The sequence below is a fragment of the Hespellia stercorisuis DSM 15480 genome, from assembly GCF_900142165.1.
In the GTDB taxonomy this organism is placed as follows: domain Bacteria; phylum Bacillota; class Clostridia; order Lachnospirales; family Lachnospiraceae; genus Hespellia; species Hespellia stercorisuis.
In genome coordinates, this window is sequence record NZ_FQZY01000034.1 from 1 (window position 1) to 44,005 (window position 44,005).

Here is a 44,005-nt window from a genome sequence, read left to right on the forward strand (position 1 = left end):
CATGGAATAAATGCTTTTACAGCAATCAGAGAAGCCCTTTTAGGGAATTCCGATATCATCTTTAACTAATGGAGTTCTGAACAGTTACAAAAAAAATAAAATAATCGCTTATGATCTTGGAACCGGCGGAATCAAAGCCTCTCTATTCGACGAGGGGGGTGTTTCTCTTGCGGAGATTTTCTGCCAGTACGACACCTTCTTTCCGGCTGACGGCTATGTCGAGCAGCGCCCTATGGACTGGTGGAACCATGTCTGCGAAGCCACCCGCACCCTGCTTGCAAAAAGCGGAGTATCCGCGGATGAAATCGCCTGCGCGGCACTCTCCGGACACAGTCTGGTCGCCGTGCCGATCGACCGCGATGGGAAACTCCTGCAGGAGCAGGTTCCCATCTGGTGCGACATGCGCGCATCCGACCAGGTCGACAGGTTCTTTGACACGCTCTCCTACGAGGAGTGGTATCCTGTCACCGGCAACGGTGATCCGGCCGAATGCTACACCGCGCTGAAACTGATGTGGATGAAGGAACACGAACCGGAGGTATTCTCAAGGGTTGACAAGATTATGGGCTCTAAAGATTTCGTAAACTATAAGTTCACGGGACGGGTCTGCACAGATCCATCCTACGCTTCTGGTTTCGGGGTCTTCAATCTGAAAGCCTGGGATTATGAGCCGGCTTTCATCGAAGCGTCCGGGCTTCCCCCATCTATCTTTCCGGAAATCATCCCTTCTGATGCAATTATTGGATTTGTAACTGAACAGGCTTCCGCCGAATCCGGCCTTTCCGCCGGAACCCCCATCGCCTGCGGTGCGGTGGACAACACCTGTATGGCGTTGGGCGCACGCGGCCTTGACGAGGGCGTCGTCTACACTTCTCTCGGCTCTTCCAGCTGGATCGCTGTGACTTCACAGACGCCGATTGTGGACTTGAAAACCCGCCCCTTCGTCTTCGCCCACGCGAAAAAAGGCTATTATACTTCTGCCGTATCCATTTTCTCCGCAGGCAACTCTTTCCGCTGGATCCGCGATAATCTGTGCCACGATCTGACCGGGGAGGATGCAGCGTCCAGAGGAATCGATGCCTATGACCGCATGAACCGGATGGCCGAGTCCGTACCAGCTGGCAGCCACGGTGTGCTGTTTAATCCGACGCTTGCGGGCGGCAGTGCGCAGGAACCCACCCCGAACCTGACCGGAGGATTCCTGGGTCTGACACTCGGCAATACCCGCGAAGATCTGGTGCGCGCCTCCATGGAGGGCGTTGCCATGGCACTGCGCAAGACGCTTGATATCCTGCTCAGTCAGGTCACCGTCTCCGGTGAGATGCTGATCTGCGGCGGCGGCAGCAAAAGCCCCATATGGCGGCAGATTTTCGCAGATATCTACAACATGCCGGTCCTAAAGACCAACGTGGACCAGGATGCCGCGTCTCTGGGGGCCGCCGCACTCGCAGCCAACGCCTGCGGACTGTGGCTTGGATATGATCAGATCCGGGAGGTTCACCAGCAGGAGGACATAAAACTCCCCATCCAGGAAAACAATGCAGTCTATGAGGAGCTCCTGGAAATCTACAGCGACTGGACGGACAGCCTGGCCGGACTGAGTGACCGGCTGACTGCGGTAAAGCGGCGGAAATGATCCTTTTCGGGTACCAGCCGTGCCACAGGTGCAAGGTAAATTCAAGGAAATAAAAAGAAACGCAAAAAAACAAAAAATATTTTATTAAAAAGATACAAATGACCAGGTTGGATTCGAAAAAAGTCTACCTGAATTATACCAAACAGAACAAAATCGTATAAAAACAGAGTTTTGTGGCCCGCACACAGCGGGTCAATGACAGGCCGATACATGTGCAGTCTATTACAATTTTCTTTTTTTGCTTCATCCGTTTTTATGCAACATTACCAGATCAAATCTGGTCTATTTGTAATGTTTAATTTCAATTTATGTATATTGAACAATTTTGATCTGTCCTTTTTATTCTATTTCAACAACATTTTTGTTTTTGTATTTTTTTCTGTTGACTTTTTGCATAAAAAGAATATCATTATCAGCAGTTGTTGGAGAAATTACATCAACCGGTGCTATTGACAGATATTTTTTATACTTGTCAGTAAATTCATAAAACAGGAGGTTATTTTCTAATGAGTGGAAAACAATTTGTACATCCTTACATTCCCAATTCAGAGCCAGCCGTCAAACAGCAGATGCTGGATGCCATCGGCATGACGAGTGTGGAGGACATTTACCAGGGTATCCCAGAGCACCTGCGTTTCAAAGGTGAGATGCAGCTCCCGGATCCAATTATTTCCGAGTACAGCTGTCAGAGACATGTGGAGGGACTGCTGAACCAGAACCGAAACGCGAAAAACAACATCTGTTTCCTCGGCGGGGGAACATGGAACCATTATGTGCCGTCCGTTGTCGAGACAATCATGGAACGGGACGAATTTCTGACCTGCTACGTGGGCGACGCCTACACCGATCACGGAAAGTTCCAGGCACTCTTTGAGAGCAGCTCCATGCTGGGCGACCTGACCGGCTTTGAGGCCTGCAACACCCCGACCTACGACTGGGCCAACGCCATCGCCATCGCATGCCGCATGACCGCACGTGCGAACCAAAGAACCGAGATTCTGGTAGCCGGCAACATGTCTCCGGATCGTCTGATGGTCGTCAGAAATTACTGCAAACCGGAAATCACCGTCACAAAGATCGGCTACGATAAGAACACCGGACTCATGGATCTGGATGACCTGAAGGCGAAGCTGTCCGACAAGACCTCCGCTGTCTACTTCGAAAATCCAGTCTACACCGGTTCCCTCGAATCCCAGGCTGCCGCGATCTGTGCTGCTGCAAAGAGTGCCGGGGCCTACAGCATTGTCGGCGTAGATCCCACCTCTCTTGGCATCCTGGAAGCTCCTGCTGCCTACGGTGCTGACTATGCGGTCGGCGAAATTCAGCCTCTCGGTCTCCACATGAGCTACGGCGGCGGTATCGGTGGATTCATCTGTACCAAAGACGACAAAGAATTTGTCGGAGAGTTCCCATCTCTTCTGTTCGGACTCTGCGAGACGCAGCAGGAAGGCGAGTACGGCTTCGGCGAGGTATTCTATGAGAGAACCTCCTACGCATCCCGCGAAAAAGGAAAGGATTTCATCGGAACCACCACTGCCCTTCACGGTATCGCGGCGGCAGTGTACATGGCTCTCATGGGACCGCAGGGCTTCAAGGAACTGGGCGAGGGTATCCTGAAGCGTGTTGCCTACACCAAGAAAAAATTATCCGAGATTCCGGGCATCAAAATACCGGTCAGCGGCTGCAGCTACTGCGATTTTCTTGTGGACTTCACGGAGACGGGCAAGACGGTTGCCGAGATCAACAAGGCACTTCTCGACTACAATGTGCTCGGCGGCAAATACATGGGCGGCGAGTTCCCGGAATACGGGCAGAGCGCGCTGTACAGCGTGACCGAGGTGCATACTGTGGAGGATCTGGATACACTGATCGGGGCATTGAAAAAAATCTGTGCATAAGTGTGTGATTTTAAATCGTTATGATTAATATAAAACGGAGGTTGAATAAAAATGGCAAAAGTAAAAGTCAGAAATAATTTTCAACAGGCTCGCTGGAATGAGCCTGTCATATATGAATTATCGACTCCCGGGCTGCGCGGAATCATTCCGCCGCTCGTAGAGGATGCGATTGAGGCCGGCATCTCAGAGGACGCCTGTGCACTTCCTGACGGATTAAAGCGCAAGAGCTCTCTGGATCTTCCGGAAGTCGCACAGAAACAGGTTCTGGAACATTTTCTTCATCTGTCTCAGGAGACCATGGGCGCCAATCTGGCCAACGACATGTCCGAGGGTACCTGTACCATGAAATACAATCCGCGTCTCTGTGAGACTCTGGTTGCCAATCCTGGATTTGCGGACATACATCCCGATCAGGATGTGGACACCGTACAGGGCATACTCAAGGTCTACTACGATTTCGAGCATGTCGTAAAAGAAGTTTCCGGACTGGATAAATTCAGTCTGCAGCCCGGCGGCGGAAATCACGCGGTATACACGGCTGCATCTGTCATCCGCGCCTACCACGAATCCCGCGGCGAGGCCGAACAGAGAGATGAGATCATCACCACGATTTTCTCCCATCCCTGTGATTCTGCGTGCCCGGCTACTGCCGGATACAAGGTCATCACCATCTGGCCGGACGAACACGGTATGCCGGATTATGAGGCCATCAAGGCTGCCGCAAATGAGCACACTGCCGCAATCTTTATGACCAACCCGGAGGATATCGGCATTTACAATATACACGCGGACAAGATCGTGGAGACCATTCACGCTGTCGGCGGCCTGTGCTTCTATGATCAGGCAAATGCCAATGCATTTCTCGGGATCGCGCGTGCAAAGGAGGCCGGTTTTGACATGTGCCACTTCAATGTGCACAAGACCTTCGGCACTCCTCACGGCGGGGAAGGTCCTGCATGCGGAGCATTCGGTGTCCGTGAATCTCTTGCAAAATTCCTGCCGGTTCCGACCGTGGAATTTGACGGAAACCACTACTATCTGGATTACGATAAACCGGAGAGCATCGGCCGTGTCCGCGAGTACATCGGTCAGTCCGCTGTCGTCCTGAAAGCGTACGCATGGAGTATGATGATGGGCGCTGAGGGTCTGAAAGAATGCGCTGAGATTTCTGTTTTAAACAACAACTACATGCTGAATCTGATGGAGAAAATTCCGGGCGTGGCTCATGCATTCCAGGGCAACGGGATCATTCGCCAGGAACAGATCCGCTACAGTTTCCAGCCACTCAGAGAGAAATACGATATTGGTTCCGATGACATGAACTGCCGTATGGGCGATTATGGAATCCCGTGGTTCTGGTCTTCACATCACCCATGGGTAATTCCAGAGCCAATGACCATCGAGCCATGTGAGTCCTATACCAAGGAGAACATCGAGGAGTACTGCAAAGTGGTCGAGACCGTGGCAAAAGAGGCCGCCGAGACTCCTGAGCTTCTGAAAAACGCACCGTACAACACGGCTATGCACAGAAGAATCAAGGAAGAAGAACTGGATGATCCTGAGAAATGGGCTCTGACCTGGAGAGCTTATAAACGAAAACATTCTTTGTAAATAAAATTGTTTCCATTCCGGTGAATCTGCCGGATGACCATTGTGAGCACTGCGCAGCATTCCGGCAGTGCTCACGTTCTCATACAGCGAAAAATAAAAGACTGATATTCAAAGCAGGAGGAATTTTTTATGAAAAAATTAGGATTTATTGTCAACCCGGTGGCCGGAATCGGCGGGAAAGTCGGGCTGAAGGGTTCGGACGGCGAGGCGGTACTGAAAAAAGCTCTCGATCTGGGCGCCACCTTTGAGAGTGGACAGAAGGCGCTTATCACCATGAAGGCTCTCCGGAACGTGGCTGACCAGCTCGATATTTACACCTGGCCCGGGGAAATGGGCGAGAATATCTGCACCGCTGCCGGACTTTCCGCCACCGTCATCGGAAACATTGATTCCGGCCACACCACGCCGGAAGACACCATCCGCGCTGCCCGCTCACTTCGGGACCTGAATCTGGACATCATTCTATTCGCCGGTGGCGATGGCACCGCGCGCAACATCATGGATGCAGTGGGCACCGCTGTCACCGTGCTCGGCATTCCCACCGGGTGCAAGATCCATTCCGGCGTCTACGCACTTAACCCGCGCAATGCCGGTATGCTGATTGCCCAGTATGTGCGGGGAAAGGTACGGGAGACCAGAGAGGCCGAGGTGATGGATATCGATGAGGAGCTGTTTCGGCAGGATATCGTGCAGGCGCGGCTCTACGGATATCTGCGGATTCCGAACGAGACGAAGATGGTACAGAATTTAAAGAGCGGCCGCGGCTACTCCGAGAGTACCTCCGTCGAGCTGCTGTCCAACTACATCGCCGACACCATGGAGAAGGACGTGCTCTACATTGTCGGGACCGGCTCCACCACCGCTGCCGTCATGAAGAAACTGGAGCTCCCCTACACACTGCTCGGCGTGGATCTGGTCTGCAACCGAAAGGTCATCGCCTCCGACTGTACCGAGCATGAGATTTTGGAATATCTGGACCAGTATGACCGGGCGAAGATCATCGTCACCGTCATCGGCGGCCAGGGCTATATCTTCGGGCGCGGAAACCAGCAGCTCAGCGCGGAGGTCATCCGCCGGACCGGGCGGGAAAACATCATGGTCGCCGCCTCTAAGAACAAGATGCTCTCCCTCTTTGGCCAGAAGCTCTACGTCGACACCGGCTGCGAGGATGTGAACCGGCTGTTATGCGGCTATATGCGGGTGCTGGTCGGGTACGGCGAAAGCATGGTGGTTCCGGTCACCGATTAGCGTGCTGTCCGGCTGGCCTTGAATTTTTTCTAATTCCTAATTCCCGATTCCATGGTGCACCACATAACTCGTGGTGTCGATTGCCTTAAACACATACCCCTGTGACTGATAGTGTGCGATGATCCGCGGCAGAGCCTCCACTGTGGTCGCTTTCGCCGCCGAATCATGGGAGAGCAGGATAATATTATTCTCCGCACAGCTCGTCGCCTGTGCCGTCAGCTCATCTGCGTTGCGAACACTTCCGTCACCGGAGCTGCAGTTCCAGTCGTAATACTGGTACCCCTGCGCCAGCACCTGTCCGGACACGGCCGACATAATCCCCGTACAGTAATTTGCCGAGATCGTGTTGGACGCGCCACCCGGAAAGCGAATAAAGCTCGGCACATACCCGATCTGCTCCTTCACCACCTGGCCGATTTTCTCCAGATCCTGCATATAAGCCTGCGTGGAACTGTAAATCGACGCGTAGTCATGAGAATATGTATGAAGCCCGATGGTATGTCCGCGGTCATAGGCCTCTTTGATCATATGACGATACTCCGGCATGGCATTGGTCACAAAAAATGTCGCCTTCACATTATACTGATCCAGAATCTCCAGCACCTGTGCCGTCAGATTGGAGGGGCCGTCATCCAGCGTCAGATACACCGTCTTCTCCGCCGACTGCTCTGTGGTTCCCACCGTTCTTCCCGGTTTCACCGCAAAATCCGATCGGTCCGGCACCACAGGTGCCTTGATGTCCTCCGCTGTCACCACGAGCCGCTCCGCTTTCTTCGCCTGCTTTGTCCTTGCCTCAATGCGCTTTTCCGTCTCAATTGCCAGAAATACGCTGCCGCCAATCAGGAGCACCGCACCGGCCACCGCCATTCCCAACAGGCCGCCGCGCCATTTGCCATGATTCCTCCTGCCAGAATATCTCTTTCCATGTGTCTTGTTTCTTCCATTCCTTCTCTTCTGTTCCATCATCTCACAATTCCTTTTCCTCAAATAATCACTCCGGACCGCCCCACCGGGGACTCCCTTCCCGCCACAAACATTCATAAGCTTAATTATAATCTACTTTCACAGTGAAGTAAAGGCAGGAAAACGATTAGGGACAGGTCAAAACAGCAATTGGGGACGTAGTAAAGTTACAACTTTACTACGTCCCCAATTGCTGTTTAACCTGTCCCTTTTGAACATGTTTCTTCTGAATTAGCAGAATGCTTTCACTTTCGCATAAATGCTGTCCGCATCCAGACCATATTTTTTAACCAGCTCTACCGCCGGACCTGACTCGCCGTAAGTATCGTTGATACCGATCTTCATAACCTTTGTCGGTGCTTTCTCCGCCAGCGCATCGCAGACTGCACTTCCAAGGCCGCCGATCACAGAGTGTTCCTCTACCGTTACAACTTTGCCTGTCTCCTGGGCCGCTGCTACGATCAGATCTTCGTCCAGTGGCTTGATGGTGTGAATGTTGATCACCTTTGCATCGATTCCGTCTGCCGCAAGCTTCTCAGCTGCCTCTAAGCAGTTGGATACCGGAAGTCCTGTCGCAACGATTGTCACGTCTTTTCCCTCACGGAGAACCACACCTTTTCCTAACTCAAATTTGTAGTCTGCATTGTCGTTGATTACCGGCACTGCAAGTCTTCCAAATCTCAGGTAAACCGGACCCTCGTGGTCGTAAGCTGCCTGTACTGCTGCTCTTGCTTCTACATCATCTGCCGGGTTGATGACCACCATGCCCGGAATAGTTCTCATCAGTGCGATGTCTTCGTTACACTGATGTGTCGCTCCGTCCTCACCTACGGAAATTCCGGCATGTGTCGCTCCGATCTTCACATTCAGCTTCGGATATCCCACAGAGTTGCGAATCTGCTCGAATGCACGTCCCGCCGCAAACATTGCGAAAGAGCTTGCAAATGGAACCATGCCTGTCGTTGCAAGTCCCGCTGCTACGCCCATCATGTTGCACTCTGCGATACCACAGTCAATGTGACGCTCTGGAAATGCTTTCTTGAACACACCAGTCTTGGTTGCTGCTGCCAGATCGGCATCCAGAACTACAAGGTTTTCGTACTTTGCTCCCATTTCAGCCAAAGCATTACCGTAGCTTTCTCTTGTTGCGATTTTCTTTACTTCTGACATAATGCTTCACCTGCTTTCTCCAAATCTGCCATTGCAACTGCGTACTGCTCGTCGTTCGGTGCAGCACCGTGCCATGACGCCTGATTTTCCATGAAAGAAACGCCTTTTCCTTTGATGGTCTTTGCAACGATCGCTGTAGGCTGTCCCTTTACGTTCTTCGCCTCTGCAAAAGCTGCTGCGATCTGATCAAAGTCATTTCCGTCGATGTTGATCACATGGAAATTGAATGCTTCAAACTTCTTATCGATCGGGTATGGAGAGTTTACTTCTGTGATTGCTCCATCGATCTGTAAATTGTTGTTGTCAACGATCACTACAAGGTTGTCCAGATTTCTGTGTGCCGCAAGCATAGAAGCTTCCCAGACCTGCCCCTCCTGGATCTCGCCGTCTCCAAGCAGAGTATAGACTCTGTAGTCCTCACCTCTGAGCTTTGCGGAAATGGCCATACCAACTGCCGCTGAGATTCCCTGTCCGAGAGAACCGGATGACATATCCACACCCGGAATGTGCTTCATGTCCGGATGTCCCTGCAGGTAAGAACCTACGTGGCGAAGTGTCGTCAGATCTTCCACCGGGAAGAATCCTCTGTTCGCCAGTGCGGAATAGTATCCCGGAGCTGTATGTCCTTTTGATAATACGAAACGGTCACGGTCTGCCTTCTTCGGATTCTTCGGATCGATATTCATCTCCTCAAAGAATAAATACGTGAAAATATCTGTGGCTGATAAGGATCCGCCCGGATGACCGGATTTTGCACTGTGAACTGCGGTCACGATGCCCTTGCGGACTTCATTTGCAGTTTGCTGTAACTCTAATGTAGTCATAGTTGATCTCCTTTGATTTTTATGATATGGGGACAAATGGTAATTTCTTATTTCTTACTCACCGAATACTGCGATGTAGTCCTTCTGGAATTTCTCGATACCCTGGTCTGTCAGTGGGTGATGTGTCATCTGCTCAATTACGCTGTATGGAACAGTTGCGATGTGTGCTCCTGCCAGTGCGCAGTCTGTAACATGGATTGGGTTACGCACGCTTGCCGCGATAATCTCTGTGTCGATGTCACCTGCGACTGCGAAAATCTCTGCGATCTCTGCGATCAGGTCTGTTCCGCGAACGGAAATATCATCGAGACGTCCAAGGAAAGGAGATACATATGTAGCGCCTGCTCTTGCAGCAAGAAGTGCCTGGTTTGCCGAGAAGATCAACGTAACGTTTGTCTTGATTCCCTCTGCGGTCAATGCCTTGCATGCCTTCAGTCCTTCTACTGTCATTGGGATTTTAACAACCATGTTCGGGTGGATTGCTGCGATTGCTTTTCCTTCTGCGATCATGCCCTCTGCGTCTGTTGTTGTCGCCTTTACCTCTCCGCTGATTGCTCCGTCAACGATCGATGCGATCTCTGCGATAACTTCCTCGAATACACGTCCTTCTTTTGCGATCAGGGATGGGTTTGTTGTAACACCACAGATCACTCCCATGTCATTTGCTTTTTTGATATCCTCTACTTTTGCTGTGTCGATGAAAAATTTCATTTTTTATTCCTCCTTGGACTTGAAACGATTGATATTAGTTGATTTTTTAATATGCCTTGATTATAGCCTATGGAATGTCATAAGGTCAATAGAGCATATATTTATTAGTAATTTTTTCAATTAATAATATTGTGTTTTATTAATTCTTCTTGTGAATCATTCATTAATTATCTGTGCAAAACCATCCATTGCATGGTTTTTCTTGCAGAAGATATCCATTTTTCGCTCTTTATGTATATCCAGCGTTCATAATTATTATTAATATTTTCGTCAAATTGATTAATTTTTATTTCTTTCGATTCGCCCACCCGCTCTTTTCGGGTAAGACGTGCTCCCGCGCACGATCAGCTGCGGCTCATACTCCACGTGGTAAATGCTGATCGGCTCTATCCCGCCATACTTTGTGTGGGACGGCTTGATCTTTTTCATGATAATGTCACAGGCATCCCGCCCTTTGAACACCACAAAATGCTCGATCGTAGTCAGAGAAACCTCGCGCATCTGGGCGAACAGAGTGTTGTCGCACCCCATCACCGACATATCCCCGGGCACCTTGTACTTCTCATCGTGAAGCGCATCCATGATCCCGAATGCAATCATGTCGTTCAGGCCTACGATTGCCGTCAGATCCCGGTGCTCCGCCAGCAGTTCTTTCGTCAGATCGTAGCCGATCTTGTACTCCGAGTCAATGTCCGGCATGTTCTGGTCCAGTTCCTCCCCAGCCGCCTTGATTACCACCTCATCCTTCAGGCCGGCCTTGTCGAACTCCTTGAGAAATCCCTCCACCCGCTTCGAGCGCTGCTTCTGGCGCACCGTCAGCGGCGGTGCAATGTAGCCCACGCGCTTGTGCCCCAGCTCCAGCAGATGCCTGGCCATGATCCGGCCCAGCTTGGAATTATCCAGCTCCACCGCATCAACATTCAGCTTCTCATTCTGGTTGTTGATCACTGTGATCGGGATGCGCTCTGCCAGGTTCTCCACCTCTTCCATGAAGCAGTGGCTGGGATTGCATGTATAAATGATTCCGTGAGGACGCAGCGTGTGCATCATTTTCAGATACCGCTCCTCCAGGGCAAGATTGCGCTGAGTGTTGCACACAAACAGGGCGTACCCCTGCTCCATCGACCGGGACTCGATCCCCTGCAGCAGCATGACATAGTATGGGTTTGTCAGGTTCGGACAGAATACAACGATTAGTTTTTCCCGGTTTCCGTCCTTACGCACCTTCCGTTTCGGAATCACATACCCCAGTTCCTCCGCAGTACGCTCCACCTTCTCGATCACTTCCTTCGAGAAAGAGACATTATACTTTTTGTTCAGCACCATCGATACTGTTGATTGGGATACTCCTGCGGCTCTCGCCACATCGGAGGACGTTACCTTCTTCCTGCTCATAGAATACCTCCCGCTTATGCTTGTTTCATTTTCCTTTGTGTGATCCGCGGCTTTCACTCTGCATTTTCATGCCATGTCTAAAGCTGCGTCCTGCCGTCCAGGGCACGCAGAAGCGTCACTTCATCGATATACTCCAGATCGCCGCCCACCGGAACGCCGCTGGCAATCCGGCTCACCTTGATTCCCGTCGGTTTGATCAGCTTGCTGATGTACATCGCCGTCGTCTCTCCCTCCAGGCTGGAGTTTGTGGCAATGATCACCTCGTCCACGTCTCCCTCCAGACGGGTGATCAGTTCCTTAAGTTTGATATCTCCCGGTCCAATCCCGAGCATCGGCGAGATTGCACCGTGAAGGACGTGATACACGCCCTCATATTTCCCGGTCTTCTCGTAAGCCGCCAGATCTCTCGTATTCTCCACGACCATGATGGTCTTTTGATCCCGCTTGCTGTTGCTGCAGATCGGGCACAGCTCCTTGTCTGTCAAAGTATAACACTGCTTGCAGTACCTGACGTTCTCCCGGGCATCCACCATGGTTTTCGCCAGCTGGTCCACCTGCTCCTTCGGCATATTGATAATATGAAACGCCAGTCTCTGTGCCGACTTCGTTCCGATTCCCGGCAGCCTTGACAGTTCATCCATCAGCTTGCTGATTTGACTGCTGTAATAGTCCATTCTCAATACCTCTCTCTCAATGGGGACAGGTTGATTGTCAATTGGGGACGTAGCAAAGTTGCAACTTTGCTACGTCCCCAATTGCACGACACCCTGTCCCTTTTAGAACTTTTTCGTTCTTTGGCGCAGTTCTCCTAGAACATTCCCGGCAGACCACCACCGCCGCCGGTGAGCTGGGACATGGCTGATGAGGATGCCTCATCTACCTTGCGGAGTGCCTCGTTGGTTGCTGCGACGATCAGATCCTCCAACATCTCGATATCATCCGGATCCACTACTTCTTCCTGCAGCTTCACAGCCTTCACTTCTCTGTTTCCTGAGACTGTCACCTCAACCGCATTTCCGCCTGCAGTTGCACTAAATTCCTTCGTCTCCATCTCTTTTGCCTGTTCTTCCATCTGGCGCTGCATCTTCTGCGCCTGTTTCATCAGATTTGCCATATTTCCCGGCATGCCACCGCCGCCCGGAAAGCCTCCACGTTTTGCCATGGTATGTCCTCCTTATTCTACCGTGATCTCCATATTGATCACTTTTTCCAAATCCACAAAGCTGTCCTCAAAATGTCGTCCTTCATCCACATGACGGACATCCACACTGACAGACTTGCCGATTCGATTTTCAATGAGTGTCTCCAGTTCCTGTTTATGTTCATCTGTGCCGACCATCTGTGCCTCCAGTTCCTCCGGCATGACGATCAGCAGTCTGTCGTCCCCGCCCAGACTCAGCTTGGCGTGCTTTAAGTACACGCGCAGCATTCCCGACGTCTCGTCGGCAATGGATCGGAAGTTCTTCACAACCTCCTGCACGTCCTCCGGTACCGCCTTCGGCAGCTCCGGCTTCGGCGCTTTCTTTTTCGGCGCCCCCTCGTTTACATAGACAATCCGCTCCGCGGCTTCCGCTGCCGGAAGTCCCTGTTCCATCTTCTCCTCCAGCACACGAATCCGGTCAAGCACCGCATCCTGACTGGTCTCCATGGCAGGCGTGCACAACTTGATCAGCGCCACTTCAAGCAGCACCCGCTTCTGGGTTGCGTACTTGAGCTGCCCGGACAGTTCCGAGAAGACCCGGATGTAGCGCAGCAGTGTATCGCTGTCGATCATCTGCGCCTCCTCCTGGAGCTGTCTCATATTCTCTGTCGAGACATCCAGTACATCCTCTATATTATCAGAAGTTTTCGCCAGCAGCAAGTTTCTTAAGTACCAGGTGAAGTCCGCAGCCAGCTGCGTCAATTCGCGGCCCTGCATGATCAGATCCTCCACCGTGTCCAGCACCTTCGGAATATCCCGTCCCAGCACGTCACGAAGCAGCCTGCTGAACACATCCGTGTCCACCGCCCCGAGCACTTCCAGTACATTATCGTAAGTCAGGGTCTGCCCCAGATAAAATGCGATGCACTGATCCAACAGACTCAGCGCATCACGCATAGAGCCGTCCGCCACCTTCGCGATATAACGGATCGCGCGGTCCTCCACGTCAACCTGTTCCTTCACCATCAGCTCCTTCAGACGGTTCGAGATCGTCTCGATCGTAATCCGCTTAAAATCATAGTGCTGACAGCGCGACAGAATCGTAATCGGGATCTTGTGCACCTCCGTGGTCGCAAGGATAAAAATCACGTATTCCGGTGGTTCCTCCAGCGTCTTCAGCAATGCGTTGAACGCCCCGATAGAAAGCATATGAACCTCATCGATGATATAGACCTTATACTTTCCTTCCGTTGGCCGGTAAGCGACCTCCTCACGGATCTCACGGATGTTGTCGACACCGTTGTTGGATGCCGCATCGATCTCAATGACATTCATGGACGTGTTCGCTGCAATGGATCTGCACATGGCACACTCCCCGCAGGGACTTCCATCCACCGGGTGCTCGCAGTTTACCGCCTTGGCAAATATCTTCGCCACCGTGGTCTTACCGGTTCCTCTTGTTCCACAGAATAAATATGCATGTCCGATACGCTCCGCTTTTATCTGATTTTTTAATGTTGTAATAATGTGATCCTGTCCCTTTACATCCTCAAAGGAATCCGGGCGGAACTTTCTATAAAGCGCCATATATGACATGACTTACACCTCAACTTTTTGTTCTCTCTGTTATTCTGTCCCAACCGCAGTAAACGGCAGTTCTTTTGGCCGCGATTACTCGTCGCCGAAACTGATCCCCGTGATCTTCGCCTCTTTGATGATGCTCGCATCCGGATCCACGTATTTTAATTTTCCTGCCACATCGCCCAGCGGTACCTGTGTGAACTCCCCGTTTTTCATGGCTACCATATAGCCAAACTGCCCGTTCAGGATGAGTTCCGCAGCCTTCGCTCCGGCGCGGGTCGCAAACACTCTGTCGTATGCACAAGGTGAGCCTCCGCGCTGGGTATGTCCCGGCACCGTAATCCTCACTTCTTTATCCATCTTTTCCTGAATCTGCTGTTCCAGTTCATAGGCAATGGACGGATATTTTCTCTCGGCAATCTTTTTCTTGTACTCTTTCCTCGTGAGCAGCGCATCCTCCTTGGAGATTGCCCCCTCCGCAACCGCAAGAATGGTAAATGGTTTTCCTGCCTGCGCTCTCCTCTCGATCACATCCGCAATGACATCGATGTCGTAAGGAATCTCCGGAAGCAGAATAATATCCGCGCCGCCTGCGATTCCCGCATGCAGTGTCACATATCCAACCTTGTGTCCCATAACCTCGATGATAAACACACGGCTGTGCGAAGTTGCCGTCGTGTGGATACGGTCGATGGTGTCCGTCGCGATGTCCACCGCGCTCTGAAAACCGAAAGTCATATCCGTTCCCCACAGATCATTGTCGATGGTCTTCGGCAGCGTGATAATATCAAGTCCCTCCTCACGCAGCAGGTTCGCTGTCTTGTGCGTTCCATTTCCTCCCAAGATCACCAGACAGTTCAGATTCAGCTTGTGGTACGTATGCTTCATAGCCTCCACCTTGTCCAATCCATTCGCATCCGGCTCTCTCATCAGCTTGAATGGCTGTCTTGAAGTACCGAGAATCGTGCCGCCTCTGGTCAGAATACCAGAAAAATCCTTAGATGTCAGCATCTCAAAGTTGCTGTACATCAGACCTTTATACCCATCCTGAAATCCATATATTTCCACATCATCCGTCTTCGAATATATTCCTTTTACAACGCCGCGCATGGCTGCATTCAATGCCTGGCAGTCTCCGCCGCTGGTTAACATTCCAATTCTTAACACAACAAATTCCTCCTTATTTCACTGAGATATAAACTACCAATTTAGTATACCCCATTTTTTATTCCCAAACAACTAAAAATCTCACTTAACAAAAGACTTAACAAAAGCCTGGTCAATTGTGCTATACTTAGGGCGTTGTTAAAAACAAAAGGAGATCAATTATGACAACTATAAAACCATTCGCAGCCATCCGGCCGCGTGCTGATGCTGCCGCCCGGATTGCGGCCCTGCCCTACGATGTTTACAATCGCCGGGAGGCAAAGGAGATCGTTGCCGGCAACCCGCTGTCGTTTCTGAAGATCGACCGAGCAGAGACACAGTTTCCGGATGACACCGACATGTACAGTCAGCAGATCTACGATAAAGCTCGCGACACGCTTCACGAGATGATGAATGATGGTTATTTTGTCCGGGATAAAGAGGACTGCTTCTATATTTATGAACTCACCATGCCGCTCACGGATACTGCTGCTATTACGACGGCTGCTTCAGTCTCCACTGCGGCGATCACCACCGGAACAGCCTCGGCTGCTGCCGCGGCTGTTTCCGGCGCAGTTCCGCGTCCGGACCGTTTCCCACCGTCTGTGATTACCCAGACAGGTCTCGTCGCCACCGCTTCTATCGACGACTACCTGAACGGCACGATTAAAAAGCATGAAAATACGAGGGCCGAAAAAGAGCTGGACCGTATCCGCCACGTGGACACCTGCAGCGCGCAGACCGGCCCCATTTTCCTTGCATACCGGGAGAACCGGCAAATAAATGAAATTGTTTCCTGTATAAAGTCGCAGACTCCGGTCCACGATTTCATATCGGAGGATCAGATCCACCACCGTGTGTGGCTGGTTTCCAGCCCGGACAGCATCCACGATATCATTGATATCTTTGCCGGTATTCCAAATGTCTACATCGCCGATGGGCACCACCGTGCCGCGTCCGCCGTCAAAGTCGGGCAAATGCGCAGGCAGATGCATCCGGATTTTAACGGCAGTGAAGATTTCAACTATTTCCTGTCTGTTTTATTTCCGGCCCCGCAGCTTCACATCTTCGATTATAACCGGATCGTCAAGGATCTGAACGGCCACAGCGTCTCTGATTTCATGGCGCTTCTGGCTCGTGACTTCGAGGTGGCCTCCATGGGATCAAGCCCGTTTGCTCCGTCTGAGAAAGGACAATTCGGAATGTATGTGCAGGGAACCTGGTACCGGCTCACCGCCGGAGCGCACATCCTGTCCGACGATCCGGTCGACGGTCTGGATGTCTCCATTCTGCAGAATGCACTTTTGGAACCGCTACTCGGCATCCATGATCCCAAGACCGATGACCGCATCGCCTTCGTAGGAGGAATCCGCGGGCTGACAGAGCTGAGCAGCACCGTGGACGCCGCAGATACCGGTGTTGCATTCTCCATGTACCCGACCTCAATGGACGAACTGCTGGCCGTCGCGGATGCCGGCCGGCTGATGCCGCCGAAATCAACCTGGTTCGAGCCCAAGCTGCGAAGCGGGTTGTTTATTCACGAATTTGATCGTCCGTAATCCCCGTAAATCGGACACCCACAATCCGCTTCGCTGCTTGTACTTGAACATCCAGCTGCTTTAAGACGTTCAAGTGCGCGGCAGTAAGTGGCGGATTAGGAAAATTTACAATGTCCGCTTTACTTTGTCACCGGATAATGATTAAGGACCATTGCACTAATTTGCGTCCTGTGGTAAAATATATCGGGTTAGTTTTATTTAACCCCCTATAGATATCCGCGGTAGAAACTGTAATCTCCTGCTGAGACGACAGCAAAACTGCATAAGACTACAAAAAGCAGCAAAGCGGATCCCGAGTATCCGCTTGACAAGGCCGCGCTGATAACGTGCGCCGGTCGTCGCCTTCCGGTCGACGGCAGCTTTAGAATATTTAAACAAATAAAGGAGAGAAAGAAATGGAACGAAACGATATCTGCTGGTGTGGCAGCGGAAAGAAGTATAAAAAATGCCACCTGCCAATCGAGGAAAAGATTCAGGAGCATGCACTGAAAGGCGAGATTGTACCTTCTCGTAAGATTTTAAAGACACAGGAGCAGATTGCACTGATTAAAAAGAGTGCCAAAATCAACACCGGTGTTCTCGACTATGTGGCAGAACGCATTCAGGCAGGCGTCAGCACCGAGCAGATCAACACCTGGGTCAATGAATACACTTACGGACATGGCGCCATCCCGGCAGACCTGCACTACGAAGGATACCCGAAGAGTGTCTGCACCTCCATCAACAACGAGATCTGCCACGGCATTCCGAGTGAAGACATCATTTTGCAGGAGGGCGACATTGTCAACGTTGATGTTTCTACTATATTAGATGGCTACTTTTCCGACGCATCCCGCATGTTCAAGATTGGAAGGATTTCTGAACGTGCCGAGCGCATCGTCCGCGTCACCGAAGAATGTGTGGAGTTGGGTCTTGCACAGGCGAAACCGTGGAACCATCTGGGAGATATCGCAGACGCAATCAACACCCACGCTCAGGAAAATGGTTACTCTGTCGTGGAGGATATCGGTGGTCACGGAATCGGTCTCGCGTTCCATGAAGATCCTTTTGTCAGCTATGTCACACCAAAGGGCAGCGAGATGCTTCTTGTTCCCGGCATGACGTTCACCATCGAGCCGATGATCAACGAGGGCAGTCCGGATTTCTTTGTCGACGAGGACAATGACTGGACAGTCTACACCATCGATGACGGGCTGTCTGCACAGATTGAGTATATGGTTCTGATTACAGAAGACGGTCATGAAGTTTTAACGAAATAAATGTACAATATCAAAGAGAAGAGTTTCTGGACAAACAGCGTCCGGGAACTCTTCTCTTTATTGATGACAGGTTAAGCTTATTTCCGCTTTCCGTATGCAAACCACAGCACGATCCCGAGAAATGCACACGCAACTCCCATCCACGGCACCAACACACCGATTCCCTGCGGTGCAAACAGGTCCCAGTATCCCTTCACATAGATCAGGATCACCAGTAACGGCAGCACATACATCATGTATCCGCGAAGGCTCTTGGGGAGTTGGATTCCACTGCCCGAGTCCGCCTCCTGGATGAAGTTGTCCCATCCCCATCCATTTTTGTGCGTGCAGAACATCAGATATACCAATGACCCGAGCGGAAGAAGATTGCTGGAAACAATGAAGTCTTCCAGATCCATGATTCCCGTCCCGGCTCCGAGCGGCTGAAATCCGGAGAAGACATTGAAGCCTAGAATACACGGCATTGACAGCACAATGATCAGCACCATATTCACTAAAACAGCCTTTTTCCGCGTCCATCCCCAGAGGTCAATCGCAAAGGAAATAATGTTCTCAAACACGGCAATAATCGTCGAGTGTGCCGCAAATGACAGGAATAAGAAGAATAGACTTCCCCAGATTCTGCCACCGGGCATCTCATGAAACACATTGGGCAGTGTGATAAAAATCAGCGACGGCCCCGCCCCCGGCTCCACGCCAAATGCGAAGCAGGCCGGTATCACGATCAGACCTGCCATCAGCGCCACAAAGGTATCCAGCAGCGTGATGCTCAGTGCCTCCCCGGTGAGAGACCTGTCTTTATCCAGGTAGCTGCCGAAAATCGCCATGGAACCGATGCCGATGCTCAGCGTGAAAAATGCCTGAGACATGGCACCGAAGACAACATTTCCGATTCCGATTTCTTTCATGGCAGCAAAATCAGGAACCAGATAGAACCGAATCCCCTCTTTTGCCCCCTGCAGGGTAACGGAATTGACTGCAAGCACCACGATCAATGCGAGCAGGCAGATCATCATGATCTTCGTGATTTTTTCCACACCCTTCTGCACGCCCAGCGAGCAGATCCCAAAGGACAGGACAACCGCAATCATCATCCACACGGTAAGGGTTCCGGGCGATGCCAGCATCTGGCTGAACTTGTCCGCCACCATGTCGGCCGTCAGACCGTTGGCACTAAATTCCCCCCGGACAGTGCGGAAACAATAATAGAGCATCCAGCCTCCGACCATCGTATAAAACATCATCAGTGCATAATTTCCAATCATTCCGAAATATCCGAAATCATGCCATCTTCTCCCCTTCGGCTCCAGCTCCTTAAAGGATGTCGCAACGCTCTTCTGGCTTCCGCGGCCCACACTAAATTCACACACCATGATCGGCAGCCCCATAATCACCAGGAACAGCAGGTAGATCAGGATAAATGCCGCTCCGCCGTACTTTCCTGCCATGTATGGGAACTTCCACACATTTCCCAGCCCCACCGCGCATCCTGCGGATACCAGGATGAATCCAAGTCTGGATCCAAATTTTTCTCTGTTCTGCATCTTGTTAATTCCTTCCTCATTGTTTTATATCAATCTTACTTCTCGATCATATTTCACAGTCTCACTCCACAATCTTACTTCATGATCTTGCTCCACGTTCTTACTTCTCGATCATACTTCACGTTTTTTCTTCACCGTTTTACTGCCCGTAATAAGCATTGATTCCGTCCACAATTCCCTGCACCATGGCATTCTGAAACGCGTCATCCGCCATCTGCATGTCATCGGATTCGTTGGTCATAAATCCCATCTCCAGGATCATAACCGGAATGCTGCTCCAGTTGTTTCCCGTCATCGTATCATTGCACTGCACACCCAGATTCCCGAAGCCGGTTGCACCACAGTATGCGTCCAGCACACACTGAGCAAGCCGGTTGCTGGGCTCGTATAAATTGCCATTGTAGGCATTTTCTGCAGACGGGATCAGTGCCAGTGCCCCGGATGCATCTCCGTTCTCACTCCCGTTTGCATGAATCCGAATATAGATATCCGCGCCGGAATCATTGGCGATGGCCGCCCGTTCAATACAGCTCAGCTTCAGATCGTTCGTATCCCTCGTCAGCACCACCTGATATCCAAGCGCCTCCAGTGCGGTCCGCAGCTTTAATGACACATCCAGATTCAGCTGATACTCCGGCAGTCCTGTATAGCTCCCGCTCGTTCCAGACGTGTCCTTCGCTTTCATCTCATCCGATCCCGGGCCATTCGGCTCGGTATCATAAGGATCCACGCTCTGGGACATATGCCCCGGATCGATAGCAACGATTTTTCCGGTTCCCGGTTTCGCTGCCGCCTGCGCCGCGGCTTCCTCCTCGGCTTTCTTCCGGGCGGCCTCTTCCTCGGCTTTCTTCTGCGCCTCTTCCTCCGCCTTTTTCTGCGCCTCAGCTTCTTTCTCAGCTTTTTCTTCTTTTTCCGCCTTCACCTTTGCTGCCGCCTCTTTTTTTACAGCGGCCTGCTCTTCACTCTTTTTTTCTGCCTCCGCTCTGACCTGTTGGTTCTGATAAACCAGATACCCGCCGCCCAGTGCCAGGGCTGCAATCACACAGCATCCTGCAAGAATCATTTTTTTCTTCTTATTCAATGTCTCCCTCTGTCCTTCTCATTTTCTATTTGATTTCCGGTTTCTTTATCTTTTGTACCTCCCGGTCATAAGTGAAGATTCCGTTAACTTCCTCCTCCACATCCGACACCTGCGTGTACACCGTGGCACACAATCCCCCCGGAATCTCGCTCTCTGCCTCCTGCTGCCGTTTCCGGTACTCCGCATTCAGAGAATCCATATCTTTAAATGTACCATAACCATACAGCTTTTCACAAGCACTATGTCCCTTCACACGCAAAGAATATCCGCCAAATTCCGACAGCACGGTCGCTCGCTCCTTTTCCGGGAGCAGATTCAGTTCAAAAAAGTAGTTGTGAATGCTCTGCATATCACCGCCGCCCTGGTCGAACCATCCGCTCGCCTGATCGATCAGCCGGGTCTGGTCAAGTTCCCGCACGATATCCGTCATGTCTGCAGTCTGAAACTGTCCCCATCCTTCGTTGAAAATCACCCATGTACATATACTTGGATGTGAATATAGCAACTCAATCGTTTCTTTCATTTCTTTCACAAATTCCAGACGCCCCTCTTTGTCCCGTCGGGAGAGCAGTCGTGTATAGCCGTCCTTCCGGCTCTTTCCCATTCTGGTCAAAAATGTTGCCAGATAAGTGACGTACCAGAATTTGTAGGCAGTTCCTCCATTTACCATATCCTGCCACACGATCATCCCCAGCCGGTCACAGTGATAGTACCACCGCTCCGACTCGATCTTGAGATGTTTTCGCATCATATTAAACCCCATCTTCTTCATTTCCATGATATCGAAGATCAGAGCCTCATCGCTTGGCGCGGTATAAAGTCCGTCCGGCCAGTAGCCCTGATCCAGCACTCCCCGCTGAAAACAGGGCTGATGGTTCAGACAGAGCCGCGGAGTATCCTGCTCGTCCTTCTCCAGCGTGAAGCAGCGCATGGCAAAGTAGCTCTCCACATGATCCCCGCCCATCTCCACGGAGAACGAATACAGATAAGGGGTCTCCGGCGTCCACGATTTCATCTGCGGAATCGAGATCTCGATCGCCGTGTTCGCCAGACCGTCCGCACATGCGATACATTGGCGTTTGTCTGCGTCAGCCTCTCCCGCCGCTTCTGACCGCACAGCATCCTCCGCCACTTCTGACAGCTCGGCATCATCTGCCGCATCTGACAGCACTGTATCACCCATCGCTTCTGACCGCACAGCATCCTCCGCCACTTCCGCCTCGGATACCTCGATCCGCACCGGACATTCAATCTCTGCGCGCACTTCAATCCGAATCTTCTCTTCATCATACAGCGGCGTGCAGACCAGCTTCTCCACGTAATTATCCGGCACATATTCCATCCAGACCGTCTGCCAGATCCCGCTCTGGGCCATGTAGAACATACCGCCCCGCTTCAGGCTCTGCTTGCCCCGCGCATGCCAGGAGGTGTCACTCACGTCCTTGACCTGAAGCATGAGCACATTATCTCCCGCCATCAGATAATCCGTGATATCAACAGTAAAAGGCAGATATCCCCCTGTATGCCGTCCTGCTTTCTTACGGTTCACATAGACCTGACATGCCTGATCCACCGCGCCGAAATGCAAAAGCGCCCTCCGCCCTACCAGTTCCTTCTTCACCGGAAATGTGCGGAAGTACCAGAGATATTCATCCGGCTGCAGCTGTCTTTTCACGCCGGACAACGCCGTTTCCGGAGAAAATGGCACCAGAATCTCACCATCATATTTGAGGGGAATCCCGGAATCTTTTTGAAATGCGTATTTCCAATATCCGTTCAGATTCACAAAACTGTCCCGGACCAGCATCGGTCTCGGATATTCCTCCAACACGTGATCCCCATCCAATTCTCTTCCCCATTTTGTATATAGCTGCTGCATAATCTGCCTCCCTTTGTAAGCATAACGGGAGACACTCCCACCGACCGGCAGAATTGTCTCCCTCTTTTCTGTTCTTTTTTATCTGTAATGTCTTCATTCGCTGCTATGCATACTCTATTTGCTGTGCATCTGCATTCACTAAGTGTACCCTATTCTCCGGCTACTTCCTGCTCTTCAGGATCACCGCAGAATGCCGCCCCAGATTGAGCACAACCTCACCATTCTCGACGATATACTCATCCGGTTCCACCGAATACCCTTGCTCATACGTCAACAGCAGCCGGCGCATACGACCGGTCATCGGTACCTCGGCAAGCCATACCGGCACCGTGATCTCCCGCACTTCCTTGCTGTTGTTCAGAATGACAACAATCTGCTCATCCCCCTGAAATCTTCCGTAAGCCAGCACGTTATCACTCCATGTAAGCATGCGCAGAGAGCCGTTACGGAACACCTTATGTTCTTTATGGATCGCAATGATATCCTTGTGGAAATCAAGAAGTTCCCTGTCTTCATTCCCCCATGGGTAGGTTCTCCGGTTGTCCGGATCCGTGAATCCGCACAGCCCGACCTCATCGCCATAGTAGATGGTCGGCGCACCGACCCAGGTCATCTGCATCGTCACCGCCACACGCATGACCGCTTTGTTCACGCCCTCCTCGGCAGCCTTCGTCCCCAGATTTTCCACACGCCCTGCAATATGGTTTGTTCTTGTCAGGAACCGGGAATGATCATGGTTGGACAGCTCGTTCATCGCCACCTGAAGAGACGGTGTCAGCATACTCGCCATAAAATGGTTCATGCTGTTCACAAAGTTGTTTGCATTGCCCCAAAGATCAACACGGCGCTCGTCGCTGTGCTTCTCCATTCCGGTCAGGAACCAGGTGAGCGGCTCCATGAACGCGTCATAGTTCATGACACTGTCCCACTCATCTCCGCGCAGCCAGTCCTTCGGATCACCGTAATGCTCCGCGAGAATCAGCGCATTGGGGTTCGCCTCCTTTACCGCCTGACGGAAATTCTGCCAGAACATGTGATTGTATTCATTACTGTAACCGAGATCCGCGGCCACATCCAGTCTCCATCCGTCCACATTGTACGGCGGTGAGACCCATTTTCTGCCGATGTCCAGAATGTACTGCTCCAGCTTCGTTGAATCCTCATAATTCAGCTTCGGAAGTGTATCGTGTCCCCACCATCCGTCATAGCGATAATTGTACGGCCAGTTCTCCGCCTTCTCATCCGAGAAATGAAAGAACGTGTGATACGGGCTGTCCTGTGAGACATAAGCCCCCTTTTCATAAGCCTCCTGCTGGTCGTAAATACGCTCTCTGTCCATCCATTTGTTAAAGGATCCGCAGTGGTTGAACACGCCGTCCAGTATCACCTTCATCCCACGCTTGTGCAGCTCCTCAACCAGCTCCGCAAACAGCGCGTTGCTCGCCTCAAGATTTGCAATGTCACCGGTACGGCTCTGGTACTTCGTGGCGCGGGTGTTGTCCGTCACGCCCTCGGGCAGAACCTCCCCGCCATCATGAACAATCTTCCCGTAATGCGGGTCGATGTAATCATAGTCCTGAATATCGTATTTGTGGTTGGACGGTGAGACAAAGAGGGGATTAAAGTAGATGACCTCCACCCCAAGCTCCTGCAGATAGTCCAGTTTCTCAAATACTCCCGCCAGATCCCCGCCATAGAAATTCCGGATATCCGGATTGGACGGCGGACGGTCCCAGTCACGAATCTTTCTGCTCGGTTCCCCAATATAAATGTACTCCCGATCCTCCACGTCATTGGTCTTGTCCCCGTTGCGAAACCGATCCACAAAAATCTGGTACATCACCGCACCCTTGGCCCAGTCCGGCGTGGAAAATCCCGGCATGATCTCAAAATTATAACACTCCACCGGCGCATCGGCTGCACCGCACTTATGGTAATAACAGACCTCGTCGCCTGCCTTAATCTCAAAACAGTACGAAAATACCTGTGTGTCGAGCATTACCAGATAAGCGTAATAGTCAAAATTCTCTCTGGTCTCCGCTTTTTTCATCAGATATCGTTCCCGCCCTGCCACGAGATACACTTCTTCTACGTCATTTTTTTCCGTTCGGAAATATATCGTCACCGATGCATTCGGATACGGATCCGGCGGAACAACATAATTCACTGTCCCGTCGGAAAATAAAGCCTCTCTATTCATCAAACAGCCCCTCAAACTCATTTCTTGTGATTTTTTCTTTTTCTAAAAGCAGTGCAGCGCAGGCCTGAAGAACTGAATCATATTCCTGAAGAATGGCTCTCGCCTTGGAGTAGCACTCATCGATGATCCGTTTTACTTCCTGATCGATCGTACTCGCCACCTGCTCACCATACCCCCGTCCGGAATGTCCAATATCCCGTCCGATAAACACCTCATCGCTGTCGTTATCATAGTTGATCAGTCCCAGTGCCTCGGACATACCAAACTTCGTTACCATTGATTTTGCAAGGGCAGTCGCCTGCTTAATGTCCTGAGAAGCTCCCGTTGTGATATCGTCAAAGATTTCTTCCTCCGCAACACGTCCCCCGAGAGATACCGTGATCTCCTGGAGCATCTGTCCCTTTGTGTTAAACATATCGTCATTCATCGGAAGGGGCATCGTGTATCCGCCCGCTCCGCCAGTCGGAACGATGGAAACCGAGTAGACCGGTCCCACATCCGGCAGCACATGGAACAGGATTGCATGACCCGCCTCATGATATGCTGTGATTTTTCTTTCTTTGTCGGAAACCACACGGCTCTTCTTCTCCGGTCCGATTCCCACCTTGATAAATGCGTGGCGGATATCCGACTGCAGCAGATACATGCGATTTTCCTTGGCCGCCAGAATCGCCGCCTCGTTGAGCAGGTTCTCAAGATCCGCTCCGGTAAAGCCTGCGGTTGTCTGCGCAATCTGTTTCAGATCCACATCGTCCCCCAGCGGTTTGTTCCTCGCATGGATCTTCAAAATGTCTTCTCTTCCCTGCACATCCGGGCGTCCCACGATGACATCCCGGTCAAAACGTCCCGGTCGCAGGATTGCCGGATCCAAAATATCCTTCCGGTTCGTCGCCGCCATCACGATGATTCCCTCGTTGACACCAAATCCGTCCATCTCCACCAGCAGCTGGTTCAATGTCTGCTCGCGCTCATCATGACCGCCGCCCATTCCGGTTCCACGTCGTCTTGCAACCGCATCGATCTCATCGATGAAAATGATACACGGCGCATTCTTCTTCGCGTCTGCAAACAAATCTCTCACCCGGGATGCGCCGACTCCGACAAACATCTCCACAAAATCTGATCCGGAGATAGTAAAGAACGGAACGCCAGCCTCCCCGGCTACCGCCTTGGCAAGCAGGGTCTTACCGGTTCCCGGAGGGCCCTCCAGCAGAACTCCCTTGGGAATCCGGGCTCCCACCTGAATATATTTCTTCGGCGCCTTTAGGAAATCCACAATCTCCTCCAGCTCTTCTTTTTCCTCTTTTAATCCGGCCACTTCTTCAAATGTAACCTTCTTTTCGTCCTCCGTGCTGAGCTTTGCACGGCTCTTTCCAAAATTCATGGCCTTGGCGTTGGTTCCGCCTCCGCCCTGACGGTTCATCAGCACAAACAAAAGCATGACTCCCCCGAACATGATGATCATAGGGAGCAGCATTGTCGACAGCCAGGAATCCTCCGGGATATTTGGCATCTCATAATCGATTTCCCTCTTCTCCAGAAGCGCCTGCACGTCGTTGACATCTGACACATACACTGTCTTGGCGTCCTTCTCACTCTCGCCGTCCTTGAGCGTCACTGTCACTACTCCTGTAGGAACTGTTTTGTTCTGATTGATTATAACTTTACTGATATTATTTCCTTCCACTTCCTTCACAAACTGTGTGTAGGTCATCTCATTGTTCTGTACCTGCATCCGGTTTGCGAACCAAAGCACAAGAAGGACCAGAATAATCACGGAAAAAACAGTCGCTCCGCTGATTCCTCTATACTTTTTATTATCCAACTTCTCGGTTCTCCTTCCAAACTTCTCTTTTACTCTATCCCCTCTACCACACCGATAAAAGGTAAATTTCTATACTTCTGTGCGTAGTCGAGTCCATATCCCACAACAAATTCGTCCGGAATACTGAATCCGACGTAGTCTACCTTCACATCTCTCACTCTGCGGTCCGGTTTATCGAGCAGAGTACAGAGCTTCATGCTGTTCGGATTTCTCTTCTCAAGAATCTCCAACAGGTAGGACAATGTCCTCCCTGAATCGATGATATCCTCCACAACGAGCACATCCTTGCCCTCCAGCGTCTGATCCAGATCTTTCGCGATGCGGATGACTCCGCTGGATGCGGTTGCGTCCCCATAGCTGCTGACGCTCATGAAGTCCATCGTGACCGGAACCTCAATCCGCTTGGCCAGTTCGCACATAAAAAAAACGCCGCCCTTGAGCACGCAGATCAGATGCACCTGCTTTCCTGCATACGCCTCGCTGATCTGTTTTCCCAACTCCCTGACTCTCTTGTCTACCTCATCTTCCGGTACCAATACCCTAATTGTCTCTGCCATACCAATTTCCTCCGTCTTGTTCAACTTTTATTTGCAGTACTTTTTTTGTGTATTCATTTATCTGACAATCAATTCCCATCCGATACCCGGGTATCCAGTGAATCTGATTGTTCTGTGCGATCAGCAGAAGTGTATCGCGCACTTCGCCCGGTATCTTATTATTGATAAAATAAGACTTCAGCTTCTGTGTCCCACCGTTTTTGTCAATGGAAATGTAATCTCCGGTCTGTCTCGTCCGCACAGTCAGTTTATCTTTTATTATATCATGATCGCCTTTCGCCTTTCGCCACTCGTGCAAGCACGGTGCCTCACTAGTGCTCATTATATCATGATTCGCACTTTCAGTGCTTGACGCTGCTTTGCAGCTATCATGATCGCCTTTCGCCTTTCGCCACTCGTGCGAGCACGGTGCCTCACTAGTGCTCATTATATCATAATCAAACCATTTCGTGTAGGTCTTTTGCGGGATCTGATTCACAGAAAAATCTTCTCGATTTTCCAGAATCGTGCAATTTATTGTCACTCCCAGATCCGGAATCGTCGTCACTCCTGGAATCTGCAGCTCCACCGGCTCTATCCCCGGCTCACTGCGCGCACTTCTCCTGCGGATGACCACCCCCTCATAGTCCCGCACCGCAAGCAGTCCGTAGGGCAGATCCAGACTCCGGCCGACCTGTCTGTCAAACAGCTCCCGCACCGCGCGGATGTGGATCCGGGTGATATCCCGTTCCTTCTGCGCCACCTGGGAAATACACCGGATCAGGATCATCCTGCCGATCACCTCCGCCTGCTTCTCATACTCCGATTTCCGGATAAGCAGCTCCATGCCGCCTTTCCCGGGATTTTCCGCACCGCGGTCCGCCACGCACTGTGCAAAGGCCAGGTTCACCTGATCCTCCATATAACGCTGAATCTCCCGCATCTGGCTCATGGCCGCGTTGATATGCTCTACACTCTGGCGGTTCACATGCTCCTCAAAAAAGGGGAGCACATGATTGCGCACCCGGTTTCTTGTATAGTCGTCACTGATATTGCTCTCATCCGTCCGATACGCGATCAGGCGGCTCCTGGCATACTCCATGATCTCCCTGCGCTCCACGCACAGCAGCGGCCGGATCACACTGCCTCTGACCGGGCTCATGCCGCCCATTCCGCGAAGACCGGTTCCCCGCGCCAGATTCATCAGCAGCGTCTCTGCATTGTCATTCTTGTGGTGCGCCATCACGACCTTCGTTCCACCGTATTCCTGCCGCACCTGCGCAAATGCGCTCCGCCGGACGTTTCTCCCGGCCTCCTCCAGCGAGCAGCCGGATTTTTCAGCCACCTTCCGCACATCGATCTGCCTGCTCACGCAGAGAACCCTGTGCTCCTTACACAGCATCTCCACGAACTGTTCATCCTCATCGGCCGCCTGTGCCCGAAGCTGGTGGTTCACGTGCACGACGATCATCTCAAAACTGTATTCCTTCTGCAGTTCCAACAGCACGAAAAACAGGCATACCGAGTCCACACCCCCGGATACGCCAACAATCAATCGATCTCCATCCTCTATCATATGAAATTGTCTTATATATTTTTTTACTTTTTCTATCATAGTATCACTATAACATATCCGGCAAATCGTATCAATGCCAACTCGATCGTCATTTTCCTCAGCATTTCCACAATCCTACCACAAGCACGGTCATATCGTCCAGCGGCGCCTCCCCATTCCAGCCCAGCACCTGCTCCAGAATGTGGTGTGCCATCTCTCTGGCATTGCTCTTGCTGGTTCCGGAGATGATGGTCTCCAGAATCAGATCCTGCTCCCCCACTGGAAGTGCATCCAGCACACCGTCCGTTACCATAATCAGAAAATCCCCGCTCTCCATCTGCCGTTCCAGCATATCCACCTCCAGCTTTTGCAGCACCCCCACCGGGAGGCTGGTCGAGCTCAGATGCTCCACGCTGTTTCCCCGCTTGATAAATGTGGAGGACGCCCCTGCCTTGATGAGCCTGCAAACCCCGGTATACAGGTCGAATACGGTCATGTCGATGGTTGCAAAATGTATCTCCTCCCGCCCCATGACGAGCGCGGTGTTGATCATCTGTATGGCGCTCTTCACCGGAAACCCGGCCTCTAAAAACTCCTCCAGCAAATCCATCACCACGGTGCTCTCCCGGCGCGCACTCTCTCCAGCTCCCATGCCGTCAGAGATTGCGACCGCCTGTTTTCCGCCGGGGAGGTGCGTCATCATGAAGCTGTCCCCGGAAATCTCGCTGCAGCCTTTTCCGATCTTGGCGATTCCCGGAAGAATGTAGTACTCTGGTCCGTCGATGGCGACCAGTGTGACATACTCTCTGCCGAGCACCTGTCCCACTTCATTCTGCCAGACCAGATCCCGGTCCGTGACCTCAGAGACCACGCGCAGGATCTCCCTGCATGACACGCAGGAATCCCGCATCGCCCGGGCGGTGAGATACACCATATATTTCCCCTCCTCCGTGATGAGAAATGTTGTGTAGAGCACTCTCGCCCCCAGCTTCTTGAGGCTTGTCTCGATCCGCTTCGCGCTGCGCTCATCCGAGATGATGCTGTCCTCCAGCTCCCTCGACTCTGCCTGGATCATATCAGCAAATGTATCCAGCTGCAACGCACAGCCTTCCCTGCTCCATGCCATCTTATTCAGCCACAGCATATTTTTCTTCGCATCGTGAAACACATCCAGTGTCTCCTTCAGAAACTGCGTAGCTCTGACACAGCGATTCTGGAGCTTTCGTTTCATCTCCACATTCAGTTCATTTCCGTAGGTGTCGATAGCCGCCAGCACTTCATATCCCATCTGCCAGGTGCCCACCTGCTGTTCCCCCCAGCACCAGGCGCATTTCTCACAGTGGGTGCAGACCCGCTCCTTTACCTCCAGGAACATATCCTCCACCTCTTCCCCGGAGAAAGAGCGCTTCGGTTCCTCCAGACGCAGAAACATGCGCGACAGCTGGCGCAGTGAATTTGCAAATTTTTCTATTTGAATCGCATACGGACTCGTGTGCAGCACTTGTCCCGTTTCCATTTCTTCCATATCGGCTCCCCCATATCCAAAAGAAAAAGCTTTAGGATCATCTCCTAAAGCTTTCTTTTGTACGATTATTCTTCTTACTTCATTACTGTGCCTTGAATATGACCTCATTCGGGTCAACCAGTCCAAGACGCTCCTCCGCGATCTCCTTCACGTAGTCGTCAGTCACCACATAATCCTTAAATTCTGCGATCTCTTTCGAGCGTTCCTTCTGCTCTGCGATCTGACTCTTCAGCTCCGTCTCTTGTTTCTTGTACTCCTTGTTCTTTGCCTGCAGCTCCATCGATTTTGCAAACACCATAACAGTGAGCAGCAGCAGAACGGCGCTGATCAACATCATACTTCTTTTATGACGCTTTACACGTGTTTTTTGTCTGATAACGCGCTTGTTTTGCTTTGCCATATTTTGTACTCACCCATCTTATTCATTACATTAAGCACCCCTACTTAAGTAATTTTATTCTACTTGTTTTTCGAAGACTTTTCAAGTCTTTTCTCAATTTCCAACAGAAAAAACATCAATTTCTTTTTCACAAAAACGCAGAGAAAAACGCCACCAACAACACCTAGTACAAAATACCACCGAATGCTACCATAAGTTGTGACATACATGCGATAATAAAAAAAGATACTGATTCCCACCCAGAAAATCAGATCTTCCAGTTCCACGATTTTTCTGCCATGCCGGAAAATCCCGCGGAGCACGATGAGCAGGTAGTAAATACTCATGGCCGTCATTCCGGTCAGCAGCGCATATAAAAAAACTATCCCCTCATTCTTTAATCCCGCCATACGCTCTTACTTAAACAGCTTTGCGAGAAAAGTCTCTCCGGCTGCCTTGCCGCTCAGGTGTGTCTCGGAGTAATTGACGCTGTCGATCTCCCCCACGATATCGACCTCCCCCTTCTCTACACTGAGCCGGTTGACGTGAAGATCCTTCCCCTTCATCAGAAGCATTCCCTGCTCCGTCTCCAGAAGGATTTCGTTCAGATCAAAAGAAAGCACATCCAGCACACCGGTTGCCGTGCTCGTCTTTCGATTATTGATTACCAGTTTATGCGCCTTTACGGGCAGATGTTCTTCCATATGCTCTGACCTCCGTTACTTTGTGCGGGTGATTCTTCGATACCAGATTCTGTAACCTGCTCTATTATATATATGCCGGTGGCGGGCGAGATATTCCAGTTCGAATCGTAGGGGACGGAAGGGGACAGGTTGAGGGGCAATTGGGGACGTAGCAAAGTGTCACTTTGCTACGTCCCCAATTGCCCCTCAACCTGTCCCCTACCCGTCTCTTATAGATACTCGAACAGTTCTTTGGCTGCTTCTTTTTTCGTCGTGTTCTGGATGTCCAGCACGCGCACTTTTACCGTCCTGGTTCCGAACTGGATCTCGATAATATCTCCGACCTTGATCTTGACAGATGCCTTCGCCACATTGCCATTGACCAAAACCCGTCCTGCATCACATGCCTCATTGGCCACCGTACGGCGCTTAATCAGGCGGGATACCTTTAAAAATTTGTCTAATCTCATAATTTGTCTTACTCCTTTTACCCAAAGTTAAAATAAGAAGCGGTCTGGACACAAACATCCGAACCGCTTCTCACTCTATTCACACCGCTTAACATAGCGTGTCTATTTTTCATTCACAGCGTCTTTTAAAGCTTTTCCAGCTTTGAACTTAGGTGCCTTGCAGGCCTCGATCTTCATTGTTTTTCCTGTCTGAGGATTTCTACCTTCTCTTGCAGCTCTCTTACTTACTTCGAATGTACCAAAACCTACCAACTGGATTTTTTCATCTTTTTTTAACTGATCTGTCACAACATCAACAAAAGCCTTCAGCGCTTTCTCAGAGTCTTTCTTTGATAGTTCTGCCTTCTCAGCAATAGCTGCGATTAATTCTGTTTTGTTCATGGATTAATTCCTCCTCTTAATTATATTAGAATACCTTGTACTCTACACGTGTTGTGAGCAGGCTTCACACTTTGTCCTTTGCGTGAAGGTCGCCCTTATCTAATGTTATACCCGCTCACCCCCTGTTTGTCAAGGTATTTCGCCCATTTCGGGAGGGTTTTGGTCGTTTTTTACCGTTTTTTTCCACTTTATTCACAGAATGTTATTATCCTCTGCCATTCCCTGTCCTTACTCGGTTTTCACAGATTACAGCATCTTGTCGATCATCGCGAGCACTTCTTTACCCAGGCTGTCTGATTTTTCATCTGCATCCTCAAGGGAGCTTCCTTTGATTCCGTAATAGAATTTGACTTTCGGTTCTGTTCCGGAAGGTCTCACGCAGAGCCATGCATCGTTCTCCAGCTCATAGTAGAGCACGTTGGAGGATGGAAGTCCGGTCGGTGTCACATCGCCGGTCTTCATGTCCCTGATGGTGTCTTCCTTGTAGTCTCTCGCTCTCAGAACCTTGTATCCGCCAATCTCTGCCGGCGGGTTCTTTCTCAGTGTGTCGAGAATCTCCTGGATCTTCTGAAGTCCCTCAATTCCGGCAAGTGTGATTGCCTGAATTGATTCTTTATAATATCCGTATCTCTCATAAATATCGAGCATTGCATCCCACAGAGTCTTTCCCTGTGTCTTGTAGTAAGCAGCCGCCTCACAGAGTGCCATGGTCGCAACGATCGCATCTTTGTCTCTTGCATATGTACCGATCAGGCAGCCGTAACTCTCTTCAAATCCAAAGAGATACTGACCCTTTCCTGTCTTCTCAAATTCCAGAATCTGCTGTCCGATGAATTTGAAGCCGGTCAGCACTTCTCTGAAGCCTGTCCCATAATACTTGGCGATCGCATTCGCCATCGTAGATGTAACAATCGACTTGATAACAAATCCGTCATCCGGAAGTCCCTTTGTCGCTTTCATCTGCCCCACTTCGTAATCACAGAGCAGACAGCCTGACATATTACCGGTCAGAACCTTGTACTCTCCGGACTTTGTATCTTTAACGAACACACCCAGTCTGTCGGCATCCGGATCCGTCGCAAGCACAATATCAGCATCCACTTCTCTTGCCAGCTTCAATCCGAGTACAAATGCCTCGTCCGACTCTGGATTCGGGTATGAAACAGTCGGGAAATCTCCATCCGGAAGTTCCTGCTCTTTTACCACGTAAACATTCTCAAATCCCAGCTCCTTCAGGATACGTCTCGCCGGAATATTGCCGGTTCCGTGAAGCGGGCTGTAGACAACCTTCAGGTTCTTGCCTTCCGCTGCGATTGCATCCGCATGGATTACCTGTTTTTTCAGTTCAGCCATATAAGTGTCATCGATTGCTGCTCCGATTGACTCGTATAATCCTGCACTCTTCGCATCTGCCAGGGACGTAGTCTTCATGGTGGTGTAATCTTCGATTGCTTTTACCTCATCCATGATGCCTTTGTCGTGAGGCGGTGTGATCTGTGCGCCGTCCTCCCAGTACACTTTATAACCATTATAGTTAGATGGATTGTGGCTTGCTGTAATGTTGATGCCTGCGATGCAGTTCAGCTCACGCACTGCGTACGACAGTTCCGGTGTCGGTCTCAGCGACTCAAACACGAATGCTTTGATTCCATTTGCAGCCAGACAGAGTGCAGATTCTTCTGCAAACTCCGGTGACATATGACGTGAATCGTAAGCAATGGCAACGCCGCGCTCTTTACCGCCGCACTTCACAATGTAGTTGGCAAGCCCCTGGGTTGCTTTTCTGACCGTGTAAATGTTCATGCGGTTCGTGCCCGCTCCGATAATTCCACGTAAACCTGCTGTACCAAATTCCAAATCCGTATAGAAACGTTCTTTGATCTCGTTATCGTCCGCTTTGATGGCCTCCAACTCTGCTTTTGTATCTGCATCGAAGTATGGGTTCGATAACCATTCCTGATATCTTTCCTGGTATTCCATATGTGTACCTCCCTAATTTTATATGTTCCATTATACAACAGCATATTTCAAAAAGGAAGTAATTATATTCCCCAAAGTGTGCAATTATTGGTGTTGTGAAAAGCGGAGGGGCACCGCCGGGGAGAGAGTCCTGCGGCCCTGCCCCCTACCCCAGGAATACGGTTTTTACGAACCGGAGTCGCTCCGTGGTTTCGGCTGTTGCCGCGCGAAGCTTCTCACGGTTTTTTACAGATACCATGGCTTTGTTGGAGAGGTAGTAGGCGTTGACGATCTTCCAGAACTTTTCCGGGTACGTCAGACGGATGGCGATGTACTCCAGCTCTTCCTCTGTGAGCGGGCAGATTCCTGCGTACATATCCAGGATCCTGCTGCCCAGCCCGCTTCTCCAGCGGTATTTTTCCATAACTTTTCTCAGGAAATAATAGAGATCCGCCACCTGTACATCCATGCGGAAATGATGGAAGTTCGTGGTTGCGATCCCGCCGGGCGCCATCAGCACGTTGTGATAGTTGTAGTCTCCGTGAATCAGTGTCTGCTCCTGCATGCTCATTTCGTACAGATGCTCAAAATCAGAAATTGCAAGTCGATCCTGTGTGTTCTGTGCGACCTCGAACATCTCGTCAAAGCAGGCGAGAAACTCTGTCTCAAATGCACTCTTTGTGCTTCGGTTCCTGACAAACCTGCGGACCTTCTTCAGCTCCATGTTGTGGCGCCGGTATTCCTCCGTCAGATTTCTGGCATTCCCCAGAAGTCCGGACAAGCTTTCTTCCTCCTGTACGGCATCTTCCGGCTGCTCCCGGCATTCTGACACCATTTCCATCGCTGTCTCTCCTGTCCTGGCTGATTCCATCCCGGCCGATCCGCACCCCGCACCGGTTCCCGTGCACCGCTCCGCGCAGTTTTCCCCGCACATTCCCGCACTCTTTCCCCCGCCATTTCCCGTGCCGTTTTCCGTGCAACGCTCCGCGCAGTTCTCCCCACCGGTTTCCGCGCTCTTTCCCGCGCAGACCACCGGCTCCCGCCGCATAATATCGCCGGTCATCAACAGATGCAGCCGCGCAAGATTCTTCGCCGCGCCGAGAACATCCCGCTCATTTTTCACATCGCACTCCGCCCCCTGATACCATTTCTTGAGAATATAACGGCTGCCATCCCGCCGCTCACTGACGAACTTCCCCTCTTTGTTGGCAAGCAGTGTATCGACCCGCTCGTACCCGCGCTCCTCCAGTCCGCTGCACAGTGTGTGGACGAGTGCCGCCCTCTTCTCCGCAAATGGAGCCGCCGAGAGCGCCATGATCCCCTCATTTGTTTCGCAAAAATAAGCACCCCTTATTTTGCGGGTGCTCATGATCTCTATAGGATACTGTTCCAAGACATCCAGTTCATAATCTCTCATACCTGCCCCCTGCATACATTCTGTCACTTTCGTCACCTTCCTAAATGTATGCAGGGGAGCCTGAAATTATGCTCCCCTGTCTTGGCCATTATTTTTTATGAAAGTATGGATAAAGTCCGGTTAACCTGTGCCGGGATTTCTCTGTCCTGCTTCTCAATCCTTTATCCTGAAAAAGCAGCACATATTGCTCCGTACGCCGGAAATACAAAGGTGTGTCTACGGATGATCACGCCCGTATCTTGATCGCCGCAAGCCGGAGCAGCTCCTTCTTGTCGTTCTTTTCCGGATAATCGATCACGATCGACAGCAGATAGTTCAGCATATCCCCCAGCTCCTTCCCCGGCTTCATGCCGAGCTCCATCAGATCGCGCCCCGTCACCGCAAGCTGCTTCAGCGATACACAGTCCTTGCTGGAGAGAACCTCCTGATAAATTTTCTGCATGTCCTGGATATTTTCGATCTTAGCGCGGCGCTCATAGCTGCTCTGCGCCATGATGTCCGCCATTCTCACCTCCAGATACTGCGGAAACAGCTCTTCCCCAATACGGTACATGGCGCGGCGCACCGTCTTCGGCGTCGCGACCGTCCGGTAGTCGTGGTAACACACAAGACGCGTCACCTTTCTGACCGTCTCGTTGTCGAACTTCAGACGGCGCAGCACTCTGCGGGCGATTTCCTCACTCACCAGTGCATGCTGCTTAAAATGATCCACGCCCTTCGCATCCGTGGTCTTCATCTGCGGTTTCCCCATGTCGTGGAACAGCATTGTCAAACGCAGGACTTTATCCGGCGGCACATTTTTCATCGCTTCAATCGTATGTAAATCCACATTGTAAATGTGATGGGGCGTGTTCTGTTTCACGCCTGCCATCTCATCCCACTCCGGCAGAATCACTCTGGTGATTCCCAGTTCGTAGGCATCCCGAATTAGTTCCGGATGGTCGGAGGTCACCATCTTCACCAGCTCGGCCTGAATACGTTCCGCGCTGATGCTTTCCAGATTCCCGGCCAGATCCCGGATTGCCTCCGCCGTCTCCTCCTCAATAGGAAATGCGAGCTGGGCCGAGAACCGGACAGCTCTCAGCATACGCAGTGCATCCTCCTGAAACCGTTCCCGCGGATCCCCGACGCAGCGGATGATATGGCTGTTGAGGTCCTTCATCCCGCCGAAAATGTCCACCAGACGCTCCATATCGTTGTAAGCCATCGCATTGATCGTGAAATCTCTGCGCTTCAGATCCTCCTCCAGACTCCGGGTGAATACCACTTCTTTCGGATGACGGTTGTCTTCGTACTCCCCGTCAATCCGGTAGGTCGTCACCTCAAACCCTTCTTTTCCGACCATGACTGTCACCGTCCCGTGCTCAATGCCCGTGTCGATGGTATGCCGAAATATTTTCTTCACCTTCTCCGGCGTGGCCGATGTGGTGATGTCCCAGTCCTTCGGCACTCTCCCGAGAACAGAATCCCGCACACATCCCCCTACGATATATGCTTCAAATCCATGCAATTGTAGATTTGTTATAATAAAATTTACCTTATTCGGCAATGGTATCTTCATGGATAACTCCCTCTTTCCAATATAATGCGGCGGCATCGGCGATTGACGGCAACACAGTCCGCTGGCCAAATAGGATTGTGCTAGTTCATACTATAGGAAATCCCCAGCCTTGACAGCATATCGGCCTCTCTTTTTTGACAAGTAAATATTATAACCTGTTTTTTATGTTCACTCAACCATTTTAATGTAGTTTTTAAGCGATTCTCATCATAAAATACAAAAGTGTCATCCAGAATCACCGGAAATTCCTCCCCGTAAAGGATTTCTGCCGCCGCCATACGCAATGCAAAATAGACCTGTTCGATAGTTCCGCGGCTCACCTGCTCGATGGGAATCCGTTTTTCCTGGGTAAGTAAAAACATATTCAGCTTCTCGTCAATATATAACTTCGTATATTTTTCTTCTGTGATCGCCGCGATCACCGCAGAGGCTTTGTCATTGAGCACATTTCCGAACTCACCCACGATCTCCTTCGAAATTGTGGTCAGTTCCTGCTCCGCTAACAGCAGCGCCTGACTCTTCCGGTTCTGCTGCATGTACTCCTCACTCACCTCATCCAGTTCCGAGAGCTGCTCCTCCAGATTGCTGTACATAACCTGTTTTTCCTGAAGTTCCGCCTGAATCCGGTTGGATTCCCAGTGCAGCTTGTCCACCCGGTTCTTTTTCTCCTGCAGCGCACTCCTGCGCCGGGCCGCCTGTCTCGTCTGCTCCAACTCCCTGGCCGCAGCCAGCCTGGCTGCTTCTGCCGCCTCACGGGCAAGCTTTGCCTCACGCTCCGCAGTCTCCCGGGCCGCTCTGGCCTCAGCCTCGGCCACAGCGCGTTCCCTTTCCAGTCTTTCCCGCTCTCGCTCCAGCTCTTCCCGCGCTCTCTCCTGCTCTTTCCATGCCCGCTCTTGTTCCTCCCGCTCCCGCAGTGCGGTCTGCTCCTGCACCTCGCGGCTGCGGTCGGACAAGACCTGGAAGGAGAGCACTGCAATGGCAATGACAGCCGCTCCCAGGGCCCCCAGATAATTCCAGGGCTTCGGCACTGCAAGCAGCGCAGCCACAGCGGCCACAAGAGCGATTATAATCGTCACGTAATGTCTGCCAACGGCTTTCCATAGGGGTTCTGTGGATTTCGCGGACTCTGCAGGTTTCGGGGACTCTGTAGGTTTCGCGAATTCCGCGTACTCTTCCTCCGCACACTCTTCTTCCACACAGCCGTCCGTCGTGCGCTCTTTCTCCATGTACTCTTCTTTCGTACACTCTGCCTCCACACGTTCTCTCTCCGCACGCTCTTCCTCCGCGCGCCTCTTGCGCTCCTCGGCCTCCATCGCCTGAATCTCCGTCTCCAGCTGTCTGGCCAGACTCGCATTTTTCCGGATTTCCAGCTCAATCTCCGCCTCATCCCGCTTCAGCTTCTCCAGATCCCGGTGCACATAATTTTTCTCCTGCTCCACCTTCGCTCTGGCACGTGCCTTCTCCTGGGCCACCTGCTTCATGGCGGCATCCGCCGCCTTCCTCTTGCTCTGAAGGTGATCCAGGGCCCCCTGCAGATTGATGTCGCTGTTTCCTGTGGCATAATAATTCGCCGCGTAATTTTTCAGTTCCTTCGACAGCTCCTGATTCGTCTCCACGCAGAGCTGCCCCACCGCGATCGTATTTTCAAATGTGGACGCCGTCATGTTCTGCAGAAGCATGTCCAGATCCCCCTGCTCCAGCGAGAGCTCCTCGCCATCATCCTCGCAGATCAGACTGGAGCTCTTGGAATACTTGTCAAAGCTGCGCTCCAGACGAAAGTTCTTCCCGTCGCAGCAAAACCGCATGACGCCGGCATAATAATTCGGATTCTCCCACGGCTCATACTGACTGAACGTATCATTTCTGGACGCCCGCCCGCGGCCGCGCTCGATTCCGAACAGCATCCCCTTGATGAATGTATATAAAGTGGATTTTCCAAACTCATTTTCCCCATAGAAAATGTGGATTCCGCCCCTGATCAGAAACGTCCGGTCGGAAAATTTCCCAAAATTTTTCAAATATAACTCTCGAATCTGCATCATGCTATCGTTCCTCCAAAAGCGCCTGCACGCCCTCATACAGTGCCTGGTACTCCACGCTGTCCTCGTCGCTCCCCATGAACTTTGCGATAAATTTGCCCAGCAGATTGTCTGCATTCTGCTCCATCAGCTTCTCATAGTCGTAAGCCGGCTTCGTCTCGTCTGCCATCTCGATGATGTTGCCGTACGCGTCCATGCTGTCCAGATCAAACAGGATATCCGGGTCGCGGAACCCCCGCAGGATCACCTTATAAATGTTCCCGGTTCCATGACTTTCGATCTCTGCCTTCACACGCGCCTTGAGTGCACCGCTCGTCATCGACTCATCCACCATCACCTGCAGGTGAATGTACTCCCGCATCGCCGTCGGAATAAATTCCAGAGACATTTCCGTATCTGTGAATGTCCCTGCCACAATCCCGTGCATTCCGGTATCATTTTTGTCCAGCGGCTCCAGTGCCCCGGCAAACATCGCCTTGTCCGGCAGCAGAATCTGCGGCTTGTGAATATGTCCCAGCGCAATATAATCAAATCCAGAATTTTTAAGCTTTTCTTTATTCAGCGGGATGTGCTTCTCATCCCCGCCGTGAGCCAGCAGGATCTCCACGCCATGCTCCCGCGGCGCCGTCACGTCATCGTACAGCGGCTCTGTGATCTCCCGCGCATCATAGCTGAACCCAAACACTGCCGTGTCCAGCTCCGGAAATTCCACGCAGTCCAGTCTCCGGTCCAACAGCGGATACACATTTTCATTCCATGTAAAAGTTCTATAATAAGAATCCGCCTTCAGATAATCGTGATTTCCCACAATAAAGACTACCTTCGTGTGACTCAGCTTCGAGAACAGGAAGTTCGCTTCCTTCAATTCCCGCAGAAGCGGCTGCCGATGAAACATATCCCCTGCAATCAGCAGAAGATCCGTCTGCTCGTCCTCACAGCGGTCAATGACGCGTCCAAGGCTGTCCCACAGCTCCTGACCTCTCGTCTCACTGTATGATTTCCCCGCCTCCGGAGCCGCCCCCAGATGTACGTCCGCAATATGAATGAATTTCATCAAACTCCTCCTTTCGTCAATTGGGTCAATTGGGGACGTAGCAAAGTTGCAACTTTGCTACGTCCCCAATTGCTCCTTGCTCTGTCCCCAATTGAGCAGATACCGTTGAACGTTAAAAAATCTCTGTCACGTTTTTATAGCCACCAGTCTTTTATAACTGATATTCTTTCTTTATCCACGCGCTTCTACAGCTCGCAGTTGTTCACTGTTCTCGGGAATGGAATGACGTCGCGGATATTCGACATTCCTGTCAGGTACATCACGCAGCGCTCGAATCCCAGACCGAATCCGGCATGTCTCGTAGAACCATATTTTCTCAGATCCAGATAGAACTGGTAATCTTCTTCTCTCAGTTCCAGCTCCTTCATGCGGGCAACCAGCTTCTCGTAGTCGTCCTCTCTCTGGCTGCCGCCGATGATCTCGCCGATTCCAGGTACCAGACAGTCCACTGCTGCCACCGTCTTGTTATCCTCGTTCATCTTCATGTAGAAGGCCTTGATCTCCTTCGGATAATCTGTCACGAATACCGGACGTTTGTAGATCTCCTCTGTCAGATAGCGCTCATGCTCCGTCTGCAGATCTGTTCCCCAGGATACCTTGTACTCAAATTTGTCGTTGTGTTTCTCGAGAATCTCAACTGCCTCGGTGTAGGTTACTCTTGCAAAATCAGAAGATGCAACCAGCTTCAGGCGCTCCAACAGTCCCTTATCCACAAAAGAATTGAAGAAATTCATCTCCTCCGGCGCTTCCTCCAGCACGTAGTTGATGATATATTTCAGCATATCCTCCGCCAGATTCATATTGTCCTCCAGATCCGCAAATGCGATCTCCGGCTCGATCATCCAGAACTCGGCCGCATGTCTTGTGGTGTTCGAGTTCTCCGCGCGGAACGTCGGACCAAATGTATAGATGCTCCGGAACGCCTGTGCATAAGTCTCACCGTTGAGCTGTCCGCTCACGGTCAGGCTGGTCTCTTTATTAAAGAAGTCCTTCGAATAATCCACAGTCCCATCCTCGTTCTTCGGAAGGTTCTCCATATCCAGCGTCGTCACACGGAACATCTCGCCCGCACCCTCGCAGTCACTTCCGGTGATCAGCGGTGTGTGTACGTAGACAAAACCTCTCTCCTGGAAAAACTGGTGAATCGCATATGCAATCAGCGAGCGCACGCGGAACACTGCCTGAAATGTGTTCGTTCTCGGACGCAGATGCGAGATGGTCCGCAGATATTCCAGTGTGTGACGTTTCTTCTGCAGCGGATAATCCGGAGCGGAGCCGCCTTCCACGGCCACCTCTGTTGCCTGAATCTCAAACGGCTGCTTCGCCTGCGGCGTCGCCACCAGTGTTCCGGTCACAACGAGCGCAGCCCCCACGTTCTGTTTAGAGATATCGGCAAAATTCTCCATGCTGTCATGATACACCACCTGCAGCGGCTGAAAGTAAGATCCGTCGTTCACCACGATAAATCCAAATGTCTTGGAATCACGAATGCTGCGGATCCACCCTCCAATGGTGATCTCCTTATCCAGAAACTGCTCTGGATTCTTGTATAATTCCTTTACTGTTGTTAACTTCATGATTTAGTTCTCCTTTTCCCCAATTGATAAAACCTCACTAAATGTATTTAGTATACCATATCTGTATTTTTTTGAAAATACACAAAACACGCAAAAGAGACTGAACTGCTCCGGTTCCCCGATTCGCCCCCCGTTTCCACTACGCCCAGGACATCTCCTTCGCGCTCTTCCATCTCTCGACATCACCGGTATACTGCTGATTCAGCCACTCCACCAGCTCGTCCATCCCCTCCGCGGTAAATGGAAATGCCTGGCTTGTCTTCTCCTCATCTGCCGTATTCTCAAAACAGTACGGCTCCGGATAGACAAATGCCGTCACGCTCTCTCCCTTGTCCAGTGACTTTATATAGTAGCGCATTCCCTCATAGCTCCCGGTATGGGGAAATTTCTTCAGTCCTAAAAATGGGATTCCTTCTTTTGTAATCATAGTCTGTTCGTCCTTTCTGAAATGCTGTAATTAAGTCAAACCGGATATTCGCTGCCCGAAAAATCAACTCGTTATATATTCTATCATAATTTTAATCTTGCTGATACGAAGCTTTTTACATAATATTCCATACCGCAGCCATAAGCTGCAATCAAGCTAAAAACATAAAGCAACATTTTCATTATGCACGAATTCTTTTTTCTGCACAAGCCTGAGTTTTTTCAGTTTTATTCTAGCTGTATTTACAGGTGAATGCACATAAAATCAGCCGACATCCGGCTGTAAACAGAAGTCCTTTTTAGCGAATACGTAGAATATAAATCAAGCAGTTTCATTTCCTTGACACACAAAAATATCTCACCTATAATAAGTAGAAATTAGCAATCTAATTAGAAAATGTATGATATCGAAACTAAGGTGTTTCAAACAAATTGTTTGAAACGCCTTTTTTATTGAATCACACATGCATGGGAGGAGCAAAATGAAACAGATGAAACAAAAACTGGTAATTACAATCAATAGACAATACGGGAGCATGGGTGGAAAAGTCAGCGCCAAAGTTGCTGACAAACTGGGAATCAAAGTTTTTGATGATGAAATTATCGACCGAGCCTCTGCGAAAAGCGGAATCAAAAAAGACTATTTCTATCAGGCAGAACGTTTTGCCGGCATTGGCAGCAATGAGAGTTTGATTTATTCACTTGTAAACCGCATCAACGAGATCGAAAATCAGGAAATGATGCCCAACAAGGAACTTCTGCAAAAAATTTACAGTGTACAGAGCACGGTCATCGAAGAGTTGGCCGAAGAACAATCCTGTATCATAATTGATCATGTGGGGTGTCATGTACTGTCCAGGCATCCAAAATGCGTAAAAGTTTTCACCTGTGCAGAACTCAGTTACCGCGTCTCCATGGCCAAAAAGATGCTGCATCTCAGTGATGAACAGGCTCTCGCACATATCCGCGAGATTGACGGCGAACGAAAATCCTATTTTGAAAAATATGCTCGCCATCAGTGGGATAATCCAGAAAGCTACGACATGAGTCTGAATATCCGAAGCATGGGAATTGACGCGGCGGCCGACGCAATTTACGCGTATGCGAACCAACTGTCTTGACACCAGATAGCAACTGATTTATTGTAGATGTATATAGGAACAATATAAAAAGAAACGATATTTTAGATGAATAATAGAAAAATTTTTCAGGGATTGACTTTCCCATACACGAAACATAAAATTAAAACTATCTTAAGGACGTTGAAGCGAAGGTGCTGAGCAGAATTGTTTTCTGCAAAGCACCTTTTTTGTATTCGAAAATCAGCCACTACATGGTAGGGTGAAGCTTCAAAGTAGCGGTATATCGAAAACACTTAACGCCTTTGGGAATCGCAGCAGACACAAATAAAAAAGAAAAGAGGAAATATATTATGAAAAAAATGTAACTGTTCAGAACTCCATTAGTTAAAGATGATATCGGAATTCCCTAAAAGGGCTTCTCTGATTGCTGTAAAAGCATTTATTCCATGCTTATGAGCAGTCCCAATATAGCTCATGATTGTAAGATATTCCTGTGCGCCTTCCTCACTGCGAAAACATCCTGAGACCTTGGTTTTAACCTTAATCATGCGCAAATCACGTTCCGCAAGGTTATTATCAAACGGAACACAGAGATTCTTTATAAATAAGCAGACTGATGCCTTGTAATTCACAAGTCTGTCAATTAGATTTAGTACCTTGGTCTTTTTCTTTCGACCACGCTTTTTGGTT

General features: G+C 50.7%; 37 protein-coding genes. 7 read left to right on the plus strand and 30 right to left on the minus strand.

Translation table 11 applies throughout. The features are described from left to right. Positions 1–130 precede the first annotated feature (130 nt). The 4 genes from BUB85_RS11920 to BUB85_RS11935 all read left to right on the plus strand — a co-directional run bounded on the left by BUB85_RS11920 (position 131) and on the right by BUB85_RS11935 (position 6,393). Positions 131–1,636 carry a xylulokinase gene (locus tag BUB85_RS11920; protein WP_242945413.1) on the plus strand — a complete coding sequence of 502 codons (1,506 nt, stop codon included), beginning with the start codon at positions 131–133 and terminating at the stop codon, positions 1,634–1,636. 506 nt (positions 1,637–2,142) lie between these two features. Beyond that, the gene (gcvPA, locus tag BUB85_RS11925) at positions 2,143–3,534 is read left to right on the plus strand and encodes an aminomethyl-transferring glycine dehydrogenase subunit GcvPA (protein WP_073110752.1); all 1,392 of its coding nucleotides are present in this window, start codon (positions 2,143–2,145) and stop codon (positions 3,532–3,534) included. Positions 3,535–3,585: 51 nt separating this feature from the next. Further along, positions 3,586–5,145: an aminomethyl-transferring glycine dehydrogenase subunit GcvPB gene (gene gcvPB, locus BUB85_RS11930; protein WP_073110754.1), complete on the plus strand. Its 1,560-nt coding sequence runs from the start codon at positions 3,586–3,588 to the stop codon at positions 5,143–5,145. Positions 5,146–5,274: 129 nt separating this feature from the next. After that, positions 5,275–6,393, plus strand: coding sequence for an ATP-NAD kinase family protein (locus BUB85_RS11935; RefSeq protein ID WP_073110756.1), 1,119 nt, complete (start codon positions 5,275–5,277; stop codon positions 6,391–6,393). A 36-nt stretch (positions 6,394–6,429) separates the two neighbouring features. Here the strand turns inward: BUB85_RS11935 and BUB85_RS11940 are convergent, their stop codons facing one another. The 9 genes from BUB85_RS11940 to BUB85_RS11980 form a co-directional block, all read right to left on the minus strand. Then, positions 6,430–7,359 carry a polysaccharide deacetylase family protein gene (locus BUB85_RS11940; protein WP_084534022.1) on the minus strand — a complete coding sequence of 310 codons (930 nt, stop codon included), beginning with the start codon at positions 7,357–7,359 and terminating at the stop codon, positions 6,430–6,432. A 228-nt stretch (positions 7,360–7,587) separates the two neighbouring features. Next, positions 7,588–8,526, minus strand: a complete 939-nt coding sequence (locus BUB85_RS11945; RefSeq protein WP_073110758.1) for a transketolase family protein — start codon at positions 8,524–8,526, stop codon at positions 7,588–7,590. Next, the gene (locus tag BUB85_RS11950) at positions 8,514–9,386 is read right to left on the minus strand and encodes a transketolase (protein WP_330392304.1); all 873 of its coding nucleotides are present in this window, start codon (positions 9,384–9,386) and stop codon (positions 8,514–8,516) included. The genes BUB85_RS11945 and BUB85_RS11950 overlap by 13 nt, the downstream gene beginning before the upstream one ends. 18 nt (positions 9,387–9,404) lie before the next feature. Then, positions 9,405–10,061 (minus strand): fructose-6-phosphate aldolase, encoded by a 657-nt coding sequence (gene fsa / locus BUB85_RS11955; protein ID WP_073110762.1) that lies wholly within the window; start codon positions 10,059–10,061, stop codon positions 9,405–9,407. 279 nt (positions 10,062–10,340) lie between these two features. Then, entirely contained in the window at positions 10,341–11,456 is a 1,116-nt protein-coding gene (locus tag BUB85_RS11960; protein WP_073110764.1) for a LacI family DNA-binding transcriptional regulator, read from the minus strand. Positions 11,457–11,533: 77 nt separating this feature from the next. After that, a complete protein-coding gene (recR, locus tag BUB85_RS11965; protein WP_073110766.1) occupies positions 11,534–12,130 on the minus strand; it encodes a recombination mediator RecR in 597 nt (198 codons plus the stop codon). A gap of 134 nt (positions 12,131–12,264) precedes the next feature. Then, positions 12,265–12,618, minus strand: coding sequence for a YbaB/EbfC family nucleoid-associated protein (locus tag BUB85_RS11970; RefSeq protein ID WP_073110768.1), 354 nt, complete (start codon positions 12,616–12,618; stop codon positions 12,265–12,267). 12 nt (positions 12,619–12,630) lie between these two features. Continuing rightward, positions 12,631–14,193 carry a DNA polymerase III subunit gamma/tau gene (gene dnaX / locus BUB85_RS11975; protein WP_073110770.1) on the minus strand — a complete coding sequence of 521 codons (1,563 nt, stop codon included), beginning with the start codon at positions 14,191–14,193 and terminating at the stop codon, positions 12,631–12,633. A 75-nt stretch (positions 14,194–14,268) separates the two neighbouring features. Beyond that, positions 14,269–15,345: a 6-phosphofructokinase gene (locus tag BUB85_RS11980; RefSeq protein ID WP_073110773.1), complete on the minus strand. Its 1,077-nt coding sequence runs from the start codon at positions 15,343–15,345 to the stop codon at positions 14,269–14,271. Between the two features lie 161 nt (positions 15,346–15,506). Between BUB85_RS11980 and BUB85_RS11985 the strand changes: the two genes are divergently transcribed. Then, positions 15,507–16,883, plus strand: a complete 1,377-nt coding sequence (locus tag BUB85_RS11985; protein ID WP_073110776.1) for a DUF1015 domain-containing protein — start codon at positions 15,507–15,509, stop codon at positions 16,881–16,883. Between the two features lie 395 nt (positions 16,884–17,278). Further along, entirely contained in the window at positions 17,279–18,142 is an 864-nt protein-coding gene (locus tag BUB85_RS11990) for a methionyl aminopeptidase (RefSeq protein ID WP_073110778.1), read from the plus strand. 77 nt (positions 18,143–18,219) lie between these two features. Here BUB85_RS11990 and BUB85_RS11995 read toward each other — a convergent pair whose 3' ends face one another. From BUB85_RS11995 to BUB85_RS12090, 20 genes are all read right to left on the minus strand, one after another. Next, a complete protein-coding gene (locus tag BUB85_RS11995; RefSeq protein ID WP_073110780.1) occupies positions 18,220–19,686 on the minus strand; it encodes a sodium-dependent transporter in 1,467 nt (488 codons plus the stop codon). Positions 19,687–19,825: 139 nt separating this feature from the next. Further along, positions 19,826–20,767 (minus strand): N-acetylmuramoyl-L-alanine amidase family protein, encoded by a 942-nt coding sequence (locus tag BUB85_RS12000; protein WP_242945412.1) that lies wholly within the window; start codon positions 20,765–20,767, stop codon positions 19,826–19,828. A gap of 25 nt (positions 20,768–20,792) precedes the next feature. Beyond that, complete coding sequence (locus BUB85_RS12005; RefSeq protein ID WP_073110782.1) at positions 20,793–22,646, minus strand: glycoside hydrolase family 2 protein; 1,854 nt, start codon at positions 22,644–22,646, stop codon at positions 20,793–20,795. Between the two features lie 160 nt (positions 22,647–22,806). Then, positions 22,807–24,846, minus strand: coding sequence for a glycoside hydrolase family 13 protein (locus BUB85_RS12010; protein WP_073110784.1), 2,040 nt, complete (start codon positions 24,844–24,846; stop codon positions 22,807–22,809). Continuing rightward, the gene (gene ftsH, locus BUB85_RS12015; RefSeq protein WP_073110786.1) at positions 24,839–26,671 is read right to left on the minus strand and encodes an ATP-dependent zinc metalloprotease FtsH; all 1,833 of its coding nucleotides are present in this window, start codon (positions 26,669–26,671) and stop codon (positions 24,839–24,841) included. Before ftsH ends, BUB85_RS12010 begins: the two co-directional genes overlap by 8 nt. A gap of 29 nt (positions 26,672–26,700) precedes the next feature. Further along, positions 26,701–27,228, minus strand: coding sequence for a hypoxanthine phosphoribosyltransferase (gene hpt / locus BUB85_RS12020; protein WP_073110788.1), 528 nt, complete (start codon positions 27,226–27,228; stop codon positions 26,701–26,703). Next, positions 27,212–28,783 (minus strand): tRNA lysidine(34) synthetase TilS, encoded by a 1,572-nt coding sequence (gene tilS, locus BUB85_RS12025; RefSeq protein ID WP_159434642.1) that lies wholly within the window; start codon positions 28,781–28,783, stop codon positions 27,212–27,214. The genes hpt and tilS overlap by 17 nt, the downstream gene beginning before the upstream one ends. Positions 28,784–28,880: 97 nt before the next feature. After that, positions 28,881–30,278, minus strand: coding sequence for a SpoIIE family protein phosphatase (locus BUB85_RS12030; RefSeq protein WP_073110824.1), 1,398 nt, complete (start codon positions 30,276–30,278; stop codon positions 28,881–28,883). Positions 30,279–30,369: 91 nt separating this feature from the next. Then, the gene (locus tag BUB85_RS12035; RefSeq protein ID WP_073110792.1) at positions 30,370–30,687 is read right to left on the minus strand and encodes an FtsB family cell division protein; all 318 of its coding nucleotides are present in this window, start codon (positions 30,685–30,687) and stop codon (positions 30,370–30,372) included. Between the two features lie 59 nt (positions 30,688–30,746). After that, positions 30,747–31,076 (minus strand): spore cortex biosynthesis protein YabQ, encoded by a 330-nt coding sequence (gene yabQ, locus BUB85_RS12040; RefSeq protein WP_073110794.1) that lies wholly within the window; start codon positions 31,074–31,076, stop codon positions 30,747–30,749. A 6-nt stretch (positions 31,077–31,082) separates the two neighbouring features. Then, positions 31,083–31,370 (minus strand): sporulation protein YabP, encoded by a 288-nt coding sequence (gene yabP / locus BUB85_RS12045; RefSeq protein WP_073110796.1) that lies wholly within the window; start codon positions 31,368–31,370, stop codon positions 31,083–31,085. A gap of 209 nt (positions 31,371–31,579) precedes the next feature. Next, on the minus strand, positions 31,580–31,819 hold the full coding sequence (locus tag BUB85_RS12050; RefSeq protein WP_073110798.1) for an RNA-binding S4 domain-containing protein: 240 nt from the start codon (positions 31,817–31,819) through the stop codon (positions 31,580–31,582). 102 nt (positions 31,820–31,921) lie between these two features. After that, positions 31,922–32,200, minus strand: a complete 279-nt coding sequence (locus tag BUB85_RS12055; RefSeq protein ID WP_073110800.1) for an HU family DNA-binding protein — start codon at positions 32,198–32,200, stop codon at positions 31,922–31,924. A gap of 246 nt (positions 32,201–32,446) precedes the next feature. Further along, on the minus strand, positions 32,447–34,180 hold the full coding sequence (locus tag BUB85_RS12060; protein ID WP_073110802.1) for a phospho-sugar mutase: 1,734 nt from the start codon (positions 34,178–34,180) through the stop codon (positions 32,447–32,449). Positions 34,181–34,325: 145 nt separating this feature from the next. Beyond that, positions 34,326–35,576 (minus strand): protein kinase family protein, encoded by a 1,251-nt coding sequence (locus BUB85_RS12065; RefSeq protein ID WP_143160710.1) that lies wholly within the window; start codon positions 35,574–35,576, stop codon positions 34,326–34,328. Positions 35,577–35,802: 226 nt separating this feature from the next. Beyond that, positions 35,803–37,137 carry a CCA tRNA nucleotidyltransferase gene (locus BUB85_RS12070; RefSeq protein ID WP_073110806.1) on the minus strand — a complete coding sequence of 445 codons (1,335 nt, stop codon included), beginning with the start codon at positions 37,135–37,137 and terminating at the stop codon, positions 35,803–35,805. Between the two features lie 80 nt (positions 37,138–37,217). Next, positions 37,218–39,179, minus strand: coding sequence for an ATP-binding protein (locus BUB85_RS22215; RefSeq protein WP_073110808.1), 1,962 nt, complete (start codon positions 39,177–39,179; stop codon positions 37,218–37,220). A 1-nt stretch (position 39,180) separates the two neighbouring features. Beyond that, the gene (locus BUB85_RS12080) at positions 39,181–40,230 is read right to left on the minus strand and encodes a metallophosphoesterase family protein (protein WP_073110810.1); all 1,050 of its coding nucleotides are present in this window, start codon (positions 40,228–40,230) and stop codon (positions 39,181–39,183) included. Between the two features lie 185 nt (positions 40,231–40,415). Beyond that, positions 40,416–41,807, minus strand: coding sequence for an asparagine--tRNA ligase (gene asnS / locus BUB85_RS12085; RefSeq protein WP_073110812.1), 1,392 nt, complete (start codon positions 41,805–41,807; stop codon positions 40,416–40,418). 139 nt (positions 41,808–41,946) lie between these two features. Then, positions 41,947–42,234, minus strand: coding sequence for a hypothetical protein (locus BUB85_RS12090; protein ID WP_073110814.1), 288 nt, complete (start codon positions 42,232–42,234; stop codon positions 41,947–41,949). A 481-nt stretch (positions 42,235–42,715) separates the two neighbouring features. Here BUB85_RS12090 and BUB85_RS12095 point away from each other — a divergent pair, with 481 nt between their 5' ends. Next, positions 42,716–43,354 (plus strand): cytidylate kinase-like family protein, encoded by a 639-nt coding sequence (locus BUB85_RS12095; RefSeq protein ID WP_073110816.1) that lies wholly within the window; start codon positions 42,716–42,718, stop codon positions 43,352–43,354. A gap of 341 nt (positions 43,355–43,695) precedes the next feature. On the opposite strand, the gene BUB85_RS12100 is transcribed toward BUB85_RS12095, so the two are convergent. Next, on the minus strand, positions 43,696–44,005 hold a 310-nt coding region (locus BUB85_RS12100; RefSeq protein WP_143160711.1), incomplete at its 5' end, for an IS66 family transposase.

Excerpts from the sequence above, each read along its gene's own strand:
- gcvPA (WP_073110752.1), top strand. The coding sequence starts at position 2,143 with ATGAGTGGAAAACAATTTGTACATCCTTACATTCCCAATTCAGAGCCA.
- gcvPB (WP_073110754.1), top strand. The coding sequence starts at position 3,586 with ATGGCAAAAGTAAAAGTCAGAAATAATTTTCAACAGGCTCGCTGGAAT.
- BUB85_RS11935 (WP_073110756.1), top strand. The coding sequence starts at position 5,275 with ATGAAAAAATTAGGATTTATTGTCAACCCGGTGGCCGGAATCGGCGGG.
- BUB85_RS11940 (WP_084534022.1), bottom strand. The coding sequence starts at position 7,359 with ATGATGGAACAGAAGAGAAGGAATGGAAGAAACAAGACACATGGAAAG.
- BUB85_RS11945 (WP_073110758.1), bottom strand. The coding sequence starts at position 8,526 with ATGTCAGAAGTAAAGAAAATCGCAACAAGAGAAAGCTACGGTAATGCT.
- fsa (WP_073110762.1), bottom strand. The coding sequence starts at position 10,061 with ATGAAATTTTTCATCGACACAGCAAAAGTAGAGGATATCAAAAAAGCA.
- BUB85_RS11960 (WP_073110764.1), bottom strand. The coding sequence starts at position 11,456 with ATGAGCAGGAAGAAGGTAACGTCCTCCGATGTGGCGAGAGCCGCAGGA.
- recR (WP_073110766.1), bottom strand. The coding sequence starts at position 12,130 with ATGGACTATTACAGCAGTCAAATCAGCAAGCTGATGGATGAACTGTCA.
- BUB85_RS11970 (WP_073110768.1), bottom strand. The coding sequence starts at position 12,618 with ATGGCAAAACGTGGAGGCTTTCCGGGCGGCGGTGGCATGCCGGGAAAT.
- dnaX (WP_073110770.1), bottom strand. The coding sequence starts at position 14,193 with ATGTCATATATGGCGCTTTATAGAAAGTTCCGCCCGGATTCCTTTGAG.
- BUB85_RS11985 (WP_073110776.1), top strand. The coding sequence starts at position 15,507 with ATGACAACTATAAAACCATTCGCAGCCATCCGGCCGCGTGCTGATGCT.
- BUB85_RS11990 (WP_073110778.1), top strand. The coding sequence starts at position 17,279 with ATGGAACGAAACGATATCTGCTGGTGTGGCAGCGGAAAGAAGTATAAA.
- BUB85_RS11995 (WP_073110780.1), bottom strand. The coding sequence starts at position 19,686 with ATGCAGAACAGAGAAAAATTTGGATCCAGACTTGGATTCATCCTGGTA.
- BUB85_RS12005 (WP_073110782.1), bottom strand. The coding sequence starts at position 22,646 with ATGCAGCAGCTATATACAAAATGGGGAAGAGAATTGGATGGGGATCAC.
- BUB85_RS12010 (WP_073110784.1), bottom strand. The coding sequence starts at position 24,846 with ATGAATAGAGAGGCTTTATTTTCCGACGGGACAGTGAATTATGTTGTT.
- hpt (WP_073110788.1), bottom strand. The coding sequence starts at position 27,228 with ATGGCAGAGACAATTAGGGTATTGGTACCGGAAGATGAGGTAGACAAG.
- tilS (WP_159434642.1), bottom strand. The coding sequence starts at position 28,783 with ATGATAGAGGATGGAGATCGATTGATTGTTGGCGTATCCGGGGGTGTG.
- BUB85_RS12030 (WP_073110824.1), bottom strand. The coding sequence starts at position 30,278 with ATGGAAACGGGACAAGTGCTGCACACGAGTCCGTATGCGATTCAAATA.
- BUB85_RS12035 (WP_073110792.1), bottom strand. The coding sequence starts at position 30,687 with ATGGCAAAGCAAAACAAGCGCGTTATCAGACAAAAAACACGTGTAAAG.
- yabQ (WP_073110794.1), bottom strand. The coding sequence starts at position 31,076 with ATGGCGGGATTAAAGAATGAGGGGATAGTTTTTTTATATGCGCTGCTG.
- yabP (WP_073110796.1), bottom strand. The coding sequence starts at position 31,370 with ATGGAAGAACATCTGCCCGTAAAGGCGCATAAACTGGTAATCAATAAT.
- BUB85_RS12050 (WP_073110798.1), bottom strand. The coding sequence starts at position 31,819 with ATGAGATTAGACAAATTTTTAAAGGTATCCCGCCTGATTAAGCGCCGT.
- BUB85_RS12055 (WP_073110800.1), bottom strand. The coding sequence starts at position 32,200 with ATGAACAAAACAGAATTAATCGCAGCTATTGCTGAGAAGGCAGAACTA.
- BUB85_RS12060 (WP_073110802.1), bottom strand. The coding sequence starts at position 34,180 with ATGGAATACCAGGAAAGATATCAGGAATGGTTATCGAACCCATACTTC.
- BUB85_RS12065 (WP_143160710.1), bottom strand. The coding sequence starts at position 35,576 with ATGAGAGATTATGAACTGGATGTCTTGGAACAGTATCCTATAGAGATC.
- BUB85_RS12070 (WP_073110806.1), bottom strand. The coding sequence starts at position 37,137 with ATGAAGATACCATTGCCGAATAAGGTAAATTTTATTATAACAAATCTA.
- BUB85_RS22215 (WP_073110808.1), bottom strand. The coding sequence starts at position 39,179 with ATGATGCAGATTCGAGAGTTATATTTGAAAAATTTTGGGAAATTTTCC.
- BUB85_RS12080 (WP_073110810.1), bottom strand. The coding sequence starts at position 40,230 with ATGAAATTCATTCATATTGCGGACGTACATCTGGGGGCGGCTCCGGAG.
- asnS (WP_073110812.1), bottom strand. The coding sequence starts at position 41,807 with ATGAAGTTAACAACAGTAAAGGAATTATACAAGAATCCAGAGCAGTTT.
- BUB85_RS12090 (WP_073110814.1), bottom strand. The coding sequence starts at position 42,234 with ATGATTACAAAAGAAGGAATCCCATTTTTAGGACTGAAGAAATTTCCC.
- BUB85_RS12095 (WP_073110816.1), top strand. The coding sequence starts at position 42,716 with ATGAAACAGATGAAACAAAAACTGGTAATTACAATCAATAGACAATAC.